The 47,625-nt window shown below is 68.6% G+C and carries 54 protein-coding genes, 6 pseudogenes and 1 riboswitch; of the genes and pseudogenes, 43 read left to right on the plus strand and 17 right to left on the minus strand.

Annotation, left to right across the window (positions count from 1 at the left end; translation table 11 throughout):
* Positions 1 to 156: 156 nt before the first annotated feature.
* Positions 157 to 588, minus strand: a complete 432-nt coding sequence (locus ACLML9_RS07285; protein ID WP_411944768.1) for a DUF2000 family protein — start codon at positions 586 to 588, stop codon at positions 157 to 159.
* 76 nt (positions 589 to 664) lie between these two features.
* Here ACLML9_RS07285 and ACLML9_RS07290 point away from each other — a divergent pair, with 76 nt between their 5' ends.
* The 3 genes from ACLML9_RS07290 to ACLML9_RS07300 all read left to right on the plus strand — a co-directional run bounded on the left by ACLML9_RS07290 (position 665) and on the right by ACLML9_RS07300 (position 5,226).
* Entirely contained in the window at positions 665 to 1,237 is a 573-nt protein-coding gene (locus ACLML9_RS07290) for an AraC family ligand binding domain-containing protein (protein WP_411944769.1), read from the plus strand.
* Positions 1,238 to 1,411: 174 nt separating this feature from the next.
* Positions 1,412 to 2,743, plus strand: a complete 1,332-nt coding sequence (locus tag ACLML9_RS07295; protein WP_411944770.1) for an alpha/beta hydrolase — start codon at positions 1,412 to 1,414, stop codon at positions 2,741 to 2,743.
* Positions 2,740 to 5,226 carry a bifunctional lysylphosphatidylglycerol flippase/synthetase MprF gene (locus ACLML9_RS07300; protein WP_411944771.1) on the plus strand — a complete coding sequence of 829 codons (2,487 nt, stop codon included), beginning with the start codon at positions 2,740 to 2,742 and terminating at the stop codon, positions 5,224 to 5,226. The genes ACLML9_RS07295 and ACLML9_RS07300 overlap by 4 nt, the downstream gene beginning before the upstream one ends.
* Positions 5,227 to 5,260: 34 nt before the next feature.
* Here ACLML9_RS07300 and ACLML9_RS07305 read toward each other — a convergent pair whose 3' ends face one another.
* A complete protein-coding gene (locus ACLML9_RS07305) occupies positions 5,261 to 6,175 on the minus strand; it encodes an RNA polymerase sigma-70 factor (RefSeq protein WP_411944772.1) in 915 nt (304 codons plus the stop codon).
* Positions 6,176 to 6,293: 118 nt separating this feature from the next.
* Between ACLML9_RS07305 and ACLML9_RS07310 the strand changes: the two are divergent.
* Positions 6,294 to 6,422, plus strand: a pseudogene (locus ACLML9_RS07310) (response regulator transcription factor); the annotation flags it as partial.
* Between the two features lie 134 nt (positions 6,423 to 6,556).
* On the opposite strand, the gene ACLML9_RS07315 reads toward ACLML9_RS07310, so the two are convergent.
* Entirely contained in the window at positions 6,557 to 7,168 is a 612-nt protein-coding gene (locus ACLML9_RS07315) for a TetR/AcrR family transcriptional regulator (RefSeq protein ID WP_411944773.1), read from the minus strand.
* Between the two features lie 97 nt (positions 7,169 to 7,265).
* Here ACLML9_RS07315 and ACLML9_RS07320 point away from each other — a divergent pair, with 97 nt between their 5' ends.
* The 8 genes and pseudogenes from ACLML9_RS07320 to ACLML9_RS07355 all read left to right on the plus strand — a co-directional run.
* Positions 7,266 to 8,147, plus strand: a complete 882-nt coding sequence (locus ACLML9_RS07320) for a metal-dependent hydrolase (protein WP_411944774.1) — start codon at positions 7,266 to 7,268, stop codon at positions 8,145 to 8,147.
* The gene (locus ACLML9_RS07325) at positions 8,144 to 9,172 is read left to right on the plus strand and encodes a PDR/VanB family oxidoreductase (RefSeq protein ID WP_411944775.1); all 1,029 of its coding nucleotides are present in this window, start codon (positions 8,144 to 8,146) and stop codon (positions 9,170 to 9,172) included. The genes ACLML9_RS07320 and ACLML9_RS07325 overlap by 4 nt, the downstream gene beginning before the upstream one ends.
* A gap of 21 nt (positions 9,173 to 9,193) precedes the next feature.
* Positions 9,194 to 9,700, plus strand: a complete 507-nt coding sequence (locus tag ACLML9_RS07330; RefSeq protein WP_411944776.1) for an SRPBCC family protein — start codon at positions 9,194 to 9,196, stop codon at positions 9,698 to 9,700.
* Complete coding sequence (locus ACLML9_RS07335; protein WP_411944777.1) at positions 9,697 to 11,163, plus strand: flavin-containing monooxygenase; 1,467 nt, start codon at positions 9,697 to 9,699, stop codon at positions 11,161 to 11,163. The genes ACLML9_RS07330 and ACLML9_RS07335 overlap by 4 nt, the downstream gene beginning before the upstream one ends.
* A complete protein-coding gene (locus tag ACLML9_RS07340; RefSeq protein WP_411944778.1) occupies positions 11,160 to 12,038 on the plus strand; it encodes a short-chain dehydrogenase/reductase in 879 nt (292 codons plus the stop codon). Before ACLML9_RS07335 ends, ACLML9_RS07340 begins: the two co-directional genes overlap by 4 nt.
* Complete coding sequence (locus ACLML9_RS07345) at positions 12,035 to 12,283, plus strand: hypothetical protein (protein WP_411944779.1); 249 nt, start codon at positions 12,035 to 12,037, stop codon at positions 12,281 to 12,283. Before ACLML9_RS07340 ends, ACLML9_RS07345 begins: the two co-directional genes overlap by 4 nt.
* 66 nt (positions 12,284 to 12,349) lie before the next feature.
* Positions 12,350 to 12,754 (plus strand): alpha/beta hydrolase, encoded by a 405-nt coding sequence (locus tag ACLML9_RS07350; RefSeq protein ID WP_411944815.1) that lies wholly within the window; start codon positions 12,350 to 12,352, stop codon positions 12,752 to 12,754.
* Positions 12,694 to 12,913, plus strand: a pseudogene (locus ACLML9_RS07355) (AMP-binding protein); the annotation flags it as partial. The gene ACLML9_RS07350 and the pseudogene ACLML9_RS07355, both read left to right, overlap by 61 nt.
* A 291-nt stretch (positions 12,914 to 13,204) precedes the next feature.
* Here ACLML9_RS07355 and ACLML9_RS07360 read toward each other — a convergent pair.
* Genes ACLML9_RS07360 through ACLML9_RS07375 form a run of 4 tightly spaced genes read right to left on the minus strand, consistent with a single transcriptional unit; the run spans position 13,205 to position 15,246 of the window.
* Positions 13,205 to 13,576 carry a hypothetical protein gene (locus ACLML9_RS07360; RefSeq protein WP_411944780.1) on the minus strand — a complete coding sequence of 124 codons (372 nt, stop codon included), beginning with the start codon at positions 13,574 to 13,576 and terminating at the stop codon, positions 13,205 to 13,207.
* A 26-nt stretch (positions 13,577 to 13,602) separates the two neighbouring features.
* Entirely contained in the window at positions 13,603 to 14,073 is a 471-nt protein-coding gene (locus ACLML9_RS07365) for a roadblock/LC7 domain-containing protein (protein WP_411944781.1), read from the minus strand.
* Positions 14,070 to 14,864, minus strand: a complete 795-nt coding sequence (locus tag ACLML9_RS07370; protein ID WP_411944782.1) for a hypothetical protein — start codon at positions 14,862 to 14,864, stop codon at positions 14,070 to 14,072. Before ACLML9_RS07370 ends, ACLML9_RS07365 begins: the two co-directional genes overlap by 4 nt.
* Entirely contained in the window at positions 14,854 to 15,246 is a 393-nt protein-coding gene (locus ACLML9_RS07375; protein ID WP_030519775.1) for a hypothetical protein, read from the minus strand. The genes ACLML9_RS07370 and ACLML9_RS07375 overlap by 11 nt, the downstream gene beginning before the upstream one ends.
* 267 nt (positions 15,247 to 15,513) lie before the next feature.
* On the opposite strand from ACLML9_RS07375, the gene ACLML9_RS07380 reads away from it, so the two are divergent.
* Positions 15,514 to 15,831: a hypothetical protein gene (locus ACLML9_RS07380; RefSeq protein ID WP_411944783.1), complete on the plus strand. Its 318-nt coding sequence runs from the start codon at positions 15,514 to 15,516 to the stop codon at positions 15,829 to 15,831.
* A gap of 148 nt (positions 15,832 to 15,979) precedes the next feature.
* Positions 15,980 to 16,272: pseudogene (locus tag ACLML9_RS07385) on the plus strand (MTH1187 family thiamine-binding protein).
* Positions 16,273 to 16,293: 21 nt separating this feature from the next.
* Here the strand turns inward: ACLML9_RS07385 and ACLML9_RS07390 are convergent.
* Positions 16,294 to 16,881: a YdcF family protein gene (locus tag ACLML9_RS07390; RefSeq protein WP_411944784.1), complete on the minus strand. Its 588-nt coding sequence runs from the start codon at positions 16,879 to 16,881 to the stop codon at positions 16,294 to 16,296.
* Positions 16,882 to 16,963: 82 nt separating this feature from the next.
* Positions 16,964 to 17,353 (minus strand): MerR family transcriptional regulator, encoded by a 390-nt coding sequence (locus ACLML9_RS07395; RefSeq protein ID WP_411944785.1) that lies wholly within the window; start codon positions 17,351 to 17,353, stop codon positions 16,964 to 16,966.
* Here ACLML9_RS07395 and ACLML9_RS07400 point away from each other — a divergent pair.
* Together ACLML9_RS07400 and ACLML9_RS07405 are read left to right on the plus strand one after the other, a co-directional pair.
* The gene (locus tag ACLML9_RS07400; RefSeq protein ID WP_411944816.1) at positions 17,331 to 17,618 is read left to right on the plus strand and encodes a hypothetical protein; all 288 of its coding nucleotides are present in this window, start codon (positions 17,331 to 17,333) and stop codon (positions 17,616 to 17,618) included. The two genes, ACLML9_RS07395 and ACLML9_RS07400, sit on opposite strands and share 23 nt — an antisense overlap.
* Positions 17,619 to 17,767: 149 nt before the next feature.
* The gene (locus ACLML9_RS07405) at positions 17,768 to 17,974 is read left to right on the plus strand and encodes a hypothetical protein (protein WP_411944786.1); all 207 of its coding nucleotides are present in this window, start codon (positions 17,768 to 17,770) and stop codon (positions 17,972 to 17,974) included.
* Here ACLML9_RS07405 and ACLML9_RS07410 read toward each other — a convergent pair.
* Together ACLML9_RS07410 and ACLML9_RS07415 are read right to left on the minus strand one after the other, a co-directional pair.
* A complete protein-coding gene (locus ACLML9_RS07410; protein ID WP_411944787.1) occupies positions 17,955 to 19,151 on the minus strand; it encodes a GNAT family N-acetyltransferase in 1,197 nt (398 codons plus the stop codon). The genes ACLML9_RS07405 and ACLML9_RS07410 overlap by 20 nt on opposite strands.
* A gap of 97 nt (positions 19,152 to 19,248) precedes the next feature.
* Positions 19,249 to 20,562, minus strand: a complete 1,314-nt coding sequence (locus ACLML9_RS07415; RefSeq protein ID WP_411944788.1) for an aminotransferase class V-fold PLP-dependent enzyme — start codon at positions 20,560 to 20,562, stop codon at positions 19,249 to 19,251.
* Between the two features lie 45 nt (positions 20,563 to 20,607).
* A riboswitch (SAM riboswitch) is annotated at positions 20,608 to 20,721 on the minus strand.
* Between the two features lie 200 nt (positions 20,722 to 20,921).
* On the opposite strand from ACLML9_RS07415, the pseudogene ACLML9_RS07420 reads away from it, so the two are divergent.
* From ACLML9_RS07420 to ACLML9_RS07430, 3 genes and pseudogenes are all read left to right on the plus strand, one after another.
* Positions 20,922 to 21,422, plus strand: a pseudogene (locus tag ACLML9_RS07420) (LLM class flavin-dependent oxidoreductase); the annotation flags it as partial.
* A gap of 426 nt (positions 21,423 to 21,848) precedes the next feature.
* The gene (locus ACLML9_RS07425) at positions 21,849 to 22,679 is read left to right on the plus strand and encodes a hypothetical protein (RefSeq protein WP_411944789.1); all 831 of its coding nucleotides are present in this window, start codon (positions 21,849 to 21,851) and stop codon (positions 22,677 to 22,679) included.
* A 427-nt stretch (positions 22,680 to 23,106) separates the two neighbouring features.
* A complete protein-coding gene (locus ACLML9_RS07430) occupies positions 23,107 to 23,676 on the plus strand; it encodes a GNAT family N-acetyltransferase (protein WP_411944790.1) in 570 nt (189 codons plus the stop codon).
* 276 nt (positions 23,677 to 23,952) lie between these two features.
* Here the strand turns inward: ACLML9_RS07430 and ACLML9_RS07435 are convergent, their stop codons facing one another.
* Together ACLML9_RS07435 and ACLML9_RS07440 are read right to left on the minus strand one after the other, a co-directional pair.
* Complete coding sequence (locus ACLML9_RS07435) at positions 23,953 to 24,987, minus strand: hypothetical protein (protein WP_411944791.1); 1,035 nt, start codon at positions 24,985 to 24,987, stop codon at positions 23,953 to 23,955.
* Positions 24,988 to 25,528: 541 nt separating this feature from the next.
* Positions 25,529 to 26,395, minus strand: a complete 867-nt coding sequence (locus ACLML9_RS07440; RefSeq protein ID WP_411944792.1) for an alpha/beta fold hydrolase — start codon at positions 26,393 to 26,395, stop codon at positions 25,529 to 25,531.
* 187 nt (positions 26,396 to 26,582) lie between these two features.
* On the opposite strand from ACLML9_RS07440, the gene ACLML9_RS07445 reads away from it, so the two are divergent.
* The 6 genes and pseudogenes from ACLML9_RS07445 (at position 26,583) to ACLML9_RS07470 (ending at position 31,343) form a co-directional block, all read left to right on the plus strand.
* Positions 26,583 to 27,215, plus strand: coding sequence for a TetR/AcrR family transcriptional regulator (locus tag ACLML9_RS07445; RefSeq protein ID WP_411944793.1), 633 nt, complete (start codon positions 26,583 to 26,585; stop codon positions 27,213 to 27,215).
* Positions 27,216 to 27,596: 381 nt separating this feature from the next.
* Positions 27,597 to 28,088 carry a MarR family winged helix-turn-helix transcriptional regulator gene (locus ACLML9_RS07450; RefSeq protein WP_156058617.1) on the plus strand — a complete coding sequence of 164 codons (492 nt, stop codon included), beginning with the start codon at positions 27,597 to 27,599 and terminating at the stop codon, positions 28,086 to 28,088.
* A pseudogene (locus tag ACLML9_RS07455) lies at positions 28,081 to 29,617 on the plus strand (MFS transporter); the annotation flags it as partial. The gene ACLML9_RS07450 and the pseudogene ACLML9_RS07455, both read left to right, overlap by 8 nt.
* A gap of 89 nt (positions 29,618 to 29,706) precedes the next feature.
* Entirely contained in the window at positions 29,707 to 30,672 is a 966-nt protein-coding gene (locus tag ACLML9_RS07460; RefSeq protein WP_411944817.1) for a collagen binding domain-containing protein, read from the plus strand.
* Positions 30,608 to 31,084 carry a winged helix-turn-helix transcriptional regulator gene (locus ACLML9_RS07465; RefSeq protein ID WP_411944818.1) on the plus strand — a complete coding sequence of 159 codons (477 nt, stop codon included), beginning with the start codon at positions 30,608 to 30,610 and terminating at the stop codon, positions 31,082 to 31,084. Before ACLML9_RS07460 ends, ACLML9_RS07465 begins: the two co-directional genes overlap by 65 nt.
* A gap of 94 nt (positions 31,085 to 31,178) precedes the next feature.
* Positions 31,179 to 31,343, plus strand: a complete 165-nt coding sequence (locus ACLML9_RS07470; protein WP_357055969.1) for a hypothetical protein — start codon at positions 31,179 to 31,181, stop codon at positions 31,341 to 31,343.
* Between the two features lie 302 nt (positions 31,344 to 31,645).
* On the opposite strand, the gene ACLML9_RS07475 is transcribed toward ACLML9_RS07470, so the two are convergent.
* From ACLML9_RS07475 to ACLML9_RS07485, 3 genes are all read right to left on the minus strand, one after another.
* Positions 31,646 to 31,918 (minus strand): hypothetical protein, encoded by a 273-nt coding sequence (locus ACLML9_RS07475; protein ID WP_411944794.1) that lies wholly within the window; start codon positions 31,916 to 31,918, stop codon positions 31,646 to 31,648.
* Complete coding sequence (locus ACLML9_RS07480) at positions 31,900 to 32,601, minus strand: dienelactone hydrolase family protein (RefSeq protein WP_411944795.1); 702 nt, start codon at positions 32,599 to 32,601, stop codon at positions 31,900 to 31,902. The genes ACLML9_RS07475 and ACLML9_RS07480 overlap by 19 nt, the downstream gene beginning before the upstream one ends.
* Before the next feature lie 170 nt (positions 32,602 to 32,771).
* Entirely contained in the window at positions 32,772 to 33,149 is a 378-nt protein-coding gene (locus tag ACLML9_RS07485) for a PepSY domain-containing protein (RefSeq protein WP_411944796.1), read from the minus strand.
* Between the two features lie 120 nt (positions 33,150 to 33,269).
* Between ACLML9_RS07485 and ACLML9_RS07490 the strand changes: the two genes are divergently transcribed.
* From ACLML9_RS07490 to ACLML9_RS07500, 3 genes are all read left to right on the plus strand, one after another.
* Positions 33,270 to 33,947 carry a response regulator gene (locus ACLML9_RS07490; protein WP_411944797.1) on the plus strand — a complete coding sequence of 226 codons (678 nt, stop codon included), beginning with the start codon at positions 33,270 to 33,272 and terminating at the stop codon, positions 33,945 to 33,947.
* Positions 33,940 to 35,511 carry a sensor histidine kinase gene (locus tag ACLML9_RS07495; RefSeq protein ID WP_411944798.1) on the plus strand — a complete coding sequence of 524 codons (1,572 nt, stop codon included), beginning with the start codon at positions 33,940 to 33,942 and terminating at the stop codon, positions 35,509 to 35,511. The genes ACLML9_RS07490 and ACLML9_RS07495 overlap by 8 nt, the downstream gene beginning before the upstream one ends.
* 80 nt (positions 35,512 to 35,591) lie before the next feature.
* Positions 35,592 to 36,725 carry an NAD(P)-binding domain-containing protein gene (locus ACLML9_RS07500; RefSeq protein ID WP_411944799.1) on the plus strand — a complete coding sequence of 378 codons (1,134 nt, stop codon included), beginning with the start codon at positions 35,592 to 35,594 and terminating at the stop codon, positions 36,723 to 36,725.
* A 42-nt stretch (positions 36,726 to 36,767) separates the two neighbouring features.
* Here the strand turns inward: ACLML9_RS07500 and ACLML9_RS07505 are convergent, their stop codons facing one another.
* Entirely contained in the window at positions 36,768 to 37,376 is a 609-nt protein-coding gene (locus tag ACLML9_RS07505; RefSeq protein WP_411944800.1) for a TetR/AcrR family transcriptional regulator, read from the minus strand.
* 91 nt (positions 37,377 to 37,467) lie between these two features.
* Here ACLML9_RS07505 and ACLML9_RS07510 point away from each other — a divergent pair, with 91 nt between their 5' ends.
* The 15 genes and pseudogenes from ACLML9_RS07510 to ACLML9_RS07580 all read left to right on the plus strand — a co-directional run.
* Complete coding sequence (locus ACLML9_RS07510) at positions 37,468 to 37,959, plus strand: hypothetical protein (RefSeq protein WP_411944801.1); 492 nt, start codon at positions 37,468 to 37,470, stop codon at positions 37,957 to 37,959.
* Positions 37,956 to 38,648: an SGNH/GDSL hydrolase family protein gene (locus tag ACLML9_RS07515; RefSeq protein ID WP_411944802.1), complete on the plus strand. Its 693-nt coding sequence runs from the start codon at positions 37,956 to 37,958 to the stop codon at positions 38,646 to 38,648. The genes ACLML9_RS07510 and ACLML9_RS07515 overlap by 4 nt, the downstream gene beginning before the upstream one ends.
* Before the next feature lie 562 nt (positions 38,649 to 39,210).
* Positions 39,211 to 39,801, plus strand: a complete 591-nt coding sequence (locus tag ACLML9_RS07520) for a hypothetical protein (RefSeq protein ID WP_411944803.1) — start codon at positions 39,211 to 39,213, stop codon at positions 39,799 to 39,801.
* Positions 39,802 to 40,085: 284 nt separating this feature from the next.
* The gene (locus ACLML9_RS07525) at positions 40,086 to 40,370 is read left to right on the plus strand and encodes a hypothetical protein (protein ID WP_411944804.1); all 285 of its coding nucleotides are present in this window, start codon (positions 40,086 to 40,088) and stop codon (positions 40,368 to 40,370) included.
* Positions 40,371 to 40,429: 59 nt separating this feature from the next.
* Positions 40,430 to 41,059 carry a class I SAM-dependent methyltransferase gene (locus tag ACLML9_RS07530; protein ID WP_411944805.1) on the plus strand — a complete coding sequence of 210 codons (630 nt, stop codon included), beginning with the start codon at positions 40,430 to 40,432 and terminating at the stop codon, positions 41,057 to 41,059.
* A 143-nt stretch (positions 41,060 to 41,202) separates the two neighbouring features.
* Positions 41,203 to 42,132 carry an ABC transporter ATP-binding protein gene (locus ACLML9_RS07535; protein ID WP_411944806.1) on the plus strand — a complete coding sequence of 310 codons (930 nt, stop codon included), beginning with the start codon at positions 41,203 to 41,205 and terminating at the stop codon, positions 42,130 to 42,132.
* Entirely contained in the window at positions 42,129 to 42,980 is an 852-nt protein-coding gene (locus ACLML9_RS07540) for an ABC transporter permease (RefSeq protein WP_411944807.1), read from the plus strand. Before ACLML9_RS07535 ends, ACLML9_RS07540 begins: the two co-directional genes overlap by 4 nt.
* Positions 42,970 to 43,212, plus strand: a complete 243-nt coding sequence (locus ACLML9_RS07545) for a helix-turn-helix transcriptional regulator (protein WP_411944808.1) — start codon at positions 42,970 to 42,972, stop codon at positions 43,210 to 43,212. Before ACLML9_RS07540 ends, ACLML9_RS07545 begins: the two co-directional genes overlap by 11 nt.
* Positions 43,213 to 43,344: 132 nt before the next feature.
* Complete coding sequence (locus ACLML9_RS07550) at positions 43,345 to 43,494, plus strand: hypothetical protein (RefSeq protein ID WP_411944809.1); 150 nt, start codon at positions 43,345 to 43,347, stop codon at positions 43,492 to 43,494.
* Positions 43,491 to 43,646 carry a hypothetical protein gene (locus tag ACLML9_RS07555; protein WP_411944810.1) on the plus strand — a complete coding sequence of 52 codons (156 nt, stop codon included), beginning with the start codon at positions 43,491 to 43,493 and terminating at the stop codon, positions 43,644 to 43,646. Before ACLML9_RS07550 ends, ACLML9_RS07555 begins: the two co-directional genes overlap by 4 nt.
* Positions 43,647 to 43,726: 80 nt before the next feature.
* Positions 43,727 to 43,822, plus strand: a pseudogene (locus ACLML9_RS07560) (oxidoreductase); the annotation flags it as partial.
* 402 nt (positions 43,823 to 44,224) lie between these two features.
* Positions 44,225 to 44,611, plus strand: a complete 387-nt coding sequence (locus ACLML9_RS07565) for a hypothetical protein (protein WP_411944811.1) — start codon at positions 44,225 to 44,227, stop codon at positions 44,609 to 44,611.
* A complete protein-coding gene (locus ACLML9_RS07570; RefSeq protein WP_411944812.1) occupies positions 44,608 to 45,531 on the plus strand; it encodes a hypothetical protein in 924 nt (307 codons plus the stop codon). The genes ACLML9_RS07565 and ACLML9_RS07570 overlap by 4 nt, the downstream gene beginning before the upstream one ends.
* 229 nt (positions 45,532 to 45,760) lie before the next feature.
* Entirely contained in the window at positions 45,761 to 46,501 is a 741-nt protein-coding gene (locus ACLML9_RS07575; RefSeq protein WP_411944813.1) for an SDR family oxidoreductase, read from the plus strand.
* Between the two features lie 371 nt (positions 46,502 to 46,872).
* Positions 46,873 to 47,625, plus strand: a 753-nt coding sequence (locus ACLML9_RS07580) for an MHYT domain-containing protein (protein WP_411944814.1), incomplete at its 3' end; no start/stop codon positions are given.

A 47,625-nucleotide genomic window follows, 5' to 3' on the forward strand; every position in this document is an offset into this window, starting at 1 on the left:
CGCGCGCATCCTCGGCAAGGTCGTGACCGTGATCCGCAAGATCTGAGGCCGCCCACCGGCACCGGGCACGCGCCGGTGCCGGGCCGGGGGCCACGCCGCGCTGAGCCGGCCGGGCGACATGGACGCCCCGGCGCGGAAGGGGCGGGGCGCGCAGCGTCACGGGTGCATACGCGCACCCTTCACGACCTTGTCGACGAGCTTGCGGTCCGCGTGCAGCGCCAGACCGACCAGGTCGAGGACGTTTCGGCCCACGGCCCCGACCGCGGCGCGGTTGTCGTGATCGTTGCCGGTGGCGAAGAGCTCGGCGGTGAATATCGAGAGGGCGAGCCCGCGGTCGAGTGCGCGTGTATGCGCGGTGCGCAGGGTCTCCTTGGTACCGGCGAACACGAGGACCGGCTGACCGAACGTCGGCAGGTACCCGGTGCCGTCAGCGTCGGCGTACGGCGCACCGATGAGGTCCGGATTCGCGGCGGCGATCCCACTGACGAGAAACGCCGAGACGTTGAGGCGTTGCCGGCCGGCGAGGTCCTCGCGCAGCAGTACGGCGATCTTGGTGTCGAATCGAACGGGTGAGGTGTCTGTCTCCACTCGGCCGATCCTGCCGATCACCCGCACCGCTGGTCTTGTACGTTCTTGATGTGGTGCACGTACCGGAGATCACCGCGTGGCGCCGCGGATCGAGGGTATCCACGAGGTGTTCCACGCCCGATTCACCGACCACGCCTGTCCCCCGCATACCCACGACGCGTGGACCCGGTTCATCGTCGATTCCGGCGCGATCAGCTACGAGTTGAACGGCCGGGAACACGGCTCGGTCGAGCATTGGGTGACGTTGCTGCCGCCGCATGTGCCGCACGACGGCCGGGCGGCCGGGGCCGCGGGATTCCGCAAACGCGTGCTGTACATCGAGGACACCCGGCTCTCCGGTATCGGCCCGGCGGTCGATACTCCGAGCACCCGGGACCCGATCCTGCGCGACCGGATGATCCACCGGCTGCACCAGATGCTGCGGTATCCCGGTGACGAGCTGGAAGCCGAGAGCCGCCCGACCTTCGTACTCGAACGCCTGCAGCGCCGCAGGCGTCCGGCCCCGCCGCCGCACCGCGACCCCTCCCTCGCCCGTGACCTGCGCGTACTCCTCGACGAGCGCTCGGTCGCCGGAATCACCCTGGCGCAGGCCGGCCATATTCTCTACGCGGACCCGGCGCATCTGTCCGCCGGAACACCCCACCGATAACCCGGATGTGATGCGCGGAGCCGCGGTCGGTCGGCCCATCTCCCGACCGCACGTCCTCGCGCGCATGCCTCCGCACAGCGGCCATGCGCCCCCGTCCTGCTTCACTTCCTCCGGTGTTCCGCGGGCGGGCGTGCGTCCCGCTCACCGGCCCGGCGGGCCTGCATACTGGACGTCATGTCGTGGTCCGGGCTCGTCGACGCGGTACTCGACCTGCACGTGACGACGACCGCGGCGACCTTCGTTTTCGTCGCCGTCCCGGCGGTGTGCCTGGCGGCGCTGGCGGCCCGCCGGCATCGTCGCTGGTTGCGCACCGGGGTCGCCGTCGTGGTGGCGGCGGCCGGGCTGTCGGTGGTACTCGCCGCGGTCCTCATCGAGAAGGTCTGGCGGCCCTTTCCCGATCCCCTACCCCCGTCGATCTACGTCTGGTCGGGGTCGGCGGTGCTGGCGGTGGCACTGGCCGTCGGCCGCGGGTTCGTCCGGCGCCGGGACCGGTCGCGGCCACTGGTCGCGACCGGGCTTGTCGCGGCGGCCGTCGCGGTCGTGCTCTGTGCCGCCGGCGGGATCAACGCGGGATTCGGCGCGTACCCGACGGTGCGGACCGCGCTCGGCATGACCGACTATCGGACCGTGCCGTTCGATACCGCGCTGGCACCGCACTCGGTGCCCGGCGGATCGCCGGCCCCGGCGAACTGGACCCCCTCCGCCGATATGCCGGAGACCGGCGCGGTGACCCGGGCCGCCGTTCCCGGTGCCGTGTCCCGGTTCCCCGCCCGTGACGCGCGGATCTATCTGCCCCCGGCGTACTTCACCGAGCCCCAGCCCGTCCTGCCGGTGCTGGTCCTGCTGGCCGGGCAGCCGGGCGGCACCGAGGACTGGCTCGTCGGCGGCCGGCTGACCCGCATCATGGACGCCTATGCCGCCGCACACCGGGGGCTGGCGCCGGTGGTCGTGCTCGCCGACGGCACCGGCGGCCGGTTGGCCAATCCGCTGTGCGTCGACTCGCGGCTCGGTAACGCCGCGACCTACCTGGCCGTGGACGTACCGAATTGGGTACGCACCCATCTGCAGGTGAACCCGGATCCGCGCGGTTGGGCAGTGGGCGGGCTTTCCTACGGCGGCACCTGCGCGCTACAACTCGCCACCACCCGCCCCGAGGTCTATCCCACTTTCCTCGATCTGTCCGGACAGGCCGAACCGACGCTCGGCGACCGCACGACCACGATCCGGGAGGCCTTCGGCGGCGACGCCGGCGCGTTCGCCCGGAACAACCCCGCCGATCTGCTGGCCCGCCATCGCTACCCCGATTCGGCCGGCGGGTTCGTCGTGGGTCTGGGCGACACCGAATACCGCGCCGCGATCGAGCGGCTGGCCGACGCCGCACGCGCTGCCGGAATGGATATCCACCTCACCGAACTGCCCGGCGGGCACAGCTTCGCCGTGTGGTCCGCCGGTCTGGAGAAGGAGCTGCCGTGGCTCGGCCACCGTCTCGGTCTGGACGCGTCGTGACGACTCGCGTCGCAGCGGGGCTCGCCCGCGCACCCATCTCCCTCGGGTTGCCGGCGGTCATCTGGATTCTCGCGGTGATCACCGGAGCATGGGCGAAGGGCCCGTCGCACGAGCTGGCCGCGCACGTCTCGCTCGGCCTCCCGACCCTCGATACAGGGTACGTCTGGACGCTGTGGACCTCGGGACTGTTCGCCTCCGGGACAGGCGGCTATCTGCTGGCGACGGTGTTCGTCCTCGCTGTCGCGGTGCCGGTGGAACAGCGCATCGGCAGCCGGCGTTTCGCGATCGCGGTATTCGCCGCCCAGGGCGCGGGCGCCGCGCTGGCACTGGCCGCGGCGCGGCTCGCGTCGACGGTGCCGAACTCCTGGGGTCTGGAACTGCACGGCCACCTGACAGCGGACCCGCTGCCCTGGGTCTTCGGGGCGCTGCTCGCCGCCAGCGCGGCGATGCACACTCTGTGGCGCCGGCGTATCCGCGCGCTGCTGCTGGTGATCCTGGTGACCACGGCCCTGTTCGCCGGGCATCTGCCGGATATGACGCGATTGTGTGTCGCGTTGGCGGGTCTGCTCGTCGGACCGCTGTTGTTCGGGCGCTCCGCGCGCAGCCCGATGCTCGGTGGAACGATCCGCGAGCGCCGCACACTCGTCGCTCTCGTCGTCGCGGCCAGTGTCCTGGGCCCGATCTTCGCCGCGTTCTCCCCGCATGCCATCGGCCCCCTGTCGTCCCTGCGTGAACTGTTCGATCAGGTGCCCTACAGCGCGCGCGAACTGGTCGACATCTGTGCCGATCCGGCCCTGCACGACGAGTGCCGCAAAGGGCAGCAGGCCCTGCGCCTGTCCGGTATCGGACCGCTCACCATGAACATCCTGCCGTCGATACTGCTGCTCGTCGCGGCCGAGGGACTGCGGCGCGGCCGGCGAGCGGCCTGGCTGCTCTCGGTCGGCGGGCATATCGTGCTCCTCGGCCTCGCCGGCGTCAGTGTGATCGTGCGGACGGTCGAGCAGGACGAGGCGCGCTGGGTGCTCTACGGCATCCCTCGGCACAGCACGGTGTACCGGGATTTCGCTCCGCTGCTCGCCCTGATCGCGGTCCTCGTGCTGTTACTGGCCACCCGGCGGGTCTTCGATGTGCGCGCCGCACGCGGGACATATCGCCGGGTCTGGCTGGGCACGCTCGCGGCGGCGGGGGCCGCGCTCACGATCTATGTGGTGGCCGGGACACTGCTCGCCGGCGGTTTCGACCGCGACCCCGGGGTCGGCACCCTGCTGCGTGATGCCCCGTTGCGGCTGCTACCGCCGGTGTACCTCCAGCTCTTCGAACCGCCGGTCCTGCCGCTGACCCCGTCGGCCACCCTGCTGTTCGAGTGGATCGGCGTACTCGTCTGGGTGACGTTGTGCCTGTTGATGCTGCGCAGTTTCTTCACCCCACCGGCCGGATACGACCTCGGCGGTGAGCGCCGGGTGCGGGAGCTGTTGCACGACCCGGGCGGCGGTTCCCTGTCGTGGATGAGCACCTGGGCCGGAAACAGGTACTGGTTCAGCGCGGACGGCCGGCACGCGGTGGCCTATCGGGTGCATTCCGGTGTCGCGCTGACCACGACTGATCCGATCGGTGCACACCGCGGGCAAGCCGCGGCGGCCGACGAGTTCGCGGCCTGGTGTCTCGGCAAGGGGTGGACTCCGTGCTTCTACTCCGTCGGCCCCGATACCGCGGCCCTCGCCCGGGAGCACGGCTGGAGCTGCCTGCAGGTCGCCGAGGAGACGATCATCGATCTGGCCGATCTCGCGTTCAAGGGCAAGAAGTTCCAGGATGTGCGAACCGCCCTGAATCGAGCGGGCAAAGAGGGGATCGAGGCGAGGTGGACAACGTTCGCCGAGGCGCCGCTGGCGGTGACCGAGCAGATCGTCGAGATCTCCGAGGAATGGGTCGCGGACAAAGGATTGCCGGAAATGGGTTTCACCCTCGGAGGTCTGGCCGAACTCCGAGATCCCGAGGTCCGGCTGCTGCTGGCCGTCGACCCCGACGACCACATCCACGCCGTAACCTCCTGGATGCCGGTGTACCGGGACGGCGTCCTCGTCGGCCTCACCCTGGATTTCATGCGCCGCCGGGGCGACGGATTCCGCGTGGCGATGGAGTTCCTGATCGCCTCGGCCGCATTGTCCGCCCAGGAGCAGCGGCTCGAGTTCCTCAGTCTGTCCGGGGCACCGCTGGCGGGTGCCGACAGCACCGAACCCGACCTCGACCGGAGTGCACTCGACAGTTTGCTCGATCTACTGGGCCGCACCCTGGAACCGGTCTACGGCTTCCGGTCACTGCTCGCCTTCAAGGCGAAGTTCCAACCGCGGCACCGGCCCGTGTACATGGTGTTCCCCGATGCCGCGGCACTACCGACCATCGGGATCGCCGTCGGCCGGGCGTACCTACCGCGTCTGTCGCTGCAGGAGAGCGGGCAGTTGCTGACCCATCTGCTCCGCCGTTGAGTCACCGCGATGCGTCCCGGGAAGGAACCGGCTGTCAGCGACGCAGGGCGGTCTCGTGATCCAGGCGCGCGAGCTTGACCGGGTTCCGGACCGCGTACAGCCCGGTGATCAGCCCCTCGTCGATACGCATCGCCACGACGGTATCGGCCTTACCGTCGAGGTCGATGATCAGCGCCGGATGACCGTTGATCCGGGCCGCACGCAGGACCGCGGCACCCGCGATCCGGCCCAGCACCTCGGCGACCGGCCCGGAGCCCACCACCGGCGCCGTCGCCGCCCGCACGACGCCGCCGCCGTCGGTCAGCAGTACTACGTCGGGGGCGAGGATATCGAGCAGATTCCGCAGGTCCCCCGTATCGACCGCCCGCTGGAAGGCGGTGAGGGCACTGCGGGTCTCGGCCGCCGAGACCGCACCGCGGGGACGCCGCGCCGCGATATGGGAGCGGGCACGATAGGCGATCTGGCGGACCGCCGCCGGGGTCTTGTCGACCGCCTCGGCGATCTCCGCGTGGTCCAGGCCGAACACCTCATGCAGTACGAACACCGCACGTTCCACGGGTGCGAGCGTCTCCAGCACCAGCAGCATCGCCATCGATACGCTGTCGGCCAGCTCGACGTCCTCGGCCACATCGGGTGCGGTCAGCAGCGGCTCGGGTAGCCACGGGCCGACATAGGACTCCCGGCGCCGGCCGAGGGAACGCAGGCGGTCCAGCGCCTGCCGCGTGGTGATCCGCACCAGGTAGGCACGGTGATCCCGGACCGCGCCGAGGTCGACGCCGGCCCAGCGCAGCCAGGTCTCCTGGAGCACGTCCTCGGCGTCGGCGGCCGAGCCGAGCATTTCGTAGGCGACGGTGAACAGCAGGTTGCGATGGGTCACGAAGAGTTCGGTGGCGGGGTCGGGCCCACCGGCGGAATCGTCGCCGGGCGTGGTCTGCACTGAACCGTCCATGGGTGGCTCCTGTTTTCTCTCGACAGTGTCACCATCAGACGCCGCTCGGGGTGCCGGCGTAACACGCTGCCCTGGTGTACCTGGTCACCCTGATCGACGCGGCCGACCGGCGTCGCCCGTGGCCGGCGGACTGTCGAATACCGAGATCGCCCAGCGCCTGCACATCGGCGTCACCACGGTGAAAACCCATATCGCGAACTTGCTGTCCAAGACCGGCGCCGACAATCGGGTCAAACTCGCCGTGTAGGGGCTCGGCCCGGCCGTGCACAAGTCCGACGACCGTGGCCTACAGCGGTGATCGGCGAGCCCGCCTCCCGTTTCAGGCGGCCCGGACGGTGAGGTCACGTGCGGCGAGGCGAAGCCAGGGCAGCGGCCAGATCCTCAGCCGAGGATCAACGGCGCGATATAGATCCGCGCGAATTCGGCGAGCTGCTCCTCGGATTCGAGGTCCAGCGCGCTGACGGGCTGCAGGATCAGGGAGTGGACCACCCGGCTCGCGATCTCGACCCGGGTTGCGAGATCGGGGATCTCGGGGAGCCTCCGCTGCCGCATCGCCTCGGCGAGCAGGGTGGTGGCCACACCGACGGCCATCGTGAAGAAAGGCCCGCCCTCGGTGGTCACCTGAGGCAGTAACCGGCCGGGCTCGAGCGCCAGCACCCGTGTGATCATGCCGTGGGTTCGCCAGCGCGTGATCACCGTGACGAACATGTCGGCGACAATGTCCTCCGGACCGGTGTGTCGCGCGGGAATACCCTCGAGTTCGGCGAGCAGGGCGCCCACCTCGCGGGCGCTCACGGCGCGGACGAGATCGTCGCGCGAACCGATCCGCCGGTAGATGGTGCCGCGGTCGACCGCCGCCTGCCGGGCGACATCGCCGATGGTCGTCTTCTTCACCCCGAATGTCTCGAACTGCACGCGCGCGGCATCGAGGATGCGGGTTTCGATACCGTCGGCGCCGGACCGGTCTTGCGAGGTAGAGGCAGGGGCGGACACAGGACCACGCTAGCAGCGATCAGTATTTCTGCAACAATCAGAAAGAATTTGTTGCGACAACATTGCAAGGCAATCTGTTGCATTGTACGGTCGACGTATGGCTGACGACAGTGCCACCACGAGCACCTACCGGGAAGAAGCCCACGCGATCCACCCCCGCGATGTGAGCTTCGACTTCTCGACGGTTCCCATGCACTACATCCCCGGAGAAGTGCTGGCGACCCATGTGACCAATGTGATGCACCTGGTACTGCCGGAAGGCGAGCGGGCCATGGCCGCCTGCCTGGCCGAAGCGCTACCCGCGATCGACGACGAGCGCCTGCGCGAAGAGGTGACGGGGTTCATCGGCCAGGAGTCGATGCACGCGAGCAGCCATGAGGGCGCCCGCAAACACCTGCAGTCCATCGGGCTCGATGTCGACTCCTACGTCGAGAAGATCGGCTGGCTGGTCGACCGGGTCCTGGGCGAGCACGGACTGAGCGGCCGCGCCGAAGAAGAATGGCTCAAGGAACGCCTGGGGCTGTTCGCTGGAATGGAACATTTCACCGCGGTGATCGGCGAGTGGCTGCTCGAATCGGAGGTGCTCGAAGAACTCGGCATGCATCCGACGATGCTCGATCTGGTGCGGTGGCACGGTGCGGAAGAGGTCGAGCACCGCAGCGTGGTCTTCGACGCCTACATGCATGTCGACGGCGGGTACGCACGGCGCGTACGCACGGGTCTGCTCGCCAGCGGGCTGCTGCTGCCACTGTTCGTGGTCTCCACCGCCTACCTGTACCGCAAGGATCCGAGCCCGGCCAAGGGCCGGTTCTGGGGTCAGCAGTTCGTCAGCGCCACGCTGCGCGGTGTGATTCCCAGTTTCACCACGTTCTTCACCGAGATGCCGCGCTACCTGCGGCCGGGTTTCCATCCCTCCCAGCTCGGACCCATGGACAACGCCCTGCGCTATCTGGCGCACTCCCCCGCCGCGCGCTCATGACCACCGCGCACCCCGAGCCCCCGAGCCTGCGGATGCTCGGCCTGGTGGTGGACGTGTACAGGAAGGTGTTCACCAATCCCGCGCTCTCGCCATCGAAGCCGGTGCGCCGCAGCGGCTTCGATCTCGACGTCGTCGTGGACGCGGTACAGGAGGAGGCCCGCGATGTGGTCTCGCTGACCCTGCTCCGGGCAGATGGTGAGCAGTTGCCGTCGTGGCGACCCGGCTCCCATATCGACGTCTTCCTGCCGTCGGGGCGGCAGCGCCAGTACTCGCTGTGCGGCGACCCCGCCGACCACCACCGCTACCGGATCGCGGTCCGCCGGATACATGACGGCGGCGGAGGCTCCCTCGAGGTCCACGACCTGCGACCCGGTGACGCACTGCGGATCCGCGGACCGCGCAACGCGTTCACCTTCGTCGATTCCGCGCCGTCCTACCTCTTCGTCGCCGCCGGAATCGGCATCACCCCCCTCCTGCCGATGGCGCATGCGGCCGGGAAGCGCGGACGACTGATCTATCTCGGCCGCTCCCGGGAAACCATGCCCTTCCTGGGCGAATTGCCGACCGGCAGCAATATCCGTCCCGACGACGAGGCCGGTGCACCCGATATCCGGGCGCTCCTGGCGACCGCCCGGCCCGGCGCCGCGGTGTACGTCTGCGGACCACCACCGGTCCTCGAGGCCGCCCAGCGTTCCCTTTTCGCACTGAACCCGGCCGGATCGTTGCATACCGAACGGTTCTCGGCGCCACCGGTGCGCGACGGCCGCGAATTCGACCTCACCCTCGCCAGGTCCGGGCGCCAGGTCCGGGTCGGCGCCACCGAGACGACACTCGACGCCATCCGCCGGGTCCGGCCCGATGTCGTCTACTCCTGCCGCCAGGGTTTCTGCGGCACCTGCAAGATCGGCGTCGCGGCCGGTTCGGTCGACCACCGCGACCGCCTGCTGAGCGACAGCGAACGCGCCGACCACATGCTCACCTGTGTCTCCCGGTCGGCCGGCGGACCGCTGGCACTCGATCTCTGATCCCGAAAGGCCCTCAGCCCCATGAGCGCACGATTCGCCCTGGTCCCCTCCGACGACGGCTTCCTGGACTCCGCCGCCCACCGTTACACCCATATCGTCGATTTCCCGGCACCGCCGCCGCAGGTCTGGGACACGCTGATCGCCGACGACGCCCTGGTGTCGTGGTCGGCGGTCGTCACGGCGGCGAAGTGGACCTCACGGCGGCCCTTCGGTGTCGGCACCACCCGGGATGTCACACTCGGTGGCCTGATCCGGCTGGCGGAACGTTTCTACCGGTGGGACGGGGGTTCCCGGATGACCTTCACCGTGGACGCCGCCTCGGTGCCCGGGCTGAGCCGGTTCGCCGAGGACATCACTCTGCTCCCGCTGGCCACGGGGACCCGGATCATCTGGACCTTCGCCCTCGAGGGCAGCGCGGTACTGCGTCCGCTGCCGGCCGCGGCGAGCCCGGTGAACCGTTTCGTCACCAAGACCATCGCCGCCGGCACCGGCCGCCGGGTCCGCGCCGAGACGGTGGGGGCACGATGAACGACCGCACACCGGAACACCACAGCATCGTCGTACTCGGCGCCGGATTCGGCGGGATCGGGCTGGCGATCAAACTGCGCGAGGCCGGTTTCGACGACCTGGTGCTGCTCGAACGCGCCGACGATCTGGGCGGCACCTGGCAGGCCAACACCTATCCCGGCTGCGCCTGCGATGTCCCGTCCCAGCTCTACAGCTACTCGTTCGCGCCCAACCCGGATTGGTCCCGCACCTACGGCAAACAGCGCGAGATCCTGGAGTACCTGCGCCGGGTCGCCACCGACCACGATGTGGTGCGCCATATCCGGCTGGGTACCGAACTGACCGAGGCACGCTGGGACGAGGCGGCCCACCTGTGGCGGATCCAGACCTCGCGCGGCTCGCTCACGGCCGATTTCTTCCTCTCGGCCGCCGGCGTCTTCGCCGAGGCCAAATACCCCGAACTCCCCGGTATCGACACCTTCGAGGGCACCGCGTTCCATTCGCTGCACTGGGACCACGAGCACGACCTCACCGGTGAACGGGTGGCGGTGATCGGCACCGGCGCCTCCGCGGTGCAGTTCGTGCCCGAGATCGCGCCACGGGTGGCCGCGCTGACGGTGTTCCAGCGGTCCGCGCCCTGGATCGTGCCACGGATGGACCGCCCGACGTTGGGTGTCGAGCGCACCCTGCTGCGCCGTCTCCCCCTTGCGCAGAAGGCGATCCGCGGTACCTGGTACACCCTGATCGAAGGGTTCGGCCTGGTCGGGTTCGTCGACAATCGCTTCCGTCACCCGTACGAGATGCTCGGCCGGCTCCAGTTGCTGCGCCAGATCCGCGATCCCCAGTTGCGTCGCAAGGCAACCCCCGATTACTTCATCGGCTGTAAACGCGCGATCTTCTCCGACGCCTACCTGCCGGCGCTGGACCGGGAGAACGTCGAGGTGGTCACCGACGGTATCGCCGAGGTGCGCTCGCACTCGATCCTGACCCGCGCCGGTGTGGAGATCCCCGTCGACACCATCATCTACGGCACCGGGTTCACTCCGATCCCCACCGCCTTCGCGCAGATCATCGGTCGCGACGATCTCTCGATCGCCGACCTGTACCACACACGGCCACAGACCTATCTGGGCGCGGCGATGGCCGGTTTCCCGAACTTCTTCTGCACGCTCGGTCCCTTCGGCGCCGCCGGCAACCAATCCGCCATCTTCATGCTCGAATCGCAGATCGCCTACATCGTCGACGCGCTCCAGACCCTGCGCGCCCGCGGCGCCCGCCGGGTGGAGGTGCGGCAGGAGACCCAGGACGCGTTCGTCGAGGAAATGGCCCGGCGCAGCGCGGACACGGTCTGGCTGACCGGCGGCTGCCAGAGCTACTACACCACCCCCGACGGCGGCAACGCCGGCCTCTACCCCAACTGGAGTTTCGAATACCGACGGCGCACCAAGCAGTTCGACGCCGAATCCTATGAGGTGACCGCATGAAACCCACGCTCCCCGGCCCGCTGGGCTGGCTCTCGCCGTCCGCGACCTTCGACGTGAAGGGCAAAACGGTACTGGTCACCGGCGCGGGCCAGGGCATCGGACTCGAACTCGTCACCCTCCTGCACCGGCGCGGCGCGGTGGTGGTCGTGGTCGATATCGACGAGGCGGCCGCCCAGCGCACGGCACGCGACCTGGGTTCGCGCGCCGTCGGTCTGGCGGGGGATGTCGCCGACCGCGGCCGGATGGAAGAGGTGATCGCCGAGGTCGCCGAGCAGTTCGGTGGTCTCGATGTGGTGGTAGCCAATGCCGGGGTCACCCCGGTGCCCGCGACCATCCGGAGCATGGATCCGGCCGATTTCGACCGGGTCATGAGTATCAACCTCACCGGGGTGTTCAACACCGTGCATCCGGCGCTCGACCATATCGTGCGGTCCCGGGGCCACGTGGTCGTCGTTTCCTCCTGCGCCGCTTTCGCACCGGGTATGGGCGGCTCGCCCTATATGGTCAGCAAGGCCGCGGTGGAGCAGCTGGGCCGGGCACTGCGGGTGGAGCTCGGCGCCTCCGGCGCCACCGCCGGGATCGCCTACTTCGGGGTCGTGGAGACCGCGATGACCCATGACCTGCTCGACGCCGACGATCTGGGCCGCCGGATCAACGATCTGCTGCCCTGGCCGCTCAACGTGCGCATCACCGCCGAAGAGGCCGCCCGGACCATCGCCGACGGCATCGCGCGCCGCGCCGCGCGGACCATCGCACCCAGCGGCTGGCAGCCCTACGCACTGTTGCGCGGGGCGATCAACACCGTGCTGGACCGGCGGCTCGCCGCCGATCCCACAGTGCACGAACTGGTCCGCGCGATCGAGCGGCGCCGATGAGCGAGCCGGCGCGCGGATCACTGCGGGCCCGGTACGTCCGGCAACTGTCCGCGCTCACCGCGCGCCGACTGACGCAGTTCACGCCGGTGAACACCTACACCCTGCCCGCCGCCCGGGCACTGATCGACCAGGCTCTGCGCGCGGCCGCGCCCCCGCTGGCGGCACCACGGCAGACCGGGTGCGGCACGGCACGATCACCGGTGAATGGGTCCGTGGCCCGCGGGCAACCCGCACCGATGCCGTGATCCTCTACCTCCACGGCGGCGGATTCGTCGCCGGATCCGCCGCCGGGTACCGCGGGGGCCGCGCGGCTGTCCACCGCGACGCGGTTGCCGGTGTTCACGCTCGACTACCGGCTCGCGCCCGAATATCCGTATCCGGCGGCACCCGAGGATATCGCCGCCGCCGTCCGGTGGCTGCTGGCACGAGGGCACCGCCCCGGCCGGATCGTGGTCGCGGGCGATTCGGCGGGCGGCTTCCTCGCCGCCGATTTCGCCATCTCGTACGCGCGCAACGGGTCCGCCCCGCCCGCGGGCCCGGTTCTCTTCTCACCGATGACGGATCTGAGTCTCGCGCTCGCCACCGGGTTCCCGGGGGCGGCGGCCGAAGGACTGCTGTCGCCGGGGTTGTCGCGTTCCCTGCCGCGTTCCAGCACATCGCCACCGTCGAACGCGCCGCGGTCGCGCTGCGGACCCCGGGCGACACGCAGACCCTGACCTGGTCCGACTACGCCACCCAGGTCCGCCGAGTTCGCCGCGGGCCTCGACGGGCTCGGTGTGCGCCGGGGCGATACCGTCGCCCTGATGATGGGCAACCGGATCGAGTTCTACCCGCTCGAGGTGGCCGCACAGCATCTCGGCGCGACCTCCTTCTCGTGACCGGCCCCCGATAGTGCGACCACCCGGTTTCAGAGTCCGAGCGTTGTCATCGGTATTCAGTTGATGTCGCAGCCCACCGGGTGGTGGGTGTGGGTGCAGGCCGCAGCGTACTCGGCCGGGGTCAGATAGCCCAGCGCCGAATGCCGGTGCCGGTGGTTGTGCTCGTCACGGGGAAGTACGCGACGCGGATCGCCGACCTCTACCGGGATCCGCCGGTCGGCGATATCCGCGAACCCGCCGACGGGCCGTAGCTCGCCGCCGCGACCTGACGCCGGCGCCCGGCCCGGCTCAGACTTCGAGCTCCTCTTCGATTCCGCGCAGCCGATGCCGGGCCAGGGCGAGGTTGGCCCGGCCGCGGTCGAGGGCCAGATACAGGAACAGACCCCTCGACTTGCGGCCGGTCATGGGCCGGATGAGGTGGTACTGGCTGCTGAGCGAGATGAGGATGTCCTCGATGTCCTCCTGCAGGCCCAGCTGTTCGATCGTGCGCAGCTTCGCGCGCACTACCTCGGTATTGCCGGCCGCGGCCACATTCAGGTCCAGCGCCTTCGAGCTCCCGAGCGTGCCCAGTGCCATTCCGCTGTTGTAATCCACGACGGCCGCGCCGAGGGCGCCGTCGATCGACATCATGTCCTCGAGTGCCAAATCCATATCGGACACAGGTCGTTCCTCTCGATGGTTTTCTTTTACTGCGTTCTTCCGTTACCGCCGGCGTCCTTCACCACGGCGGAGAGATGTTCGGCGATCCGGCGTGCCACCGGCCGGGACTCCAGGTGCAGCCGGCCGATATTCACCTCGGGGGCGGCGAGCACGGTCAACGACGCCCAGCCGGCCGCGTAGATCACCACGTGTCCCCCGGTACCGTCCACCACGACCTCCTGGAAACCACCGCCCTGCGCCGTATGGGCGAGCCGATCCGACAGCGACAGCTGAGCCGCCGCCAGCGCGGCCATCCCGGTCGGTTCGATATGCGCGGGCAGATCATGGGTCACCAGCAGGCCGTCGCTGGACGCCACGAGCGCCCCGGTCAGCCGGGGTACGCGTTCGCGCAGCGCGCGGAGTTCCGCCGTCACCGCGGCGTGGGGGTCGGAAACGGTCATCGGCACCTTGGTAAGCCTTCCCATCAGTTCACCGAGCAGATTCTTGCGCGCCGTCACGCGAGGTCCTCCAGGGCCGCTCGAAGCCGGGTGAGCAGTTCGTGATCCACCGGTTCCCACTCGTCGCCGTCGGGAACCGGTGTGGCGTTCCGGACCCGGCGTCGCAGCGGCGGCTCCGCTCCGGCGGCCGGATCGGCGGCAGGCGGGCCGGCGGCGGACGCCGGTGCGCCCACTGGTGGTTCGATCAACCCGGCCACGGTCAGATCCCGTACCACCTCCAGACAGCCGTAGGCGGTACGGCCCAGATCCCGGGCGATTCCGGTGACACTGCGGCGGTTGTCGGCGGCGGCCAGTACCTCGGCCTGGCCGCCGGTGAGCAGTACCCGGTGCCGCCGGATCCGACGCACCGGGACCACCGCGGCACGGTCGACCAGGTCCGCCGGCCACGGCCCGGAGTCCGGATCACCGCGGCGCGCGCATTCGCGGACCAGCGCCCGCGGCCGGATGGTGCAGACGGCCGACAGCCAGTGCGCCGGGGCCGGCCGGAACTCCGGCACCGCCGGCGTCGGCAGCAGAAAATAGGCCGCGTCGAAAACGGCGAGCAGCGCCAGGGTTTCGAGCAGTGGCCGGCCCAGCAGCGGGCCCGGATCGCCGGTACCCGCTCGCTCCCAGTCCTCGGCACTGGCCACCCCGGCCTCGACCACCAACCGGGCCAGCCCGGTGGTGCGCGAGCAGGTGGCGGAGGCGATCGCGCCGTCGGTGAGATGGAACTCACCGTCGCCTACGCGCAGGACACCGGTCCGGCCTTCGTCTTCCAATCGCTCCAGTTCGTCCGCGAGCTCAACGCGCATGACCGTCCTCGGCCAGTTCGGCGAGGATGCCGCGTAGCCGGAACCGGGCCATCGCCAGATTGCCGGACTCCTCGTCGAACAGGACGTGGACGAAAAGACGGCCGCCGAAATCCCCGTCCACCAGATTGAGCAGGTGGTATCCCCCGGTCCCGCAGACAATGATCTCGTCGACATCGTCCCCGGTCGGGCCCGTGGTCAGCGCCGGGCAGTCGAGCACCGCGCGTACCACATCGGTGGTGGTCGCCGCGTCCTCGTGCTGATCGACCACATCGTGCCGGCCTGCCGCGGCCACCGCCAGCCCACTCGCCCCGTCCACCAATGTCACGCTGCGCGCACCGGGGATGTCCATGATCCGTTCCAGACATCCATCGATTCCGCTCATGCGCCCTGCCCGTTCATGCGTGTTTCAGATCTCTGGAGACACTACACATACAAGGCGTTCGCCGCCGACTGAACGCATGACCTGATCGGGTACCCGGGTCGTGCGGATCCGAAACCGTGCCGCATCTGCACACGAGATACCAAGCACGGCAGCACAGTTGGTAGCCCAGGCCCGGACCGGATGCCGTCGATCGATGTATTCTCAAACTTGCGCTCGCACGCGAAAAATTGTCTGGATCGAGCGGCGGCGGGGAACTACGTTCGGCATATGACCGAGTCGTCTCCCGGACGAGGGCGCGCGCTGCTCGCCGCGGCCGTCACCGTCGTGCTGTGGGCCTCGGCGTTCGTCGTCATCCGCACCGCCGGAGCGGATTTCTCGCCGGGGGCGCTGGCGCTGGGCCGATTGGCCTCGGGTTCGGTGGTTTTGGTGGCGCTGCTGCTACTCCTCGGCGAAGTGCCCGCCACGGTGGCATCGGCCGGCGGAGTTCTGTGCCTGGTGGGAGTCGCGATCACCCGGTGGCAACCGCGCGCACGCCGGAGTCCGGCCGTATCCCCCGACAGCGACCTCGACGCGGATCCGGTGTGACAGTCGCGAGGCGGCAGGCGGACCGTCCCGGTGGCGACCGCGCTCGCGGGCCGACCCGCCCCGCGGTAGCGGGGTGGTTCGCGCAGACCTGCGTACGGTGAAGGTGATCAGCGCAGTCATCCTCCACGACGACCAAGGAGAGTGCGATATGCTCGCCGCCTTCTCGATCACCCCCATCGGCACCGGCGAGAGCGTCGGAGATCAGGTCGCCACCGCGGTCCGAGTAATCCGTACAGCGGACTCGCGTACCGGACCGCCGCCAGTTTCACCGAGATCGAAGGCGAATGGGACCAGGTCATGGGCGTCATCAAGGCCGCGACCGATGCGGTCCTGGCCGAATCCGATCGGTGCAGCATCGTCATCAAGGCCGATATCCGGCCCGGCCGGACGAATACGCTGAACACCAAGGTCGAGTCGGTCGAACGCCGCCTCGCCGAGTGACCCCGCCCCGCGGCTCCGGGTCTACCGCGCGAGCGGCGCCGAGACCCGGCTCCGCTGCGCGTATCCGAGGACGGCGAACAGCGGTTCGAGGAAGGTCCACTCGCCGAAGCGGTATTCCGCACCGCGCACCAGCCGGGCCGCGAGATCGGGGCGCATAGCGGCCAGGTAGCGCCGGGCCTGCTCCGCGTGCAGCGGATTCGAGACAATTTTGATCCGGTCGGCGGTGTCGATCAGTGCGAGGGCGTTCTCGATGTTCTCCCGGGTGCTCCGCGAGGCGGTATCCAGCGCGACCGGACCGGACCAGCCGCGTTCCCGCGCATAGGCGGCCATCAATTCGGCTTCCGACCGCGCGCCCCCGACCGCGCCGCCACAGAGGACCATCCGGGTGTCGAGCCGGGGATCGCAGGAGCGCAGTCCGGCGCGCACCCGCCATCTGTTCAGCGCGTTGGCCGACGGCGCCGCGTTGCGGAACCCGAGTACGACGACCGCTTCGCTCGCACCGGTCGCGGACCCGACGAGCCGCCGCGACGACCGCCAGTTCACCCACTCTCCCCAGGCCAGTACGGCGACACCGGCGACGAGCAGTATCCGCGATGTCCTCACGCGCATCGGAGCGTACCCATACGCGCGGGGCTGTTCCGCGATACGCCAGACCGACGATCCCGGCCCGAGCGAGTACGCGCGTGGCCGCTCACACCCCCCGCTCGCCGTATTCGCGTACCGCGCCGAGGTATTCGGTGATGGCGTCCCGGTTCCGTTCCAGGCAGCGAATCCGTTCGTTCATACGGTCCCGTTCGCCCTCGAGGGTCGCGAGCATCTCGGGCGTCGCGTCCGGGAAGTAGATGGACCGCGGTGTGTCCAGGCACGGGAGAATCTGTTTGATGACCCGGGTCGGTAGCCCGGCGTCGAGCAGGCCCCGGATCTGCAGTACGCGATCGACAAACCGCTCGTCGTAGCTGCGGTAGCCGTTCGCGCACCGCTGCTCAACTACGGCTGGCGCGATTACGGCCCCCGAGTCGGGTTTCTGGCGGATCCTGCAATCGCTGGACCGGCACGGCATCCGGGCCAGCGCACTCCTCAACTCCGAGGTGGTCGAGCATTACCCGCGCCTCATCGAAGCGGGCCGGGACCGCGACTGGGCCTGGCCGGCCCACGGCCGGAACAACTCCGTGCTGCAGGCCGAGATCGTCGCCGCGGACGAGCGCGCCTACCTCGCGGACGTGCTCGACACCATCGAGCGCGGCACCGGGAAGCGACCGCGCGGCTGGATGGGCCCCGCCCTCTCCGAGAGTTTCCGTACTCCGGAGTTGTTGCGCGAACTCGGCGTCGACTACGTCCTGGACTGAACCAACGACGACCAGCCCTACCCGCTGCGTGTCCCCGGCCTGTTCAGCGTGCCGTACTCGGTGGAGTTGAACGACAACACCCTGTTCCTCGGCACCGGGCTCACCGGCCCCGATTTCGTCCAGATCGTACGGGACCAGCTCGACCGGCTGTGGGCGGACTCCGAAAGAGCGGCCGCGTCCTCGCCCTGGCCCTGCATCCCTTCGTCACCGGGCAGGCGTTCCGGGCCCGGTACCTCGACGAGGCGCTGGCCTACATCGTCGAGCATCCCGCCGTATGGGTCACCACCAGTGACGAGATCGCGGCGCACTACGCGGCCACCCGGACCGGGCAGGAGGTCAGAAGTACGTCCCGCTGAACGGATGCTCGTCCACCTCGAACAGCGCGTCCGCGGTCGCCGCGGCGCCGGGCCGGTGCTCGGTGACGCGGCCCGCGAGCGCCAGGTGGCGCCAGCGGGTACCGCCGAGGTAGGCGGCCGCCAGGGCCGTCACGTCGGTGCCGAGGTCCGCGGGCTCGTCCACCCGGGTGACCCCGCCGTCCGCGATCCGGTAATTGCCGGTGTTGGCGGACAGGATCGGATCGGTGACGGCGAGGACCAGCGGCCGACCGGGACGATAGGCGCGCCGGGCCAGTGCGGCCGGGACATCGACGAGCCGCAACCAGGTCTCGTCGTGGATATCGGTGACCCGGGCCGTCCGCTCGTCGGTCAGCAGATGCCGCAGCGGGGTGTCGGGCGAGATCGCGGACAGCACGACCACGTCGACGATATCGGCGCTGAGCAGATGGCGGACGAGACCGACGAAGGCAGCGGGAGTTGTGGCGACGAGATCGTCGACCACGACCGTCCGGCGCGGGCCGCGCACCCATTCCAGGGATTCGGCGGCATGGTAGCGCACGAACCCGTCCTCCGCGCCGGGCTCCCCGTGCACGGCGACATGACCCTGGGGCCGCAACAGCCCCTGTAGCCGCCACCAGTACGAGGGGCGATCGACCGCCGCGGTCCACGTCACATCCGCTGTCGCGTAGATCTTGGCCGGTATCTCCCAGCCGTCCGCGGGCGCGAGCAACCGGACCGGACCCGCGGCCGGTACCGTTTCGCGGAAGCGGGCCCGGTGCACATCGATCTCGCAGCGCGCCGACGAGCCGGCGACGCCGTACCCGAAACGCTCATAGATACCGCCCTGGGTCGCGCGCAGCGAGGCGACGACCTCCCCGCGTCCGGCGATCTCGGTGAGCTGGCGGCGCAGCAGCCCCGCCGCGATCCCCTGCCGCGCGTGGGTGGGCAGGACACCGACGTGCGTCACCGCGGCGTGCGGCAGGCGCGTGCCGCCCGGCGCGATCAGCCAGCTGGTGTAGGAATTCACCGTCCCGACCAGTTCACCGCCGACCCGGGCGCCGAGGGTGCGTCCGGGTTCGTTCAACCCGTCCGCGGCCTCGGCCGAGATCGGCGGGCCCCCGACCATCGCGGTACGGAACACCCGTTGCGCGGCGCGCGCCTCCGCCGCGTCGGTCAGTATGTCGATTTCGACGGTCATCTCGGCTCACTCCGGGTTCGGGATCAGTGTGGGAATCCGGCGAAGCCGCAGGGCGCCACGGGACACGTTTAATTTCTCTCACATGACACGCGGTACGTCACACCGAGCACGGTGCGGATCCGGTGTCCGGCCCTTCCGTCAGGCCGGGACGGGTCTCCGGAACCGGATCCCAGCGGCCGTCCGAACAGGCGTAATCCCACTGCGGCCCGGCCGCGACCAGGGTCCGCACGGCGTCGAGCAGCCGATCCACATCACCGGCGGTGGTGCCGAGTCCGATACTGGCGCGCAGGGCGGCGTCGAGCCCGAACCGGGCCAGCAGCGGGTGGGCGCAGAAGCGGCCGTCCCGCACGCCGATCGCATGTTCGGCGGACAGATAGGCCGCGACCTGCCCCGGTTCGAAACCGTCCACGGTGAAGGCGACGATTCCCACACAGTCGGCGCTGTCGGCGAAGATCCGGAGGCATCGAACACCGGTGATATCCTCCAGCCCGGTGCGCAACCGGTCGGTGAGCACCCGTTCGTGCACCTCGGCGGGGGCGGCGAGTTCGGTGAGCGCCCCGCAGGCGGCCGCCAGCGCCACGGCGCCCAGCACATTGGGTGAACCGGCCTCGTGCCGATGCGGCGCGGTCGCCCAGGCCGCCGTGTCCGAGGTCACCTCGGTGACCGCGCCCCCACCGGCCAGGTACGGCGGTGCGGCGTCGAGCCAGTCGCGGCGACCGGCCAGCACCCCGGCGCCGTACGGTGCGTACAGCTTGTGCCCGGAGCAGACCACATAGTCGATATCGGTGGCGCACAGGTCGATCCGCCGATGGGGCGCCAGTTGGGCCGCGTCCACCAGGATTCGCGCACCGTGGCGATGAGCGAGCGCGGCCAGCTCGGTCAGCGGCAGCACCTCCCCGGTGACATTGGACGCGCCCGTGATCGCGAGCAGCGCCGCGGGTTTCGCCCCGAGTTCGGCGGCGAGACGCTCGACGGTTTCGGTGAGCGTGCCGGCGGCGGGCACCACCCGGCGTCCGCGCCCGGCCCAGGGCAGGAAGTTGGCGTGGTGCTCGATATCGAGGACCACGGTATCGCCGGGGACGCAGGCGGCGAGCAGGTTGAGCGCGTCGGTGGTGTTCCGGGTGAATACGACTTCCTGGTCGGCGGCACAGCACAGGAACTCGCGGACCGTTTCGCGGGCCGCCTCGTAGCAGCCAGTGGAGACACGCGAGGCATACCCGGCCCCGCGGTGCACGCTCGCGTAGTAGGGCAGCAGATCGGCCACCCGTGCGGTGACCTGCGCGAGAGCCGGAGCGCTGGCCGCGTAGTCGAAGTTGGCGTAGGTACAGGTACCACCCTGTACCAGCGGAACCCGCAGGTCGTCGCCGGAGACGCGGGCCGGGGCACGGGTGGGGTCGAGTACAGCGGTCATCACGCAATCCCTTCGATCGAGGGACTCCGGGCTTCGATTCGGCGGAGTCCGCGCTTGCCGTGCTCGGTCGAGCAGCGGCCAGGTCGTCACCCGGGGCACCCCACCGCGGAGGAGGGTTGCCGGCCAGCAAGCCGGGGCTTCACGCTGGCACTCGTGACCTGGTGCGAGAGTGTCAGACGGCCACCGGCTTGTCAACCCGACCTCGATCCACGCCCGCCGGTCCGGTGCGGCGATTTCGAATCACCGTGATCCGGTCCGTAGCCCGGAAACGGATAGCGGCGCAATGTGTGTCCGGGTGATCCCCCGGCCCATCCGGTGCGCGCCTGTCCCGATCCCCCGGCCCCGAACGGAGATCCGCGATGCCAGACCGAGCAGGAGCCGCCCCGACGGCCGAATACCTCTGGTATATCCCCAACCAGGTGATTCCCGGGCATCGCGGTGATGCCGTCACCGCCGGCCACAACAGCCTGGAGACACTGACCGCGCAGGCACGCGCACTCGAGGAATACGGGTGGCAGGGGGCGCTGATCGGCGCCGGCTGGGGTCGCCCGGATACGTTCACCGTCGCCACCGCGCTCGCGGCCCGGACCACGACCTTCGAACCGCTTGCCGCCGTCCGGCCCGGCTATTGGCGGCCCGCCCATTTCGCCGCCGCGGCGGCGAGCCCCGACCACCTGACCGGCGGCCGGCTGCGGATCAATATCGTGTCCGGCAAGCACGATCTCGCGGCCTACGGCGAAGCCGAGGAGGACCAGGCCGAGCGGTACGCCCGCACCAGGGAGTTCCTCCGGCTGGTCCGCCGGCTGTGGACCGAGGAGAACGTCACCTACCGGGGTGAGCACTACCGGGTGACCGATACCGCCGCACGCCGGGGTGCGCTCTCCAGGCACGCGGACAGCTGTTCGCGCTCGGCGTCCTTGCCGGACTTCTTGTCGGCGAACACCTTCTTGCAGCCGGCCGCCTTCAACGCGCTCTGACGTATGAGATGACTGTTAGTATCGCGCAAAGCGGGTAGGCGTCCCCCGCGGCCGAACAGGCGAAGGCCCACAGCGGTCACACCTTCGCCGTGGATGTGACGACTCCAGGGATTGGTTCGAGCAGAGGTGAACAACCCACTCATCCGGCTGCTCGACACGATCACCCATGGTCTGGCCGGGAGTTTCCGAGATCTGGGAAACGGTACTGCCCGGCGGTACAGCTCGGGATTCGCTCGAACAACCGAGCACGCCGCCCGGAGTCTGGACGGCATCGGCAGGACGGGACTTCCACTGTTCGAGCCGAGCCCGATGGAAATAGCGGTGCGCAGGCTCGATGGTGAAGTGAAACCGCTCGGTGGAGGCGTCGCCGCCACCTTCCTCGGGCGTTCGGTGGGCGGTGCCCGTAGCGTCTACAAACCGGGGTACCTCGAGACATTGCTGGGTGTGTTACCCGATCTTCCGCTGCGCTTCGGTATTCCTCGCGGGGGAGGACACCTCGCCTATCGAGAACAGGGCGCCTACCGAGTCGACGAGGCTCTGGGTTTCGGACGCGTCCCGCCCACCTCGATCACGAACGGGCCCTATGGATTGGGTTCGAACCAGATCTGGGCGTATTCCACCCCGAGCCACCCCAAGGCCGCTCAACTGCGACTGCCGCGCGAGGACTGGTTGAAGAGGAATGCCAGGGATGAGTTGCGGCGTCTGAACGACCGCTACCCGAAGATCCAACGCGAGCAGATGGCGGTACTGGACTACGTCATCGGCAACACCGATCGCCACTGGGGCAACTACCGCACCGGCCGCAACGGCGACATAGTGGCCATCGATCACGGGCTGTCGTGCCCGGAATCACCGGATTCGCGTATCGGCATCCGCTCCGACTTCGTCGAAGAGTTCCACAACGCCGCCCTGAGCGAGGAGGTGATGACTCAGGTCGACGCGGTTGACCTCGGCCGACTCCGCGCCGCCCTACTCGACAGCCAACTCAGCGAAGTCGCCGTCAACGGCGCACTCGACCGGTTGATCGAGATACGGACGCACGGCAGGATCACCGGCCAGGCCTGGCCGGGAGAAATTAACGCAAACATCGTCTTCATGAAGATGACGAAACCGTCACCGACCGGGTGGATCGAAACCTGACAGGCTTCACGCCGCCCTGTTCGGGCTCCCCATAGCATTCGCGGAGACCCAATGGATAAGGACGTATCCGCGACCGGCTATCACCCCGGCCCGTTGTCTTCGGCGATGATCCCGCTGCGTAATCACCCCCGCTGGGGCCGGGGCTGATGTCGGAACTTGTTGTTTCTTGCGCTGTTGCTGCGGGTTCCCTGTCACCCACACCATGGGCGTCCATAAAAGGGCTATAGGACGAGTGAATGGCTGTAAACACCGCTGGCCAGCGATGAAATCACGCTGAACTGTCCAAGAATGCAGCGATTGATGAACAGCTACGAGTCCAATCCCGCCCGCTGCGTCAACAAGCGACTGCAATCCTGGCGAACTCCAAACCCGGCTGTGAAAGAAAAACGAAGCGACAGCCTCGCGAATCGTCTCGTAGTTTTCGTCCATGCCCGAGTTGCACTTCCCCGATCCTGAACTCACCGACGGAGTCGTGACCCTGCGCGCCTGGCGACCGAACGACCACGCGCAGCGATTTGCCGGTTTCTCCGACCCTCTGTGCCAGCGGTTCTCCTGGGCATCGAGCGAGCCTTTCACCGAACAGCACCAGTTGACCTGGGCAGGAGAAGGGGAAGAAGCGGCGCGAATGCGGGGCGAGGCCATCGGGTTCGCGATCGTCGAGGCCGGCGACGCCCGCCGGGTGTGGGGCGGGGCATCGATCTACGACATCGCTGTCGCCGAGGGGCGAGCTGCGGTCGGATATTGGCTCGCCGGCCACGCGCGCGGTCGTGGCATTGCCACGCGAGCCGTGCGGCTGTTGGCGCGCTGGGCGTTCGACGACCTCGCCGTCGCGCGACTGGAGCTTACCTGCGGCCCGGACAACCTGGCCTCTCAACAGGTCGCTGAGCGAAGTGGTTTCACGCGCGAAGGGCTCTTGAGGTCTCATACCCCGTTCAAGGGAGGCCGCCGCGACTCAGTGCTCTTCAGCCTCTTGCCTACCGACCCGGCGCATCGGTGAAAACGCTCACCGGGCCGGTTCGGTGGCCCAAACCTGCCGTGGTGAGTGGTCGGCGGTACTGCACCACCCATGCCCTGGAAAAGGCGGTTTCTGGACGAGATAGACCGAGCAATCATCGCTGACCAGCGTTGATTGCTCGCACCGACGTCCAGGAACGCATCGATCAACGGACGGTCAGGCGATATCCGCCGGAGGATGCCAACGCTCGCCTCAACCTGCATTCGTGAACACGCATGTGTCCGTTGTTCGCTCCTGAGACCCGACCCGACCCAACGGCTAGGCCATCAGCTCGGTGTGGGCGTGCTCCGGCGCCGTCTGGCAGACGTAGAGATGCTGGTCGTAGCCGCTACCTATTTCGACTGCAGTGGGCTTGAAGCCGATGGATGGTTCATGCGCCGATTCCTCGCGTGGGAGCCAGCTGCTGTCTCTGCTGCCGGCTTCGGACGTGGCGATGGTCAGCAGGGGGTCCATGTCGCTGTTGCAGGTAGGGCAGAGCAGGGGGCTGGGGTCGGCGGCTCCCCAGCCAGGCCAGCCGCCGACTCTCCAGCCGGGTGCGACGGACAACTCATTGGCGTAGAACTCCGGCGGGTACGACGCGTAGGCGCTGTCCACGCCCGTCTCGGCTGCCTGCCACACGCTCCAGTCTCCGATCTGCTCCCGGAGTTCCTTGCTCAGCTCCCTGTGGTCGGGGTATTCGGTGACCTGCTCCGGGTGGAGCAGGCACGGCTCGGGCAGGTAGCCGTCGAACTGCACCGCGGGCGGTTCGGGGGGCGTGGCGAGGATGGCGGTGACGGTGGCGGCCGACCGCCAGAACAGCGCAGTCCTGGGCATGCCCGCCGGGTGGTTGAAGGGGCACCACAAGACCTGGAGCAGGTCTGCGCCTTCAGGCGTGTGCAGATCGGGCACGTCGCGCGCGTAGAGCTGTGCGACCGGCAGCATCGCTATGGAACCCTCATAGGGGGCGATCGCCAACGTGAGCGGATACTCCTGCGGCGGGCGGATTCGCTCGAGGGTCTCTCGTTCCTGCGGGGTCAGGGCCCTGCCGTGCGAGGCGGCACGGATCCGGCGTTCCAGCCGCACCTCCGCTGGGGTCAGGGTCGGGTTGATTCCGTCCACTTCATGAGGTTCGTCGCAGTGCGGCCACGGCTCGTCGGCGGGCCAGAGCAACGGTCCGCCGATGGAACTGTCCTGCGGTGACGGCGACCCGGGGCGCGGGTGCAACCGGGTCGCCGTGCGTGCCAGCGGAGCCAGTAGAGGGAAGACGGTGGTGACGTCGAACGGCCGCGGTGGAGTGGTCGGAGTGCTGGTCATAGCCGCGATCGTGCCAAATGGCTCCGACAACGGCGGATCGCCGTGCATCAGCCGAATTTCGGGCGCACACGCTGGACCAATCGGTCTAGCGCTCGGTGTTCACCAAAGGTGCTTGTCGGACAAGTTTCCTGCGGCAATCATCGTCGACCGGCGATGATTGCCCACCATCTGTCCAGGAATACATCGGTTTTTAAACAAGGAATTTGAAGTGCACCAAGCGTCGGGGGCAGCGCGCGGTGCCAGGGGTTCATACCTGGTCGATCCACTTTGTCGGGCCGTGTACGGGCCAACCGGAGTATCTGCGCCGAAGTCGCGTCCCGGCGAACCATCGCGAGCCCGGCCGATCAAGCTGGGCACCGCCGCCGGCGCGGCTCGCAAGACGGCTGGCCTCCGGCGTTCGACACAGTGATTTACCGGGCTCGCAACACTGTCGAGCGCTGTATCAACCAGCTCGAACAACATCGGCCGTGGCGACCCGGTCGGAATGAGCGCGAGAGTACGTCCACGGCAAGGGGTCTTCTCGAAATTCGCTGATGCGGCGTCATTCCGGTGAGTCCTTTCGCCGGAGGTGTTCGAGGACGAGGCTGCGGACAGGTTCGACGTCGGCCAGGAGGCCGTGCCCCGCACCGGGGAGAATCACCGTGTGCGCCCCGGCACGCCGCGCGACTTCCGCGGCCGCCTCCGAATCGTGCACCTGGCTCGCCCCGGCCAGGGCGACTAGGGTCGGGACCGGCAGGTGCGCCAGCTCGTCCGGCGGGTGGGGATGAACGATCGGCGAGGCGGGGAAGTGCGCGGCTCCGTGAGCGAGCAGGTCGAGGTAGGCCTCCAGATGCGCCGGCCCGCCGCCGGGGGCGCCCGGTGCCAGCATCGCGCGGGCCTCCTCGAAAGTCGGGTGCGGGTCGCGGTTCCGGCCCAGCTCCTCGAACTCGGGGCTGAGCCCGGCGAAGACCAGGGGCGGATCGAGCAGGACCAGCCGTCGCACCCGTTCGGGATGGGCGAGCGCGAACCGAAGCGCGAGGTGCCCGCCCAGGGACTGGCCGCACAGGTCTGCTGCGGGTAGCCCGAGCAGATCGAACGTTTCCGCCAGCCAGTCCACGAGATCGTCCATGCCGGCCAAGGCAGCGCCGGTGTGTCGACTGCGGCCCGGCTCGCCTATGGTGTCCACGGCCCGCACGTGATGCTCCTCAGCCAGCGAACCGACTACCGGGTACCACATTCCGGACGTGCCACTGTATCCGTGGAGCAGGACCAGCGACGGCGCTGCGGACGGGCCGGCGGACGTGACTCGCGTCGTTCCGTACCGCCCCGGTAGATCTACCGTCTCGGCCGGTACCGGCCAAAATGCCATCACTGCGTCGTAGGCCGCGAAATATGCTGTCTCCAGCTCAGGGTCGGCGAACGCGGTCATCGCGCACTCCCCAGCTCGAAACGGCGCTCGCCCGGGAGGGCGTGCGGCGCGGCGTCAACCTCTACCCGGCTCGACCGGTCGCGGTCCTCAGTGAGGGCTTCAACCTTCCGCGGCCGGAATCTACGGTCAGTCATTCTCACCACTCCTTTTTCAAGTCAGCTGTATTATGTCAGGCGTATGGAATCAGATGGAAGGGGTTCGCGTGCCCAAACAGGTTGATCACCGAGAACGTCGCGAAACCATCGCTCGCGCCCTGTGGCGAGTAGTGGAACAACAAGGTTGGACCCGAGCGACGATGCGTGAGATCGCCCGCGAGGCGGACGCCTCCCTCGGACAGGTCCAGCACTATTTCAGCTCCCGGACAGCGATGCTCGTATTCGCTATGGAGTTCGCTTCCGAACAGACCTCACGGCGCGTCACCCGAAGCCTCGACCGCCTCGGCTCCCCCCCACACCCGCGCGACGTACTGCGAGTAACGCTCACGGAGATGCTCCCCCTGCACCCGGACGCCCGCGCCACCAGCCGCATGAGCGCCGCCTACACCCTCGAGGCGTTACACGACCCAGAGCTACACGAACAGGCCCGCCTCGGACTACACGACGGCAGAGCACTGACCGAACACCTGATCAGGCAAGCAATCACCGATGGCCATATCCCCTCGGATCGTGAACCAGCCATCGAGACAAACCTCCTGCTTGCGCTGACCGGCTTCACCCCGCTTCTCGACTTCGACGTCATCGATCCCGACGCCGCGCTGACCGCCATCGATTACTACCTCGACAGACTCTTCGACTGCACGACGCAACATCCCAAGCGGTAGGGCCCCCGAGGTCCACCGACGCATGTCCAGCAAAGGGCATTCTTGGGCAGAAATCCGGCAACGATCATCGTTGAACAGAGATAATCCAGGCCGAATGCGTCCAACGCCCTCGCACTCGTGAGTCGCTGGCGGCGCGTGCCGAGGCCGACCCGGCGGACGTGGACGGTCGGGCTCTTGACGGGTATGACGACGTCCGGAGCTTCCTGCACTTGTGGTGGGGTCCATCGGAAACTCTCGGCTGACTCAAAACCTTGGTATCGAGACGGGGATGCGAGCCGCGCCCGACCCGCAGTTCGGTGTCCGATTTGCGATAGTTGATTACCGCAAGCAACTGATCTATTTTTGGTTAGCGTAGTGAACTAATCATTGTTTGGAGCCACCGTGCCAGTCTCAGCGGATACCACACAGAACCTCCTCGGTGAGATGTTCCTCATCGGCCGTGCCCTCCGGAGCACGCTGGCCCAGTCCGACGCGGGCCGGCTCCTCCCCGGTGGGCTCGGCGTCCTGTCCACCCTCGAGACGGCGGGCCCCTGCCGGCAGGTGGGCCTCGCGGCCGACCTCCGCATCACCCCGTCGGCGATGAGCCGGCACATCACCGAACTGGCCGCCGCCGGATACATCAGCCGCGAGGCCGATCCCAGCGACGGCCGCGCCAGCCTGGTCCGGCTGACCCCAGACGGCCAGGATCTGCTGCACCGGGTCCGGGCGTTGCACACCCGGCACCTCCAGGAAACCCTCGGCGATTGGACCGAGGACGACGTGGAACAGGCCTATCAGGTGATGCGCCGCCTCCGGAATTCCCTCAACTCCCGGGACCGCTGTGGCACGGCGGACGAGAACCCGCAGGTTTCGAAAGAGAGAGCCGATGTCTGACACCGAGGCGCCAGCCTCTCGCGATCCGCTCGCCATGAGCCATCGCGAAATCCTCGAAGCGATGACCGGTCTGCTGGCGGCGCTGTTCACCGCGCTGCTCAGCACCACCATCGTCGCCAACGCCCTACCGACCATCATCGGTGATCTACAGGCTTCGCAGACCGCCTACGCCTGGGTCATCACCACCGCTCTGCTCACCAACGCGGCCTCGACGCCGATCTGGGGCAAGCTGGCCGACCTGTTCAACAAGAAGACGCTGGTGCAGCTGGGCATCATCATCTTCGTGGTCGGCTCGGTAATCGCCGGTTTCGCCCACAATGTCGGACTGCTCCTTGCCGCCCGCGCGTTGCAGGGCGTCGGCATGGGCGGGCTGACCGCGCTGGTCGTCGCGATCATCGGCAGCATCATTCCGCCGCGCGAACGCGGGCGGTACTCCGGCTACATGGGCGCGGTCATGGCGGTCTCCATGACCGGCGGACCGATCCTGGGCGGCGTCATCGTGGACAGCCCGCTGGGCTGGCGCTGGTGCTTCTTCATCTGCATCCCGCTCGCCGTGATCGCCCTGCTGCTCCTGCAGCGCACGCTGCGGCTGACCACGACCCGCAAAGAGGGCGTCCGGATCGACTGGCTCGGCGCCACCCTGCTCACCGCGGGCGTCTCGGTCCTGCTGATCTGGGTCTCGTTCGCCGGTAAGGCCGGGTACTACGAGTGGTGGTCCACCGAATCGGCGCTCTACGTCGGTGGCGGTGTCCTGCTGCTGGCGCTGACGGTGCTCGTCGAATCGCGGGTGAAGGATCCGGTCATCCCGCTGAAGATCGTCACCGAACGCACCACCGCGCTGGCCATCCTCGCTTCGGTCGCCGTGGGCGTCGGCATGTTCGGCGCCACCACGTTCCTCGGTCAGTACCTGCAGACCGCCCGTGGCTACTCCCCCACCGCGGCGGGTCTGTTGTCGTCGCCGATGGTGGCCGGGATGCTCGTCGCCTCGGTGATCTCCGGTCAGCTCATCACCCGATTCGGCAAGTGGAAGAGCTTCGTCGTCACCGGCGCGGCCCTGCTGGTGGTCGGATTCGCCCTGCTCTCCACCGTCGACCATGCTACGAACATCTGGCTGATCGGCGGCTTCATCACCGTGACCGGCGCGGGTGTCGGCATGATGATGCAGAACCTGGTGCTGGCGGTTCAGAACACCGTGAGCGTGCAGAATATCGGCGCCGCGTCCAGCAGCGTCGCCTTCTTCCGCACCTTCGGTGGCGCCATCGGCGTCTCGGTCCTGGGTTCGGTCCTGGCGACCCGGGTGAGCGAACTGTCCACCGCCCGTTTCGCCGAACTCGGCATCCACACCACCTCGTCGGGCAGCGGCAATCTGGATCTGAAGGCGCTGCCCGCCCCGATCGCCGAGATCGTGCGCTTCTCCTACGGTGACGCCACCGGCCGGATCTTCCTGATCGCGGCGGTGACCTGTGTGGTGGCGCTCATCGCCGCGGCGCTGCTGCCGAACCGCCCGCTGCGGCGCACGATCGATATCGAGCCGACCGCCGATCCCGCGGCCGCCACCGATATGGAGCCCAAGGCCGAGGTGCCCGATGATCTGGCCGATCTCGAACGCACCCCCGCGATGGCCGAGCCGGTGGGTCGGCACCACGCCCCCGCGACCGAGCACGCCGACGATCCGCGAACCGAACCGGCACCCGTACCTGTCGGCGCGCTCACGGCGCAGGCGCCGGCCGGACAGAACGGTCACGGCGTATACAGCCCGGCCGTCACCGCACAGACCTCGCTGCCGACCACCCGGTACTCCGGGACCGGCGCGGAGAGCGGCTCCTTCCACGGGCACATCACCCGCGAGGACGGACGCCCGGTCCCCGGTGCGGCACTCACCCTGATAGACCAGCGCGGACACCAGGTCGCGCGGGCGAGCGGGGCCGGCGACGGCGGCTACACCGTCAACGCCCCCGGGCCGGGTAGTTATGTGCTGATCGTCTCGGCGCCGGGCCACCGGCCGACCGCGGTCAATGTGGCGCACGCCGCGCAGCCACAGCGCATGGACCTGACCCTCTCCGGGCTCGGCGAGTTGTCGGGCACCGTCCGCTCGACCCGTGGCGGTGCGCCGCTGGCCGGCGCGACGGTCACGGTGACCGACCAGTACGGCGAGGTCGTCGCATCGGCCGCCTCCGGCGAGGACGGCGTCTACCTGTGCCACGGCGTGGTTCCCGGCACCTACACACTGGTGGCGGTCGCCGAGCACATGCGCCCGAGCGCGACCGCGCTGACCGTGCCCGACAGCGGCCGGCTGCGGCACGATATCGAACTCGCGCCGATGGCCGTGCTGACCGGATCGGCCCGCGCCGACGGTGGCCGGCCGGTGATCGATATCCAGATCACCGTCCTCGACGCCACCGGCGATGTGGCCGCCACCGCGCACACCGACGAGCAGGGCCGCTACATCGTGCCCGATCTCCCCGAGGGCCGGTACACGGTCGTGGCCCGCGGTTATCCGCCGGTCACCGGGCAGATCGATATTTCCGGCGAAGAGGTCGGCTACGACGTCGAACTCGGGTACGGAACCGACGGTCAGGAGTAACCCGCCGCGTAACTCCGAAGGGCTTGTCGCCCCCCTCCGGCAAGCCCTTCGGCCACGGCTTGTATTCCGGCCTTGGCGTTTCAGCGAGTTGTCGAGGGCGATTCCCGGCCTGTCCCAGCGTATTCTCATCGGCGGCACTCGAAACCCGTTGCGGGACGGGCTGATCAGCCGCCCGCTGTACCCGACCGTGCCACCTCGGGCCGAGTGCTCTCTGTCGCCGCGGGGTGAAAGCCTCGCGGTGGTGGCGAACGCCATGGCCGACCGGGCACGCGCGAACCACTCGAATATCGTGCGCGGCCGGGAAGAATCCGACGCCGGGCGTTCCTGGACGATCCCGCGGTCACCGCGATCTCGGCGCGACCCGTCGCGGCATACCGGTGACCCGCTCGTGACCTCGGTGCCGGAAAATTGATGATTCCTTGTCTGGTGTCGGCCTTGCCCGCAGCGAAAACTGATGATGCTGCGCGAAAGATGTCCCTGGTTTCACCCCGACCGAAGGATATGCAATGTCTACCAGAATGACCAAGATTTTCGCCGCAACTGCGATCGCCCTGTCCCTCGGCGCCCTCGGCGCTCCGGTCGCCTCGGCCGCCACCCCGTCGGCCACCCCGATCACCGGTTCTGCCATCATCCTGTGTATCCCCCTCGGAAGCGCCACAGTCTGTATCTGAGCATTCGCACTTCCGGAGTTCATGTGCCGACCGGCCGGTACTCGCGCCGTCGGGCATATCCGGTGCAGTCCGGCGTGCCCGGGTGAATCACCCCGGTAGCGATCACCGAACCACCCGGAAGAGCGCACGTTGCTCGTCGAGGAGCGTGCGCCGGGATGAGCAGGTCGCCGCCCCGGGTGACCTGCTCATCCGTTTCACCGAGCCGTCTCGCCCACCGTTGCGCCGATGTGGCGGCCGGGACGAAAGCTTTCGGGTATCCCGGCCGGTCGACCGGCGACGAGCCCGGTGGGCCACGCGGGAACTCAGAACATCATCATCATGATCATCATCATCATGAAGGTCATAAAGAAGTTGTTGGACATATCGAACCTGCTTCCGTCGAACCGAACCGAACCGAACCGCCCGGACGCGACGCCGGACGCAGCAGCGGCAACTATGCCGTTGTTGAACGGTACGATATTCAACGGCTTCAATTTCCGGCCGATGACTTCCCGTTGCCGGGAACACGAAACCGGCTGCGCCGCATCGGTTCCACTGCCGACCGCGGCAACGGCAGTCAGTGCGGCGACGGACATGTCAGATGTGCGTCGAAAAAGGCGAAAACACGTCGCCAGGCGTCCTCGGTGGCCTCCTCGTCGTAACCGAGACCCGCGACCCGCAGTACGGGCTCGGGGGGCAGCCGGTTGGCGAACGCGTGGGTGACCCCGGAATAGGTCTTGACGTCGTGGGCGACGCCGTAATCGTCGAGTACCCGTTCCAGCCGGCGCGCCCGGCCGATATTGATCGGGTCCAACCGGCCGTAGCTGGCGACGATCGGGCAGCTGCCCCGCAACATCTCCGCGTAGTTGCCCCGGCTGGTCGGATAGAAGGGAGCGGCGGCGTCGAAACCGCGGGGCGCGGTGAGCAAGGCGAAACCACCACCCATACAGAAACCGGCCACCGCGACCCGGCCGGTGCACGAGGAATCGTCGCGTATCCGCCGCAGCGCGGCGACGATATCGCGCACCGCCCTACCCTCACCGGTGAACAGCAGATCGCGGAATACGCCGGGCACACAGCGCGGCCCGCGGGAGTACAGATCCGGCGCGATCACCAGATAGCCGTGATCGGCCAGCATGCGGGCATTGCGACGCAGGTCGGCGGTCAGGCCCACCGCGTCGTGCAGCAGCACCACCGCGGGCCACGGTCCCGGGCCCTCGGGCGTCTCCCACACGGCCTCGATATCGCCGTCGGGCGCGGGCACCTCGATCATCGTCATCGGCGGTCACCTTCTGTTCGATCCGGAACTCTCGCGGACACCAGCGACAGCGAGTCCAGTGTCGCATCGCCGCGCCGCCTGCTCACGCACCTCGACTGCGCGGCGGGGCCGGCCGCCGCCCCGGAGCGGCAGCCGGCCCCTACCCGGCGCCCGGACACGCACGGGGAGGATCAATCGTGTTCGGCCGCACCGATGATCTCACCGGTGTTCGCGTCCACCGTCACCTCGTACTCGACGCCCGCCGAGGTCACGACTTCCACCTCCCACACCGGTCCGCGATCCTCGGTCTCGAACTCGGCCGCGACCGCCCTGCTGCCCGGTACCGCGGCCACGGCGGCGTCCATGGCCTGGATGCGATCGATCCCGGGATCGGCGACGAGAGACCACTCCGCGATCGGGCGATCGAGGGCCACGGTGCCGTGCGGTGGGGTGTGCCCGAGGGCAACAGTGGCGACGCCGACGGCGGCACCGGCGACCACGGCCACGACCGCGGCGCCGATCAGAATCCAGCGCAGACCGGCGACCGCGTGACGAATAACGCTTGCCATGGTGAAACCTCCTGAGTGGGTGTACGTCCCGAATACGCTCAGCACTGTGGCAAGCCGATACTGAAGGTGACCTGAAGTCACCTGAAGAACATTTCAGGAAGCGTCTGACACTCTGGGTGGATGCGTCTGCTGATCGTGGAGGATGAGAAACGGCTCGCCCTCGCACTGGCGAAAGGGTTGTCGGCCGAGGGTTTCGCGGTCGACGTCGTGCACGACGGGGCCGAGGGGTTGCACCGCGCCACCACCACCGAGTACGACCTGATCATCCTGGACATCATGCTGCCCGGTATGAACGGCTACCGGGTGTGCGCGACCCTGCGCGCCGCGGGTCACGAAATACCGGTGCTGATGCTCACCGCCAAGGACGGCGAGTACGACGAGGCCGAGGGCCTGGACACCGGTGCCGACGACTACCTCAGCAAACCGTTCTCCTATGTGGTGCTGGTGGCCAGGATCCGGGCCCTGCTGCGCCGCCGCACCCGCGGCGGTGTGCGCCTTCTGCGCGTCGGCGATCTGGTGGTCGACCCCGCCACCCACGGCTGCCGGCGTGGGGACCGCGAGATCGTCCTGACCGCCAAAGAATTCGCGGTATTGGAACACCTGGCCGTGCGCGCCGGGGAGGTCGTGTCCAAAGCCGATATCCTGCATCATGTCTGGGATTTCGCCTACGACGGCGACCCGAATATCGTCGAGGTCTATATCAGCACCCTGCGCCGCAAAATCGATACGCCCTTCGGCTGCCGGACCATCCTGACGGTGCGCGGTGCGGGATACCGGATGGCGGCCGAGCGTGAGTGAGCGGGCGCGCCGCCGCGGCGCCTGGTGGAATTCGGTCCGGGCACGGACCACGGCCGCCGCCACCGTGGTGGTCGCGATCGCCCTGACCGCCACCGGGCTCATCCTGCTCGCGGCCCTGCGCGGCAACCTGGTCGAGAGCGCGGATCTGCAGGCCGCGAACACCGCGCGCGATATCGCCGGGCAGCTGGAGGCGGGAACGCCACTCGCACAACTTCGGGTGCCGGATCCCGACGACGAACCGGTGCAGGTCGTCTCGGCGGACGGGCGGGTACTGGCCGCCGACGAAGAACTGCGGGGCCGGGGTCCGATGGCCGGCTTCGGGGCGGATACGGCGGCGGACGCCGAGTCCGGAGACGACGAGGACGAGGATTCCGCGGACGACGAATCCGACGAAGACGATTCCGACGCAGCGGACGAGGACGACTCGCCCGGCTCCGGGGATACCGAGTCCGGCTTGGGCACCGGCAGCACGGCCGGCTCCGGCGGGACGAAAAGTACGCGGGCCGTCGGTGCTTCCGCGGCCACCGAACCGGTGTTCGGGCAGACCGAAGTGGCCGTCGGTGATTCCGGGCCCGCGAGCTATCGCGTCGCCGCGCTCGACAGCACCGCCCCCGATGGGCAACCGGTCACCGTCTACGCGGGCGCGTCGCTGGATACCGCCGACAGCGCGGTCGCCGACCTGCGGCGGGTGATGCTGATCGGGCTGCCGGTGCTGCTCGCCGTGGTCGCCGCGGTGACCTGGCTGGTCACCCGGTGGGCGTTGCGGCCGGTGGAGTCCATCCGGTCCGAGCTCGCCGAGATCATGCACGGCGACCTGTCGCGCCGGGTTCCCGAACCCGCCGCCCGCGACGAGATCGCCCGATTGGCGGTCACCACCAATGACACGCTCGCGGCGCTGGAGCAGTCCGCGGAACGTCAGCGCCGGTTCATCGCCGATGCCGCGCACGAACTGCGCAGCCCGATCGCCAGTCTGCGCACCCAGCTCGAAGTGGCGCAGGCGCATCCGGGGTTGCTCGAACTCGACGGCTTGCTCGGCGACACCGTGCGGCTGGAACACCTCGCGGCCGATCTGCTGCTGCTGGCCCGGCTCGACGCGGGCGAACAACCCCGGGCCGACCGGATCGAGCTCACGGCGCTGGTCCGGCAGGAACTGGCCCACCGGGTCGGCGATCGCTTACCGGTCGGCGCCGGTCTCGGCGTGGACGAGCTCGCCGTCACCGGTAGCCGGACCCAACTGGCCCGTGTCCTGGGCAATCTCGTGGACAACGCGCAACGGCATGCCGCGACGTCGGTGCGGGTGACGCTGGAGCGGCGGAATGACCGGGCCGTGCTCACGGTGGCCGACGACGGCCCGGGGGTGCCCGAGGCCGATCGGGAGCGGATATTCCAGCGTTTCGTGCGCCTCGACGACGCCCGCAGCCGAGATGAAGGAGGTGCGGGCCTGGGCCTGGCGATTGTGCGCGATGTGGTCGGACGGCACGAGGGGGCCATCCGGGTCGAGCCCGCGGACTCCGCGGACTCCGGTGGCGCGCGATTCGTGGTGGAACTCCCGGTAGCCCACTGAGGGCCCGCAGCGGCGGGCACAGGTCGCCGGGTGCGTGGCCGGCGGTCCCCGGTGTCGCGTGCGCACTAGCATCGGCGACCATGGCGCAGCAGGCAGTGCATCCGGCCGAACCGGATTTCCCGATACTGGTGATCGGGGCCGGGCAGTCCGGTCTGTCCGCCGGATACCACCTGCGGCGGCACGGGCTCGTGCCGGGGCAGGATTTCCTCATCGTCGACCATGCGCCCGGTCCCGGCGGCGCCTGGCAGTTCCGCTGGCCGTCGCTGACCCTCAGCACCGTGAACCGGATACACGACCTGCCCGGTATGTCCTTCGCCGAGGACGCCGATCCGGGTGCCGCCGGGGCCGAGGTTCCGGCGGCGACCGCCGTCCCGCGCTACTACCAGCGCTACGAGGAGCATTTCGAGCTCCGGGTACGCAGGCCGGTAAGTGTGCGGGTGGTGTGCGATCGATCGGGAGACGACGGCCTCTTGCACGCCGAGACCGACCGGGCGGGCACGCTTCGGGTGCGCGGTCTGATCAACGGCACGGGGACCTGGGAGCACCCTTTCGTTCCGCACTATCGCGGCGCGGAGACCTTCGCCGGGCGGCAGCTGCACACCCGCGATTACCACGACCCTGCGGAGTTCGCGGGACAGCACGTGGTGGTCGTCGGTGGCGGAATCTCCGCGGTCCAGCTGCTCGACGAGATCTCTCGGGTCACCGGCACCACCTGGGTGACGCGTTCGGAAACCGCCTTCCGGGAGGCGCCGTTCGACGTGGACGCCGGCCGCCGGGCGGTGGCGATCGTGGAGGATCGGGTACGCCGCGGGCTTCCGCCCGGCTCGGTGGTCTCGGTGACCGGTCTTCCGCTGGACGACCGGCTCCGCGCCGCCCGGGACCGCGGCGTCCTGCGGCGGCGGCCGATGTTCGACCATGTCGAGCCCGAGGGTGTGCGCTGGGCCGACGGTAGTTTCCAGGCCGCGCAGGTCATTCTGTGGGCCACGGGTTTTCGCAGTGCGCTGGACCATCTGGCCCCACTGCGACTCCGTGGCCCGGGCGGCGGAATCACCATGAACGGCGCGCTCGCCACCCGGGTCGCGGTGGATCCGCGCATCCACCTGATCGGATACGGGCCGTCGGCCAGCACGATCGGCGCGAACAGGGCCGGACGGGCCGCCGCGGCCGAACTCACCGGCTATCTGGGTCTCGAACGGGGCGCTCTCCGCGAGTAAGGCACTTCCGCCGCAATGCCACGACCGGCACTTCCCGAGCGATCAGTGCAGGAGATCCTCCACGATCCGGCGCGCGATCAGGACTCGTTCGTCGTCGCCGAGCTGGCGGGCGACGTTGGCGGCGCCGACGATCGCGTCGATCTCGAAGGCCAGCGCCGCCGCGTTCCGCCCGGTCAGCTCACCCAGTTCCTGAGCCTTGCGGATCTCCCCGGTCAGGAAGGTCATCCAGTCCTCGTGGTCCGCGGCGACGGCGTCGCGGACCGGCCCCGGCCGGCTGTCGAATTCGGCCAGCACCGCGGCCCGGAAGCAGCCGCCGGGGAACACCGGATCGGTGATGTAACCGAGCCAGCGTTCGACCAGCATGCGCACTCTGGGTAGACCGCGTGGTACGCGGAGGGCGGGTGTGATGATCTGTTCGACGAAGACATCACGACCGGCCCGGACCGCGGCCAGCTGGAGCGCCTCTTTCGTTTTGAACAGGGTGGCGATACCGCTCTTGCTGATACCCAGGTCGGCCGCCAGTCTGCCCAGGCTGACGCCCGCGAGCCCGTCGACCGACGCCACATCGGCGGCGCGCCGGGCGATCGCCGCCCGGGATCGGGCTCCTTTGACCAGCCGTTGATCCGTGATCGCCTCCCTCATACCTCCCATTCTGACATTGCCCTCTTGTCAATACGAACGATCGGTCGTATTTTCTTTACGAACGTTCGTACGTTTTATTTCCCCGGCTTCCAGGATTCCCATGACCGAATCGTCCGTGCGGGCCCCCGGCCCCCAGTCCACCCCGGCACGCGGCCCCGGCGCACTTCTCGTCGCCAGTGGCGCGGCCTTCCTCGCCCTGCCCCGTCGCTGGACCGGAGTCCTCGGGGTACTGATGTTCCTCGCGAAACTCGCCTGGATGAGCACCGAGATGTTCGGCCCCACTCCGGCGCTGTGGTCGGCATGGATACCGGCCGGAATACTCGGTGGCGGCGGAGTCGGAATCGTGGTGACCGTACTGGGCGCCACCGCGGCGAACGCGTTACCGCCGCATCGCTTCGCGGCCGGGACCGGGATGAATCTGACGGCACGCCAGCTCGGCGGGGCACTCGGGATCGCGGTACTGGCGGCGGTGCTCGCCGCCCACCCCTCTGACCCGCTCGCCGGGTTCCACACACTGTTCCTGCTGTGCGCGGGCTTCGCCGCCGTATCGGCCTGCCTGATCGCCGTTCCGTCCCGACAGGAGTCGATATGACAGACCACCGCGGCCATAGCGAATCCGACGACCCGCTGCTGATCTCCCCCGGCAGCGCCCGCGCCCTCTTGCGCAACGCGCCCTGGCGGCGCTACGCCGTGCTCGGCGACTCCATCGCCCAGGGAGTGGGTGACGCGTCTGCGGGCTACCGCGACATCGGCTGGGCCGACCGCGTCGCGGAGGTCCTCACCTCGGTGCACCCCGAGGCGGCATACCTGAACACCGGGCGGATCGGCGCCACCTCGGATCAGCTGCTCGCCGAACAGCTGGCGCCGGTACTGGAGTTCCGGCCCGACCTCGTGCACGTGTCGTGCGGCGGCAACGATCTGTTCCATCCCGGCGGGGATACCGATCGGCTGCGCGCGAATCTCGACACCGCTTTCTCCGCGCTGACCGCTACCGGCGCCCAGCTGTGCGCGTTCACCGTGGCCGATGTCTGGGAGACCGAACGGATGGCGCCGATGCGGCCGATGCGGCCGCGCATGGCCGAGCTCAACGCGATCGTCCGTGATGTGGCCGGCCGGTACGACGCGGTGCTGGTCGACTTCTGGGATCATCCGCTGCGATCGCGCCCGGATCTCATGAGCGCGGACCTCATCCACTTCACGACCAGCGGGCACGCGGTCGTCGCGACGGAGATGATCCGCGCCCTGGCAGCGCGGATCTCGGCGGCCGCCGGATCGATCTGACGATCGGCGATCCCTTCTCCGGCCACGGACAGGCGAGTCCGCCCGAGGGATCCACTTTGTCGGCGCGAGCGGTTAAGATCTGCGCCGGGCACCAGCGAGGAGGAGTAGGTACCGACGTGGGAAGCTACGGCCGTAGGTCACGGGCGCGGCGGGGAGCCGGGGCACGGGTAACCGTCCCCGAGATCACCGCGGGTCGGGGGGTCGACCGGTAGGCTCACGCGAGCATTCGCATGTGGCCGGCCCATCGGGACAACGGTGTACCGCCACAGTCGATCTCGTCGCCGCCGCTTTCGGCCACGCCGGCCGGGCATCACCCGCACCGCCGTCTTCCGGCGATGCGTCACCGAAGTAATCGACCCCCGTGTGACCGTTCATCGGCCGCCGGGGGGCGGGTCGCGATGTCCGGGCAACCCTGCACGGCCGGTACTCCCGGCGGCGGTCCGCGGGGAACGGAGCCTGCCCGGCTCCGTTCGCCACAGACACCACATTCCCGTGTACCCGTTCCGAATCATTCGCTGCCCGAACACTGTTCACCCTCACGTATTTCCATGAAGGAGTTCGTATGTCCAGACGTTCGCCCGCGTTCCGGATCCCCGGTGTGCTGGCAGGCCTTGTCGTACTCGGCTGTGCGGTGCTGGCCCTGTCGGCGTGTACCGGCGGGACCGACTCGGCGCAGAGTTCGTCGGCGAGCGCGGTATCCACCGTGCCCGGTCAGAACGGAACCGACGAGGGCGGGGATGTCGATTTCGACGCCGCCATCGGTGACTGTGTCACGCTGTCGGGGACGATGATGGACGCGGAGATCGACCACGCCGTGTGCGGTTCGGAGAATTCGAACTACAAGGTGGTCGCCAAGGCCCCCACCCAGGACGACTGCGCGTCCGATGTCGACCAGACCTACTATGTGACCCTGGCCGGCCAGGAACAGGGCGCGCTGTGCCTGGACATCGACTGGGTCGAAGGTCAGTGCATGACGGTTCCGTCGGGTAGTGACAGCCCCACGCACAGCCCGTGCACGCCGGGTAAGCCCGATACCGTGCATGTGCTGAAGATCCTGACCGGTACCACCGACGAATCCGGGTGCCCCGCCGAGGCCACCAGCTACTACACCTATGACGAGCGTCAGCTCGTCACCTGCGTCGCCGAGGTGTAGCGGCACCCGCGTCCGGCTACCGGCATGCGTGGCCTCACCTCGGGGTGTGAGGCCACGCGCGCCCTGCCCGGTCCGGACCGGCGGATAGCACGGCCCTGTTACCTCCGCTGGATCACTTTCGGCCACGTGGAGGCCGACGAGAGCGGGGCGATGAATCTGTTCCTGGGCGCGGCGCCGTCCGCCCGGGTGGCCCACGGCGCCGTGGGCTGCCAGGTCTCGCTGGCCCTGACCGCCGGATCCAGCATTTCGATACACCGCACGCCCCGCACAACTGGGAGGCGCGGGTGCCCTACGAGGAGTCCACCGGCGTCTTGTTCTGCGGCGATCCGATGACCCAGCTCGGCGACGGACCCGCCCTCACCGGCACCGATCCGGTAGGACCGGCCGAGGTCGCCGAGGACGTTTTCCACGCCACATCACTGGCCCCGGCCGTACCCGCGACACTGCACCGGCCGGCCGGTTTGCGGCCGACCACACTGGCCGTGATGCACGGCTCCGGCTTCACCGGTGACGGGTCCGCTGCCCTGCGCGACCTCGCGACGGTCTACGAGAACCGGCCGGCGGTCTGACGCACGTAGGGTTCGATCCGGTGCCACCGTCCCGGGTGAGCCGACGCGAGAGGAACCGGATGAGCGCGAACACCCCGCCGGACCGCATACGGAGCCGCTGGGAGGAACTCACCGCGGCCGACCCGGCGCATTCCGAATGGTATGTGCAGCGGTTCCGGACGCTGGCGGCGGAAGGCCACGACATATTCGGTGAGGCGCGGCTGATCGACGCCATGCTGGGCCGGCGTGGCCGGGTACTCGATGCGGGTTGCGGACCCGGCCGCCTGGGTGGCCACCTGCACAATGCCGGTCACACGGTCGTCGGCGTCGATATCGACCCGGTGCTGATCGCCGCCGCCGAGGCCGACTATCCCGGACCCGCCTGGCTGGTCGGCGATCTCGCCGAACTGGATCTGCCGGCCCGCGGCGTGACCGCCGGTTTCGATGTGATCGTCTGCGCGGGCAATGTGATGACATTCCTGGCCCCGCCGACCCGCCCGGCGGTGCTGTCCGGTTTCGCCCGGCATCTGGCACCACAGGGTCGCGTGGTCACCGGTTTCGGCGCCGGCCGCGGCTACGACTTCGCGGAGTTCCGCGCCGACGCTGCCGAGCAGGGTCTCAGCGCCGATCTACTGCTGTCGACCTGGGATCTGCGGCCGTTCACCGACTCCTCGGAGTTCCTGGTCGCGGTGTTCTCCCGCACGGACTGAGCGCCGCGCCGGCCGCGGCACGGCGGCCCCGGCACGCCGAGCACTCACTCGTCATCACCGAGTCACTCGCACATGGAGCATTGCCGCTCCTATATGTAGTAGATATACTATGAATCATCGGAGGTCGATGATCGGGAGGATTCATGACTTCGAGTGACGACGTGGTACTGAACGTCGAGAAACTACGAATGCGCTACGACACCACCGACGTATTGCACGAGGTGACATTCCGGGCACACCGCGGTGAGGTTCTGGTCATGCTGGGACCGAACGGCGCCGGCAAGACCACCACCATCGAAATACTGGAGGGCTTCCGCCAGCGGTCGGCCGGACAGGTCGCCGTACTGGGCGCCGACCCCGAGCACGGGGACGAACTATGGCGCGCCCGTATCGGTGTCGTCCTGCAGTCATGGCGGGACCACGCCAAATGGCGGGTCCGCGAACTGCTCGACCACCTGGGCGCGTTCTATCGCCCCTACTCCACCGACCGGGTCCGCAAACCCTGGGACACCGGCGAACTCGTCGAACTGGTCGGGCTCACCGACCACGCCGATGCCGAGATCGCCACCCTCTCCGGCGGACAGCGGCGCCGGCTGGACGTGGCGATCGGCATCGTCGGGCGGCCGGAACTGCTGTTCATGGACGAACCCACCGCCGGATTCGATCCCGCGGCCCGCCGCGATTTCCACGATCTGGTCCATCGCCTGTCCGACCTGGAGGACACCACGGTCCTGCTCACCACCCACGATCTCGACGAGGCGGAGAAGATCGCCGACCGGATCCTGATCCTGGCGGGTGGACGCATCATCGCCGACGGGTCGGCCGACGAGCTGTCCCGGTCGATCGCCGGTGCGGCCGAGGTCCGCTGGACCATGGACGAACAGCGTTTCGTCCACACCACCACCGAATCGACGAAATTCGTGCACGAGCTGTTCACACAGCACGGCGACCGTATCGGCGACCTGGAAGTGCGCCGCGCCTCACTGGAGGACACCTACATGGCCCTGGTGCAACGCTACGAACCCGGGGAACCGGCGAGCGCGGTCCACACTCTCGCGGAGGTCACCCGATGAATCCCGTCGCCAACGCGGTCCGTGCCGGATTCACCCGCGGCTGGATCGAATTCCGTCAGATGTACACCCACGCCCCCGATCTGATCGGTCAGTTCCTCACTCCGGCGATCGCATTGGGCGCGCTCTATCTGCTCCGCGATCGCGACTACGGGAACACCGGCCTCTCCGTCGCCGAACTCGCACTCCCCGGCCTGCTCGGCAGCATCATCGCCTTCAACGGTCTCTACGCGCTCACCAATGTGCTCGGCCTGGACCGTGAGGACGGCACTCTGCTCCGGGCCCGGACCGTACCCCACGGCATGATCGGCTACTTCATCGGCAAGGTGACCGCGGCCGCCGGATCCGTCCTGGTGCAGGTACTCGTCGTCCTGGCGGCCGGCATGGTGATCATCGGCGGGTCATCACTGGACGGCACCGGCGCATGGGTGACCTTCGGCTGGGTCGTGCTGCTCGGTCTGCTCGCGGCGCTGCCGGTCGGCGCGGCCCTGGGCGGGGTGCTCGACGGCGCCCGGGCCTCCTTCCTGCTCACCATGCCACTGATGGGGCTCATCGCCATATCCGGGATCTTCTACCCGCTCACCGCCCTGCCGGGCTGGTTACAGGGTGTGGGACAGGCCTTTCCGATGTACTGGGCCGGGCTCGGTATGCGCTCGGCGTTGCTACCACCCGGGGCGGCCGAGGTCGAGATCGGCGGCTCCTGGCGCCATCTCGAGACCGCCGCCGTCCTGGGCAGCTGGGCGCTCGTGGGGCTGCTGGTGGCGCCGGTAGTGTTGCGGCGCATGGCACGGCACGAGTCCGGATCGAGTATGGCGGCGCGTCGGGAGAAGGCGATGCAGCGTGCCTTCTGAGGCCATCTACAACCGCATCGCGATGCTGCGCGCCGAACGCGGTATCTCGCGGCGCGAGCTCGCCGAGGCGCTCGGGGTCCATTACCAGACCATCGGCTACCTCGAACGCGGCGAATACAGTCCCAGCCTGTATCTGGCGCTGCGGATCGCGGCGTACTTCGAGGTGGCCGTGGAGGTCGTGTTCTCCACCGAGCCCTTTCCCCGGCTGGGTTCGGGAGCCGAAACCGCGTAGCCGTGCTCCGGCCCGCACGATATCGAGGGCGATCCGCCCCTTGTGCCGTGCGGGCCGGGTTCTACGGTGGGTGGCACAAAGTCACTGGTCTGTGCCAATGATCCGTGACCGAAGCGCCACGGAGGTGCCCGGGTGACCACCGAATCCGACGCGGGAATCCGCGAGGGCCTGCCGATGCCGGTCCACGAGATCGCCGAACCGCGGCTCCGGCTCGGACCCGATTCGCTGGTCTCGCGGAGGCGGGTGACCGGGTCGCGGGGACGCTGCGCCGGAGCGGTGTGACGATGCCGGCGGCGCACCTACGGGCCGTCTCCGAACTACTGGTCCGGCTCACGTTGTCGTTGCTGCTGAATCCAGGAGGGCAGCTGGACATCTCGGATCCGGCTGCGGTACGCGAGTACGCCCGTCGCTATCTCGCGCGGTTCGTGTGGTGAACCGGACACGGCACCGCGGGACCGCGCGGGAAGCCGGGTCGTCGCGCGGGCGCGGCCAACGCCCTCGCCCAGCCGCTGGCGAGATGGTCGGCACCGCGCTCCTGCTGTGTTCGGACGCCGGCAGTTTCGTCACCGGTCAGACCTTCCTGGTCGACGGCGGCACCGTCGCCCGCTGAACCCGATCCGAAGGAGTTTCCCTGTCCGCGCTGTCCACCGAATACCTGCCCCCGGGGTCGTGGTGCTGACGATCGACCACCCGCCCCGGCGCAACGCGCTCGACAATCAGACAGTCGCCGAACTGCACACCGTGTCGCGGGTGTCGCACGAAAGATGAACGACGGATCACATCCGGTTGCCACATCGCGCAGAATCCCCTCCTACCGTCGATATTTTCGATATCACCGGGCGCGCCCACGCCGCACAGAACTGGCGTGTCACATCAGACGGTGTGTTAGAAAGTCCGCGAGCGGCGGCAAGGAGACGGTTGTGACTGGTCCATATCGGCTGATCATCTGGGGCCCCGGCGACATGGGCTGGCGGGCCTCGCCGGTGTCCGAGCCGTTCGCCACCTCTACCCGGTGCCGGCGCGCGTCCGGGTGCAGGCCGGCGGCACCGTCGTCGAACCCGGCACCGTCGGCACGATCCATATGACCTACCGGGGATACATCGGTGATGATCTCTTCATGACCAACGAGGAGTGCTGGCACGTCGGGACCGGCAATGCCCATCTGGGACAGGATCTTCCGAGCAGCGCGGCCGGCGGCCATGTGATCACCCTCGACGGCAACCCGGGTGTCATCGAGATGCGTAACGAAATGGACGACGAGGCCTATAGCGGAGATTGGTCCGCTGTTACCGATATCTCGGTCGCCGCAATGCTGGGCGTGGTTCCCGAGTTGTGTGTCGCACCGCCCGGTGTGGTCATGCCGGACCTGCGTCCTCACTACCTTCTGGAGTCGTCATGAGTTCACCCACGCTCGCGATCGCGGTGCTCGGCGCCGGCCCCTTCGCCGACCGGATCGCCGACCGGATCCGCGCGCGAGCACACCTCGAGGTATCCGCGCGGATCGAAACTCTGCAGTCCCCGCCCGAGGGCACGGCGTGCGTCGTCTACGTGCCGACGTTCGCCGAGATCGCCGCGGACACACCGGACAGCGTGCTACCGGAGCTCCTGAGCGACGGCTACGACGTGATATCCACGGCGCCGCTGGACGGCCACGTCCCGCCGGCCGAACTGCTGGATGCCTGCCGCACCGGACAATCCACCTTCCACGCCACCGGGGCCTTCCAGGCCACGATTCCGGCCCGGCTCATCCGATCACTGACGGAGGTGACCCGGGGGATCCGGCGGGTGGAACTGGTCGAGGAGCTCGATTTCCCCGAGGCCGGGGTGTACCCGTGGGGGGATCGGCACGATATCGGTATCGGGGCCACCGGGTCCGCGGCCGCGGTCGCCGGCGCCGCCGCGGTCGACGGCTACTACACGGCGGGACTGCGTGTTCTCGACGACGCGGTGTTCCACAGCGCCGCCGGTGCGGCCGAGACCCCGAGCAGCACCGTGGAGGTGATCACCGACGGTTCCGGGGCCGTCCAGAAGGTGATCGTCGACCGAGGGCTGGGGCCCGGGCTGAGTTATCGCTCGATCTGGACCACCACCACCGAGGATCGGGCGCCGCTGCGTTATCAGCTGGTCACCACGACCGATACGGCGCGGGGCACCGCCAACGTCCGCTTCCGCTTCACCGAAGGGCTTCATCCGGCAGACCATCTGACCTGCGTCAACGTCATCGAGGCGCTGCGTCCGGTGCACGAGCACGGTCCTGGGATAGCCCATCGAGATCTGTCGATCACGCGCCTGATGCCGGACGCGCGGCTCACCACCTGATCCCGGCGGCCCGCGCAGGTCTCGAAATCATCTATTCCGGTGGCCGGGCCGCGGTCGCCGGAATCACTGATGCGATCCTGGAACAGCAGCACAATGATCATCCGGTTCGCACGGCCGGTCACGACGCCGGCCGCGGACTGCCGCAGTGGAGCACCTCTCGACATTTCAGTGCACATCGAACTCTCTGAACCCCGGCCTGCCCGGCGGCAGGCGGTGAAAGGTGAGCACCATGAAGCTGGCAGTCATCGGCGGCACCGGTCGGATCGGCTCGCAGGTCGTCCGGAAGCTACGGGCGGCCGGTCACGACGCCGTACCCGCCGCGCCGTCCACCGGCGTGGACCTGGTCAGCGGCGAGGGCCTCGACCAGGCGGTGGCGGGCGCCGACGTGGTGGTCGGGCTGGCCAACTCCCCGACCTTCGACGACGCCGCACTGGATTTCTTCCGCACCGCGATGGACAACCTCCTCGGCGCCGGGGACCGTGCCGGGGTGAAGCACCAGGTGGTGCTGTCGATCGTGGGCGTGGACCAGGTACCGCAACTGGACTACTACCGGGCCAAGACGCTGCAGGAGGAGTTGCTCCGGAAAGGTCCCACACCATATTCGATCGTGCGCGCCACCCAGTTCTTCGAGTTCATGGACGCGGTGATGTCCTGGTCCGCCGATGACACCGTCGTCCGGCTGCCCGCCACCCGGCTGCAGCCGATGGCAGCCGCGGATGTCGTCGACGCGGTGGTGGGCGTCGCGCTGGGTTCGCCCCTGCAGGGTGTCCGCAATGTCGCGGGACCCGATGTGCTCCCGCTCGACGAAATCGGCCGGATGACCCTGCTCGCCCGGCACGACGACCGGATCGTCGTCACCGACGACACCGCCGGTATGTTCGCCGCGATCACCGGCGACGAGCTCCTCGCCGGACCGGACGCGCACCTGGCTCCCACGCACTACCGGAACTGGCTGGACGCACACCGCTGACCTCGACAGCAACTCTAAGTTATATGCCAGTAATAAAGCAGTTATCATCCACCGAGAAAGGCGTATTCAGACGAGCCCGAAATCCGAACCGCGCCCTTTCCAAAAAAGGCGTTTCGCTCGAATCCGCATCGGGCATCTTCCAACAGTGTGGCGACATCGGACGTTCCGAGGCCAGCGCCCACTTCGCCGCGAATCCGCCCCGCAAATGCATCCGCAAGCTAGACAATGCAATATTGCGGAATCAAAACACCGCGAAACGCGAATGTGATTGACAGCACAGCATTTCAAGCAAATGATCAGCACCCCATCCAGGCAGGCGTCGTACTGTTTAGCCCTACACAGAAACTCCGGGCTTCCCGGCGGAACGTTGGATGGACATGCTTCACCTCGAACACTTCGCGTTCGGCTGGCTGACGCCCGCCCTCGCGTATTTCCTCTCGGCCACCGGATGCGCCATCGGATTGCAGTGCACCAAGCAGGCCCGCCACGGACGGCGCCGATTGCTCTGGCTGGTGCTCGCCGCGATCACCATCGGCGGGACCGGAATCTGGGTCATGCATTTCGTTGCGATGCTGGGCTTTTCCATAGACGGCGCACAGATACGCTTCGATGTCCCGCTCACCCTGCTGAGCGCGGGGACCTCGATCGGCGTGGTCGCCATCGGCTTGTATCTGGTAACCACACCGGGCTCGGGCCTTCCGGCGCTGCTGACCGGCGGTGCCGTCACCGGCCTCGGCATAGCGGCCATGCACTACACCGGCATGGCCGCGATGCGCACGGACGCACATATCGAATATGATCCCGCCCGCATAGCGCTGTCCCTGGCCATCGCCACGGTCGCGGCCACCGTGACGCTGTGGTTCGGCATGCGCTCGTGGGGAATCCTGTCCACCCTGGGCGCGGCGCTGATCATGGCCGCGGCGGTGGCGACCATGCACTACACCGGCATGTCCGCGATGCACGCGCACGAGGTCCCCGATGCCGCGGCGCCCGAAGGCGCCGAGCCACTGGAGATTCTGGGCCCCCTGCTCGGCGCCCTCAGTGTGGTCACCGTGGTGCTGCTCATCGGCGTGAGCATGGCGCTGACCAATCCCCACGGACCCGGCGCCCGAGCCGCGCCGAAC

Origin of the sequence: Nocardia sp. NPDC002869, assembly GCF_046764065.1 — a bacterium.
Lineage (GTDB): Bacteria > Actinomycetota > Actinomycetes > Mycobacteriales > Mycobacteriaceae > Nocardia > Nocardia rhamnosiphila.

Coding starts and splice junctions, on each gene's coding strand:
- ACLML9_RS07505 (WP_411944800.1), bottom strand. CDS start 37,376: ATGGGAGGTATGAGGGAGGCGATCACGGATCAACGGCTGGTCAAAGGA.
- ACLML9_RS07485 (WP_411944796.1), bottom strand. CDS start 33,149: ATGGCAAGCGTTATTCGTCACGCGGTCGCCGGTCTGCGCTGGATTCTG.
- ACLML9_RS07375 (WP_030519775.1), bottom strand. CDS start 15,246: ATGAGCGGAATCGATGGATGTCTGGAACGGATCATGGACATCCCCGGT.
- ACLML9_RS07440 (WP_411944792.1), bottom strand. CDS start 26,395: ATGACCGCGTTCGCCGACCCTGAGCTGGAGACAGCATATTTCGCGGCC.
- ACLML9_RS07370 (WP_411944782.1), bottom strand. CDS start 14,864: ATGCGCGTTGAGCTCGCGGACGAACTGGAGCGATTGGAAGACGAAGGC.
- ACLML9_RS07470 (WP_357055969.1), top strand. CDS start 31,179: ATGTCTACCAGAATGACCAAGATTTTCGCCGCAACTGCGATCGCCCTG.
- ACLML9_RS07520 (WP_411944803.1), top strand. CDS start 39,211: ATGTCCAGACGTTCGCCCGCGTTCCGGATCCCCGGTGTGCTGGCAGGC.
- ACLML9_RS07500 (WP_411944799.1), top strand. CDS start 35,592: ATGGCGCAGCAGGCAGTGCATCCGGCCGAACCGGATTTCCCGATACTG.
- ACLML9_RS07480 (WP_411944795.1), bottom strand. CDS start 32,601: ATGACGATGATCGAGGTGCCCGCGCCCGACGGCGATATCGAGGCCGTG.
- ACLML9_RS07295 (WP_411944770.1), top strand. CDS start 1,412: ATGTCGTGGTCCGGGCTCGTCGACGCGGTACTCGACCTGCACGTGACG.
- ACLML9_RS07325 (WP_411944775.1), top strand. CDS start 8,144: ATGACCACCGCGCACCCCGAGCCCCCGAGCCTGCGGATGCTCGGCCTG.
- ACLML9_RS07445 (WP_411944793.1), top strand. CDS start 26,583: ATGGAAGGGGTTCGCGTGCCCAAACAGGTTGATCACCGAGAACGTCGC.
- ACLML9_RS07575 (WP_411944813.1), top strand. CDS start 45,761: ATGAAGCTGGCAGTCATCGGCGGCACCGGTCGGATCGGCTCGCAGGTC.
- ACLML9_RS07570 (WP_411944812.1), top strand. CDS start 44,608: ATGAGTTCACCCACGCTCGCGATCGCGGTGCTCGGCGCCGGCCCCTTC.
- ACLML9_RS07430 (WP_411944790.1), top strand. CDS start 23,107: ATGCCCGAGTTGCACTTCCCCGATCCTGAACTCACCGACGGAGTCGTG.
- ACLML9_RS07540 (WP_411944807.1), top strand. CDS start 42,129: ATGAATCCCGTCGCCAACGCGGTCCGTGCCGGATTCACCCGCGGCTGG.
- ACLML9_RS07335 (WP_411944777.1), top strand. CDS start 9,697: ATGAACGACCGCACACCGGAACACCACAGCATCGTCGTACTCGGCGCC.
- ACLML9_RS07490 (WP_411944797.1), top strand. CDS start 33,270: ATGCGTCTGCTGATCGTGGAGGATGAGAAACGGCTCGCCCTCGCACTG.
- ACLML9_RS07425 (WP_411944789.1), top strand. CDS start 21,849: ATGGAAATAGCGGTGCGCAGGCTCGATGGTGAAGTGAAACCGCTCGGT.
- ACLML9_RS07510 (WP_411944801.1), top strand. CDS start 37,468: ATGACCGAATCGTCCGTGCGGGCCCCCGGCCCCCAGTCCACCCCGGCA.
- ACLML9_RS07435 (WP_411944791.1), bottom strand. CDS start 24,987: ATGACCAGCACTCCGACCACTCCACCGCGGCCGTTCGACGTCACCACC.
- ACLML9_RS07530 (WP_411944805.1), top strand. CDS start 40,430: ATGAGCGCGAACACCCCGCCGGACCGCATACGGAGCCGCTGGGAGGAA.
- ACLML9_RS07515 (WP_411944802.1), top strand. CDS start 37,956: ATGACAGACCACCGCGGCCATAGCGAATCCGACGACCCGCTGCTGATC.
- ACLML9_RS07475 (WP_411944794.1), bottom strand. CDS start 31,918: ATGTCCGTCGCCGCACTGACTGCCGTTGCCGCGGTCGGCAGTGGAACC.
- ACLML9_RS07305 (WP_411944772.1), bottom strand. CDS start 6,175: ATGGACGGTTCAGTGCAGACCACGCCCGGCGACGATTCCGCCGGTGGG.
- ACLML9_RS07345 (WP_411944779.1), top strand. CDS start 12,035: ATGAGCGAGCCGGCGCGCGGATCACTGCGGGCCCGGTACGTCCGGCAA.
- ACLML9_RS07390 (WP_411944784.1), bottom strand. CDS start 16,881: ATGCGCGTGAGGACATCGCGGATACTGCTCGTCGCCGGTGTCGCCGTA.
- ACLML9_RS07410 (WP_411944787.1), bottom strand. CDS start 19,151: ATGACCGTCGAAATCGACATACTGACCGACGCGGCGGAGGCGCGCGCC.
- ACLML9_RS07320 (WP_411944774.1), top strand. CDS start 7,266: ATGGCTGACGACAGTGCCACCACGAGCACCTACCGGGAAGAAGCCCAC.
- ACLML9_RS07460 (WP_411944817.1), top strand. CDS start 29,707: ATGGCCGAGCCGGTGGGTCGGCACCACGCCCCCGCGACCGAGCACGCC.
- ACLML9_RS07380 (WP_411944783.1), top strand. CDS start 15,514: ATGACCGAGTCGTCTCCCGGACGAGGGCGCGCGCTGCTCGCCGCGGCC.
- ACLML9_RS07535 (WP_411944806.1), top strand. CDS start 41,203: ATGACTTCGAGTGACGACGTGGTACTGAACGTCGAGAAACTACGAATG.
- ACLML9_RS07330 (WP_411944776.1), top strand. CDS start 9,194: ATGAGCGCACGATTCGCCCTGGTCCCCTCCGACGACGGCTTCCTGGAC.
- ACLML9_RS07415 (WP_411944788.1), bottom strand. CDS start 20,562: ATGACCGCTGTACTCGACCCCACCCGTGCCCCGGCCCGCGTCTCCGGC.
- ACLML9_RS07340 (WP_411944778.1), top strand. CDS start 11,160: ATGAAACCCACGCTCCCCGGCCCGCTGGGCTGGCTCTCGCCGTCCGCG.